The 57,671-nt window shown below is 45.2% G+C and carries 51 protein-coding genes, 2 tRNA genes and 3 rRNA genes (2 of these 56 only partly in view); 25 read left to right on the top strand and 31 right to left on the bottom strand.

From position 1 onward, the window contains the following. Positions 1-49: the 5' portion of a PQQ-dependent sugar dehydrogenase gene (locus QLH32_RS11235; RefSeq protein WP_283266288.1), read on the bottom strand. The gene continues 1,115 nt to the left of window position 1, outside the view; only the first 49 of its 1,164 coding nucleotides appear in the window; it begins with the start codon at positions 47-49; its stop codon lies beyond the left edge, outside the window. Positions 50-148: 99 nt separating this feature from the next. Next, positions 149-601 carry a YcgN family cysteine cluster protein gene (locus tag QLH32_RS11230; RefSeq protein ID WP_283266287.1) on the bottom strand — a complete coding sequence of 151 codons (453 nt, stop codon included), beginning with the start codon at positions 599-601 and terminating at the stop codon, positions 149-151. Positions 602-785: 184 nt separating this feature from the next. Between QLH32_RS11230 and QLH32_RS11225 the strand changes: the two genes are divergently transcribed. From QLH32_RS11225 to ahr, 7 genes are all read left to right on the top strand, one after another. Next, on the top strand, positions 786-944 hold the full coding sequence (locus QLH32_RS11225; RefSeq protein WP_004656956.1) for a DUF1328 domain-containing protein: 159 nt from the start codon (positions 786-788) through the stop codon (positions 942-944). 152 nt (positions 945-1,096) lie between these two features. Then, the gene (locus tag QLH32_RS11220; RefSeq protein WP_283266286.1) at positions 1,097-1,834 is read left to right on the top strand and encodes a dienelactone hydrolase family protein; all 738 of its coding nucleotides are present in this window, start codon (positions 1,097-1,099) and stop codon (positions 1,832-1,834) included. Positions 1,835-2,467: 633 nt separating this feature from the next. Then, entirely contained in the window at positions 2,468-3,505 is a 1,038-nt protein-coding gene (mutY, locus tag QLH32_RS11215; RefSeq protein WP_283266285.1) for an A/G-specific adenine glycosylase, read from the top strand. Positions 3,506-3,581: 76 nt separating this feature from the next. Then, on the top strand, positions 3,582-4,079 hold the full coding sequence (locus QLH32_RS11210; protein ID WP_432442315.1) for a M23 family metallopeptidase: 498 nt from the start codon (positions 3,582-3,584) through the stop codon (positions 4,077-4,079). Between the two features lie 9 nt (positions 4,080-4,088). Further along, positions 4,089-4,334 (top strand): hypothetical protein, encoded by a 246-nt coding sequence (locus QLH32_RS11205; RefSeq protein ID WP_283266283.1) that lies wholly within the window; start codon positions 4,089-4,091, stop codon positions 4,332-4,334. A gap of 36 nt (positions 4,335-4,370) precedes the next feature. Next, entirely contained in the window at positions 4,371-4,925 is a 555-nt protein-coding gene (locus tag QLH32_RS11200; RefSeq protein ID WP_283266282.1) for a DNA-3-methyladenine glycosylase I, read from the top strand. 27 nt (positions 4,926-4,952) lie between these two features. Beyond that, positions 4,953-5,978 (top strand): NADPH-dependent aldehyde reductase Ahr, encoded by a 1,026-nt coding sequence (ahr, locus tag QLH32_RS11195; RefSeq protein ID WP_283266281.1) that lies wholly within the window; start codon positions 4,953-4,955, stop codon positions 5,976-5,978. Here the strand turns inward: ahr and QLH32_RS11190 are convergent. Then, on the bottom strand, positions 5,975-7,390 hold the full coding sequence (locus QLH32_RS11190; protein WP_279961070.1) for an aminotransferase-like domain-containing protein: 1,416 nt from the start codon (positions 7,388-7,390) through the stop codon (positions 5,975-5,977). The genes ahr and QLH32_RS11190 overlap by 4 nt on opposite strands. A gap of 90 nt (positions 7,391-7,480) precedes the next feature. On the opposite strand from QLH32_RS11190, the gene QLH32_RS11185 reads away from it, so the two are divergent. Next, positions 7,481-7,891: a hypothetical protein gene (locus tag QLH32_RS11185; RefSeq protein ID WP_279961071.1), complete on the top strand. Its 411-nt coding sequence runs from the start codon at positions 7,481-7,483 to the stop codon at positions 7,889-7,891. On the opposite strand, the gene QLH32_RS11180 is transcribed toward QLH32_RS11185, so the two are convergent. Next, the gene (locus QLH32_RS11180) at positions 7,839-8,741 is read right to left on the bottom strand and encodes a LysR family transcriptional regulator (RefSeq protein ID WP_283266280.1); all 903 of its coding nucleotides are present in this window, start codon (positions 8,739-8,741) and stop codon (positions 7,839-7,841) included. The genes QLH32_RS11185 and QLH32_RS11180 overlap by 53 nt on opposite strands. A gap of 136 nt (positions 8,742-8,877) precedes the next feature. Here QLH32_RS11180 and dkgB point away from each other — a divergent pair, with 136 nt between their 5' ends. Beyond that, positions 8,878-9,684 (top strand): 2,5-didehydrogluconate reductase DkgB, encoded by an 807-nt coding sequence (gene dkgB, locus QLH32_RS11175; protein WP_283266279.1) that lies wholly within the window; start codon positions 8,878-8,880, stop codon positions 9,682-9,684. 1 nt (position 9,685) lies between these two features. Further along, a complete protein-coding gene (locus QLH32_RS11170) occupies positions 9,686-10,873 on the top strand; it encodes an MFS transporter (protein WP_283266278.1) in 1,188 nt (395 codons plus the stop codon). Between the two features lie 39 nt (positions 10,874-10,912). On the opposite strand, the gene QLH32_RS11165 is transcribed toward QLH32_RS11170, so the two are convergent. The 6 genes from QLH32_RS11165 to QLH32_RS11140 all read right to left on the bottom strand — a co-directional run bounded on the left by QLH32_RS11165 (position 10,913) and on the right by QLH32_RS11140 (position 18,591). Continuing rightward, the gene (locus tag QLH32_RS11165) at positions 10,913-11,560 is read right to left on the bottom strand and encodes an START domain-containing protein (RefSeq protein ID WP_279961076.1); all 648 of its coding nucleotides are present in this window, start codon (positions 11,558-11,560) and stop codon (positions 10,913-10,915) included. A gap of 93 nt (positions 11,561-11,653) precedes the next feature. Continuing rightward, a complete protein-coding gene (dapB, locus tag QLH32_RS11160; RefSeq protein WP_267981404.1) occupies positions 11,654-12,475 on the bottom strand; it encodes a 4-hydroxy-tetrahydrodipicolinate reductase in 822 nt (273 codons plus the stop codon). A gap of 115 nt (positions 12,476-12,590) precedes the next feature. Then, the gene (gene dnaJ / locus QLH32_RS11155; RefSeq protein ID WP_267981406.1) at positions 12,591-13,706 is read right to left on the bottom strand and encodes a molecular chaperone DnaJ; all 1,116 of its coding nucleotides are present in this window, start codon (positions 13,704-13,706) and stop codon (positions 12,591-12,593) included. Positions 13,707-13,849: 143 nt separating this feature from the next. After that, positions 13,850-14,227 carry a hypothetical protein gene (locus tag QLH32_RS11150; RefSeq protein ID WP_279961077.1) on the bottom strand — a complete coding sequence of 126 codons (378 nt, stop codon included), beginning with the start codon at positions 14,225-14,227 and terminating at the stop codon, positions 13,850-13,852. A 132-nt stretch (positions 14,228-14,359) separates the two neighbouring features. Then, positions 14,360-17,488 (bottom strand): efflux RND transporter permease subunit, encoded by a 3,129-nt coding sequence (locus tag QLH32_RS11145; protein ID WP_283266277.1) that lies wholly within the window; start codon positions 17,486-17,488, stop codon positions 14,360-14,362. 2 nt (positions 17,489-17,490) lie between these two features. Then, positions 17,491-18,591 (bottom strand): efflux RND transporter periplasmic adaptor subunit, encoded by a 1,101-nt coding sequence (locus tag QLH32_RS11140; RefSeq protein WP_283266276.1) that lies wholly within the window; start codon positions 18,589-18,591, stop codon positions 17,491-17,493. 153 nt (positions 18,592-18,744) lie between these two features. Here QLH32_RS11140 and QLH32_RS11135 point away from each other — a divergent pair, with 153 nt between their 5' ends. From QLH32_RS11135 to QLH32_RS11125, 3 genes are all read left to right on the top strand, one after another. Then, positions 18,745-19,368, top strand: coding sequence for a TetR/AcrR family transcriptional regulator (locus tag QLH32_RS11135; protein ID WP_283266275.1), 624 nt, complete (start codon positions 18,745-18,747; stop codon positions 19,366-19,368). 84 nt (positions 19,369-19,452) lie between these two features. Continuing rightward, positions 19,453-22,134 carry a phosphoenolpyruvate carboxylase gene (ppc, locus tag QLH32_RS11130; protein ID WP_283266274.1) on the top strand — a complete coding sequence of 894 codons (2,682 nt, stop codon included), beginning with the start codon at positions 19,453-19,455 and terminating at the stop codon, positions 22,132-22,134. Positions 22,135-22,420: 286 nt separating this feature from the next. After that, positions 22,421-23,716: a solute carrier family 23 protein gene (locus tag QLH32_RS11125; protein ID WP_283266273.1), complete on the top strand. Its 1,296-nt coding sequence runs from the start codon at positions 22,421-22,423 to the stop codon at positions 23,714-23,716. Positions 23,717-23,754: 38 nt separating this feature from the next. Here QLH32_RS11125 and QLH32_RS11120 read toward each other — a convergent pair whose 3' ends face one another. From QLH32_RS11120 to ilvD, 5 genes are all read right to left on the bottom strand, one after another. Next, positions 23,755-24,105 carry a helix-turn-helix domain-containing protein gene (locus QLH32_RS11120; RefSeq protein ID WP_283266272.1) on the bottom strand — a complete coding sequence of 117 codons (351 nt, stop codon included), beginning with the start codon at positions 24,103-24,105 and terminating at the stop codon, positions 23,755-23,757. Between the two features lies 1 nt (position 24,106). Next, positions 24,107-24,409, bottom strand: a complete 303-nt coding sequence (locus tag QLH32_RS11115) for a type II toxin-antitoxin system RelE/ParE family toxin (protein WP_283266271.1) — start codon at positions 24,407-24,409, stop codon at positions 24,107-24,109. A gap of 176 nt (positions 24,410-24,585) precedes the next feature. Next, complete coding sequence (locus QLH32_RS11110) at positions 24,586-24,945, bottom strand: GIY-YIG nuclease family protein (protein WP_283266270.1); 360 nt, start codon at positions 24,943-24,945, stop codon at positions 24,586-24,588. A 35-nt stretch (positions 24,946-24,980) separates the two neighbouring features. Continuing rightward, positions 24,981-26,279: a hypothetical protein gene (locus QLH32_RS11105; RefSeq protein ID WP_283266269.1), complete on the bottom strand. Its 1,299-nt coding sequence runs from the start codon at positions 26,277-26,279 to the stop codon at positions 24,981-24,983. Positions 26,280-26,424: 145 nt separating this feature from the next. Next, on the bottom strand, positions 26,425-28,254 hold the full coding sequence (ilvD, locus tag QLH32_RS11100) for a dihydroxy-acid dehydratase (protein WP_283266268.1): 1,830 nt from the start codon (positions 28,252-28,254) through the stop codon (positions 26,425-26,427). 214 nt (positions 28,255-28,468) lie between these two features. Here ilvD and fmt point away from each other — a divergent pair, with 214 nt between their 5' ends. From fmt to yidD, 3 genes are all read left to right on the top strand, one after another. Next, on the top strand, positions 28,469-29,431 hold the full coding sequence (gene fmt, locus QLH32_RS11095) for a methionyl-tRNA formyltransferase (RefSeq protein ID WP_283266267.1): 963 nt from the start codon (positions 28,469-28,471) through the stop codon (positions 29,429-29,431). Further along, on the top strand, positions 29,428-30,735 hold the full coding sequence (gene rsmB / locus QLH32_RS11090; protein ID WP_283266266.1) for a 16S rRNA (cytosine(967)-C(5))-methyltransferase RsmB: 1,308 nt from the start codon (positions 29,428-29,430) through the stop codon (positions 30,733-30,735). Before fmt ends, rsmB begins: the two co-directional genes overlap by 4 nt. Before the next feature lie 180 nt (positions 30,736-30,915). After that, positions 30,916-31,206 carry a membrane protein insertion efficiency factor YidD gene (gene yidD, locus QLH32_RS11085; protein WP_283266265.1) on the top strand — a complete coding sequence of 97 codons (291 nt, stop codon included), beginning with the start codon at positions 30,916-30,918 and terminating at the stop codon, positions 31,204-31,206. A 69-nt stretch (positions 31,207-31,275) separates the two neighbouring features. On the opposite strand, the gene QLH32_RS11080 is transcribed toward yidD, so the two are convergent. After that, positions 31,276-31,419: a methionine/alanine import family NSS transporter small subunit gene (locus QLH32_RS11080; protein WP_267981428.1), complete on the bottom strand. Its 144-nt coding sequence runs from the start codon at positions 31,417-31,419 to the stop codon at positions 31,276-31,278. A gap of 10 nt (positions 31,420-31,429) precedes the next feature. Then, a complete protein-coding gene (locus QLH32_RS11075) occupies positions 31,430-32,908 on the bottom strand; it encodes a sodium-dependent transporter (protein ID WP_267981431.1) in 1,479 nt (492 codons plus the stop codon). 502 nt (positions 32,909-33,410) lie between these two features. Here QLH32_RS11075 and QLH32_RS11070 point away from each other — a divergent pair. Both QLH32_RS11070 and QLH32_RS11065 read left to right on the top strand, forming a co-directional pair. Continuing rightward, a complete protein-coding gene (locus QLH32_RS11070) occupies positions 33,411-34,106 on the top strand; it encodes a TIGR04219 family outer membrane beta-barrel protein (protein ID WP_283266264.1) in 696 nt (231 codons plus the stop codon). 403 nt (positions 34,107-34,509) lie between these two features. Further along, positions 34,510-35,055, top strand: a complete 546-nt coding sequence (locus QLH32_RS11065) for a type 1 glutamine amidotransferase domain-containing protein (protein WP_283266263.1) — start codon at positions 34,510-34,512, stop codon at positions 35,053-35,055. A gap of 83 nt (positions 35,056-35,138) precedes the next feature. On the opposite strand, the gene rrf is transcribed toward QLH32_RS11065, so the two are convergent. The 10 genes from rrf to QLH32_RS11015 all read right to left on the bottom strand — a co-directional run bounded on the left by rrf (position 35,139) and on the right by QLH32_RS11015 (position 44,922). Continuing rightward, positions 35,139-35,253, bottom strand: a 5S ribosomal RNA gene (rrf, locus tag QLH32_RS11060). A gap of 177 nt (positions 35,254-35,430) precedes the next feature. Beyond that, positions 35,431-38,325: ribosomal RNA gene (locus QLH32_RS11055) — 23S ribosomal RNA — on the bottom strand. A gap of 381 nt (positions 38,326-38,706) precedes the next feature. Continuing rightward, positions 38,707-38,782: transfer RNA gene (locus QLH32_RS11050), tRNA-Ala, on the bottom strand. A 68-nt stretch (positions 38,783-38,850) separates the two neighbouring features. Continuing rightward, a tRNA-Ile gene (locus tag QLH32_RS11045) sits at positions 38,851-38,927 on the bottom strand. A gap of 59 nt (positions 38,928-38,986) precedes the next feature. Beyond that, a 16S ribosomal RNA gene (locus QLH32_RS11040) occupies positions 38,987-40,523 on the bottom strand. Together the 16S, 23S and 5S rRNA genes with 2 tRNA genes alongside form the textbook arrangement of a ribosomal RNA operon. A 429-nt stretch (positions 40,524-40,952) precedes the next feature. After that, the gene (locus QLH32_RS11035; RefSeq protein ID WP_283266262.1) at positions 40,953-41,507 is read right to left on the bottom strand and encodes a peptidylprolyl isomerase; all 555 of its coding nucleotides are present in this window, start codon (positions 41,505-41,507) and stop codon (positions 40,953-40,955) included. A gap of 137 nt (positions 41,508-41,644) precedes the next feature. Continuing rightward, positions 41,645-42,715, bottom strand: a complete 1,071-nt coding sequence (locus QLH32_RS11030; protein ID WP_283266261.1) for an alpha/beta hydrolase — start codon at positions 42,713-42,715, stop codon at positions 41,645-41,647. Positions 42,716-42,952: 237 nt separating this feature from the next. Further along, positions 42,953-43,150: a hypothetical protein gene (locus QLH32_RS11025; RefSeq protein ID WP_267982160.1), complete on the bottom strand. Its 198-nt coding sequence runs from the start codon at positions 43,148-43,150 to the stop codon at positions 42,953-42,955. A 274-nt stretch (positions 43,151-43,424) separates the two neighbouring features. Beyond that, positions 43,425-43,667: a hypothetical protein gene (locus QLH32_RS11020; RefSeq protein ID WP_283266260.1), complete on the bottom strand. Its 243-nt coding sequence runs from the start codon at positions 43,665-43,667 to the stop codon at positions 43,425-43,427. 391 nt (positions 43,668-44,058) lie between these two features. After that, positions 44,059-44,922 (bottom strand): MBL fold metallo-hydrolase, encoded by an 864-nt coding sequence (locus QLH32_RS11015; protein ID WP_283266259.1) that lies wholly within the window; start codon positions 44,920-44,922, stop codon positions 44,059-44,061. Positions 44,923-45,029: 107 nt separating this feature from the next. Here QLH32_RS11015 and QLH32_RS11010 point away from each other — a divergent pair, with 107 nt between their 5' ends. From QLH32_RS11010 to dnaK, 3 genes are all read left to right on the top strand, one after another. Next, positions 45,030-45,923: a LysR family transcriptional regulator gene (locus tag QLH32_RS11010; RefSeq protein ID WP_283266258.1), complete on the top strand. Its 894-nt coding sequence runs from the start codon at positions 45,030-45,032 to the stop codon at positions 45,921-45,923. A 159-nt stretch (positions 45,924-46,082) separates the two neighbouring features. Beyond that, a complete protein-coding gene (gene grpE / locus QLH32_RS11005) occupies positions 46,083-46,628 on the top strand; it encodes a nucleotide exchange factor GrpE (protein WP_004797888.1) in 546 nt (181 codons plus the stop codon). A gap of 149 nt (positions 46,629-46,777) precedes the next feature. Next, complete coding sequence (gene dnaK / locus QLH32_RS11000; RefSeq protein WP_279960815.1) at positions 46,778-48,721, top strand: molecular chaperone DnaK; 1,944 nt, start codon at positions 46,778-46,780, stop codon at positions 48,719-48,721. A gap of 54 nt (positions 48,722-48,775) precedes the next feature. Here the strand turns inward: dnaK and QLH32_RS10995 are convergent, their stop codons facing one another. Next, positions 48,776-49,654: an MBL fold metallo-hydrolase gene (locus tag QLH32_RS10995; protein ID WP_283266257.1), complete on the bottom strand. Its 879-nt coding sequence runs from the start codon at positions 49,652-49,654 to the stop codon at positions 48,776-48,778. Positions 49,655-49,835: 181 nt separating this feature from the next. On the opposite strand from QLH32_RS10995, the gene QLH32_RS10990 reads away from it, so the two are divergent. The 4 genes from QLH32_RS10990 (at position 49,836) to QLH32_RS10975 (ending at position 53,853) form a co-directional block, all read left to right on the top strand. Next, on the top strand, positions 49,836-50,747 hold the full coding sequence (locus tag QLH32_RS10990; protein WP_283266256.1) for a matrixin family metalloprotease: 912 nt from the start codon (positions 49,836-49,838) through the stop codon (positions 50,745-50,747). A 390-nt stretch (positions 50,748-51,137) separates the two neighbouring features. Beyond that, on the top strand, positions 51,138-52,049 hold the full coding sequence (locus QLH32_RS10985; RefSeq protein ID WP_283266255.1) for a matrixin family metalloprotease: 912 nt from the start codon (positions 51,138-51,140) through the stop codon (positions 52,047-52,049). 394 nt (positions 52,050-52,443) lie between these two features. Further along, positions 52,444-53,349, top strand: a complete 906-nt coding sequence (locus QLH32_RS10980) for a matrixin family metalloprotease (RefSeq protein WP_283266254.1) — start codon at positions 52,444-52,446, stop codon at positions 53,347-53,349. A 132-nt stretch (positions 53,350-53,481) separates the two neighbouring features. Continuing rightward, entirely contained in the window at positions 53,482-53,853 is a 372-nt protein-coding gene (locus QLH32_RS10975; protein WP_267982150.1) for a hypothetical protein, read from the top strand. A 46-nt stretch (positions 53,854-53,899) separates the two neighbouring features. On the opposite strand, the gene QLH32_RS10970 is transcribed toward QLH32_RS10975, so the two are convergent. The 3 genes from QLH32_RS10970 to purE all read right to left on the bottom strand — a co-directional run. Further along, entirely contained in the window at positions 53,900-55,198 is a 1,299-nt protein-coding gene (locus tag QLH32_RS10970) for a lytic murein transglycosylase (protein ID WP_283266253.1), read from the bottom strand. A 1,055-nt stretch (positions 55,199-56,253) separates the two neighbouring features. After that, positions 56,254-57,375 (bottom strand): 5-(carboxyamino)imidazole ribonucleotide synthase, encoded by a 1,122-nt coding sequence (locus QLH32_RS10965; protein WP_283266252.1) that lies wholly within the window; start codon positions 57,373-57,375, stop codon positions 56,254-56,256. A gap of 11 nt (positions 57,376-57,386) precedes the next feature. Next, positions 57,387-57,671 carry the 3' portion of a 5-(carboxyamino)imidazole ribonucleotide mutase gene (gene purE / locus QLH32_RS10960; RefSeq protein ID WP_267982147.1) on the bottom strand. The gene runs 228 nt beyond the window's last position, so only the last 285 of its 513 coding nucleotides appear in the window; its start codon lies off the right edge, out of view; the stop codon is at positions 57,387-57,389.

Here is a 57,671-nt window from a genome sequence, read left to right as displayed (position 1 = left end):
AAAATAAAAAACTGCTACACAGCAAAGGCGTCATGATCAATTTATTCATTTTCTATCTCCCTGTTTATACGATTTATTTTACGGAGATCAGCCAATAACAATGCTGTAGAAATGTTGCTTTATCAAATACCAACCGTTAAATTTGTGCTTAACGCACCCAGCGTACAATATAGTCCTCAATCTGTTCCTGATCGACTTCATCTTCTGAAATACAACGTCCAGCAGCCGATTTCTTCGCCTTGATCACACTCTGGCGTGAGCCTGTGTTCAGGTAATGCCAAGAGGGCAGGTTTTTTCCATCCTTTAAGCGACGGTAAGCACAGCTTGGGGGCAGCCATGAAATGGTCTGCAAGCGTTCTGGTGTGAGCTGGATACAGTCAGGCACCTGTTGCTGGCGGTTTGGATAATCTGAACAGCGTGCCGTTTTACAGTCCAGTAATTTACATGCCACCTTGGTATAGGCCACCTCGGCTGTGTCCTCATCCTCAAGCTTGACCAGACAGCACAAACCACAACCATCACACAGGGCTTCCCATTCAGACAGGTTAAGCTGGTCAAGCGGATAGTGTTTCCAGAAGTTTGGACGGAGCTCAGACGACATAGGCAATTTTTCAGTTGCATTTTGGCCTGATTATAACATTGCCCAAGGCCTTGATAAGCTAGCGCAGTGATCTATTCATTAACAATTCTTTATCTATTAAACATTCAGACCACAGAAACACCACATTTCCAGCAAAAAACACACGCTATAGTGGAAAAATAATGAAAAATTAGGAGGACACAATATGTTCCGTTGGGCCATTATTTTTGCTGTGATTGCATTGATCGCCAGTCTGTTAGGTTTCGGTGGCGTTGCAGGCTTATCCAAAGATTTTGCTGTAATTTTATTGGTGGTTGCCGTTATTTTGGCAATCGTTGGTTTCTTGTCCAGAGGCAAAGTCTAGCAAATACATAATCAAATAATAAAAAAAGAAGAATCCCCGTATTCTTCTTTTTTTATTGATAAAAATCATGTTTCTATTTATTTCCCTCCAAGCAAACTGCTATTTTTATGTTTTAATCAATGCATTCTAAAAATATAGATCAGGATTACAGAATGAGCTTTGCAGTCAATACCCGTGAAATTGAATATACCGCTCCAGATGGCCAACGCCTTATTGGATATTTTGCTGCACCTGTTACAGATCAACCTGTTGCGGGTGTAATTGTCGCACCTGAATGGTGGGGCCGTAATGCCTATACGGAACAGCGCGCCCGTGAGTTGGCGGAGCATGGCTTTGCTGCGCTGGCAATTGATATGTATGGTGACAAAAAAGTCACCACGGCTGTACCCCAGGCCTCAGAATGGATGAATCAGACCTTTGAGCAGCCAGACACCATTGTCAACCGTGCACAAGCAGGCTTGGATATTTTAGCAGCTCAACCAGAAGTCAATACTGAAAAGCTGGCTGCAATCGGTTTCTGTTATGGGGGCAAGGTGGTGCTTGATCTGGCACGCTCTGGCGCAGATCTAAAGGCGGTAACCACCTTTCATGCGACCCTGACGCCTAAAGCACCAGCAGAGAAAGGTAAAGTGAAAGCTGAGATTCTGGTACTGCATGGTGAACTGGACAGCATGGTAACACTGGATGACGTGGCAAGTTTCCGTCAGGAAATGCATGATGCCGATGTGGATCATGAAGTGATTATTTTTGAGGATGCCAAACACGGTTTTAGTAACCCATTGGCGGATGAACGTGCCAAAGCCAATAATGTTGACTTAGGCTATAATGCTGAGGCTGAACATCAAGGTCTTGAAGCCATGTATGAGTTGTTAGATAAGCATTTAAAATAATCGGTAATTCATGGATTAGATGATTTATCTCAGATTGTTTTTTTAAACTTAAATTATCATCAACATCATCTTGATATTTAAAATTTCGAAAACATTTGCTTGTGCAAATCCGAAATCTAAACTCTTGAAAACATTTGCTCGTGCAAATACGAAATCTAAACTCTCGAAAACATTGCTCGTGCAAAGGCGACATGGATGTCGCCTGTTGGACTGCATTACATGGATGTAATGTCAGTCCAACAAAGGGTTTTTGTTACTTTTGACCCGTCAAAAGTAAGGTATCGCCTACACGTAAACATCTAAACTTTGAAAGACAAATGAGGCAGTGCAAACATAATAGAGTTGTGCCGAGTTCTCATCGAATTTCAGGGTATGTCTTCGACGACCTACTTTTCAGGGATGAAAAGTAGGCAAAACTCCTCTATTGAGCTGATGGTACATCCCTGATACCACAGCTCAATGGGCGGCATCCATGCCGCCTTTGCACCAGCGACTCTTATCGAGAGTTTAAGTTTTTAACTCATATCAGCAAATATTTACGAGAGTTTAAGTTAGAGCCTTAACCTTATTTCCGCTATAATCATTGCTCTCATTTATTGATTGGGCGAATGCAATTCACCCCTACGCTGATTCATGCCTGATTTTTCATTTTCTGATGCGTTACTGACATGGTTCGACCAACATGGTCGCCATGACCTCCCTTGGCAAATTGCCGATGATCCCTACAAGGTCTGGGTCTCAGAAATCATGCTGCAACAGACACAGGTCAAAACCGTACTGCAATATTTTGACAGGTTTATTGAACGCTTTCCAACAGTACAGGATTTAGGCCAGGCCAGTTGGGAGGATGTTGCGCCTTATTGGGCAGGTCTAGGCTACTATGCCCGCGCACGCAACCTGCATAAAGCCGCAGCCATCGTCAGCCAGCAAGGCAAATTTCCAGAAACGCTGGAACAATGGATCGAACTTCCAGGCATTGGTCGCTCAACTGCGGGCGCACTGATGTCGCTGGGTTTAAGACAATATGGCGTGATTATGGATGGCAACGTGAAACGGGTATTGGCCCGTTTCCTTGCCATCGAAGATGACCTGTCCAAACCGCAAAATGAACGCAAGCTCTGGGAAATTGCCGAGCAGCTATGTCCTGAACAGCGCAACCATGACTATACCCAGGCAATCATGGATTTGGGTGCAACCATCTGCACCCCGAAAAAACCCTTATGCCTGTACTGCCCGATGCAGCAATATTGTCAGGCCTATCAACAAGGGCTTGAACAGGAACTGCCCTTTAAAAAAGCAAAGAAACCCGTTCCTGTCAGAACGGCTGATGTGGTTGTAATCCAGTCAGGTGATGAATGGTTTTGGCAGCAGCGTGCGGCGCATGGGTTATGGGGCGGGTTGTATTGTCTGCCGATCATTGAAGAGACAACCGAATTACAACAGATTGAGCAGCACTTTAAGCTGCAAGCTCAAGTATCATCGTTGCAGATTACTCATAGTTTCACTCATTTCACATGGTTGCTCAATGAAAAACTGTTCCACGTGGAACATGACCAAAAAGAACAGCTCAGCATTGAACTGAATGGAATATGGCTCAGTCCAGAAGCCGCGCTTGCCAAAGGCATTCCAACGGCCATGAAAAAATTGATTACAGCAAAACAAAAGGCTTAAAACCTGCATGCTGTAAATTCGAACGCAAGGAGTTTGTGTGCGTTACCCGATTTCCTATACGGTTCTTGCCCTATTGATGCTGGTCCTTTCAGCATGTACCACTGCGCCGAAAAAACCAGCACCCTTGCCAAATGCACAGGTGAACAAGCTCAAAATGATGCGTCTGGACAGCCGCCTGCCTGTTCCTGTCAAGGGCGTGAGTCGCAATGAATTACGTGATACTTGGGGTTCGGCAAGAAGTCAGGGTCGCAGCCATGAAGGCATTGACATCATGGCGGAGCGTGGCACCAAAGTGTATAGTGCCACTGAGGGCTTAGTTGCTGATTTACGTAATAATAATTTAGGCGGTAAGGTGATCTGGATTCTTGGCCCTTCTGGTTCATGGCATTATTATGCACATCTGGACGGTCACAAACGTGGTCTCAGTGTCGGGGATTATGTGCGCAAAGGTGACCTGATTGGCTATGTAGGCAATACAGGCAACGCCCGCCATACTGCCCCACATTTACACTATGGCATTTATCTCAATGGCAAAGGGCATGGCGCAGTCAATCCATACCCATATTTACGTTAGGAACACAGCATGTCAGAAGCATTGATTGAACGTCTGGTTGAATTTGCAGAATCGGGTAATCAGCAGAAAATCATCATCAATGGCACCAGCTATCAGGGCTGGATCATGGAAATTACCGAAGATGCCCTACTGATCAGCACAGGTTTTGCAGATAAATCAGGCAAGGACTTTTGGCTGAAATTTACTGATTTAAACACGGCGGAATTGTATTATTGGGATACCCGTCAAGATGACTGGGTCACATTCAAACTCTAAATTTTTCCCTGATAATAACAATAGGAAGCATTCAATATGACAATCCAACGCTGTGGCTGGTGTTCCTCCGATCCGCTCTATATCGCCTACCACGATGAAGAATGGGGCAAGCCCGAGCATGATGAAGCACGGCTGTTTGAGATGCTGTGCCTTGAGGGGCAGCAGGCGGGATTGTCATGGATTACCGTGTTGAAAAAACGTGAAAGCTACCGCGCACATTTCTTTCAGTATTCCATTACAGAAGTAGCTGCACTAACCGATGAGCAACTGGAAAATAAGCTCAGCGATACAGGCCTCATCCGTCATTTAGGCAAATTAAAAGCCATTCGGGATAATGCGATTGCATGGCTCAAGCTTAAGGATGAGGTGGATGATGTCTCCACTTGGCTTTGGAGTTTTGTGGATCATCAAACACCGAATAATGATGTACTGAATTACCGCGAGGCGCCTGCCCAAACGGAAATCAGCCAGAAGTTGTCCAAAACCTTAAAAAAACGTGGTTTTAAGTTTGTTGGGCCAACCACCTGCTATGCCTTTATGCAGGCCATCGGGATGGTCAATGACCACGAAAATCACTGTCAGTTTAAATAATCCATTCTTTATAAAAGGAAAATAATAATGAGTAATAACCAGATTCGTGCCTATGCCGCCATGCAGGCAGGCGGCAAACTCACACTTTGTCAATTTGATGCAGGCGACTTACAGGCGCATCAGGTTGAAGTCAAGGTCGAATACTGTGGCTTATGCCATTCTGATGTCTCCGTGATTAATAATGAATGGCGTTCAACCCAATATCCTATCGTTGCAGGACACGAAATTATTGGAACGGTGGTTGCCCTGGGATCAGAAGCCAAAGGATTACAAATTGGTCAACGTGTTGGGATTGGCTGGACAGCCGAAAGCTGCCAGACCTGTGACCCCTGCATGGGAGGCAATCAGGTACTCTGTACAGGGAATAGTATTGCCACCATTATTGGGCATGCAGGTGGTTTTGCCGAGAAAGTCCGAGCAGGCTGGCAATGGGTCATTCCCCTACCAGAGGATTTAGCCCCTGAAAGTGCTGGCCCGTTACTCTGTGGCGGCATTACCGTATTTGATCCCTTGCTCAAACATCACATTCAGGCCACCCATCATGTCGGTGTAATCGGCATTGGCGGACTGGGACATATCGCGATCAAGCTGCTCAAGGGATGGGGCTGTGAAATCACCGCATTCAGTTCCAACCCCGACAAAACTGAAGAACTCAAGGCCATGGGCGCTGATCATGTGGTGAATAGCCGTGATGCACAGCAAATCAAGGCGCAACGTGGCAAGTTTGATTTATTGCTGAGCACCGTCAATGTAACGCTAAATTGGCAGGCCTACTTAAGCACCCTTGCTCCGAATGGCACCCTGCATTTTTTAGGACTCACGCTTGAGCCTGTACTTGTTGCAGTCGGTTCACTGATTGATGGTTCAAAATCGATTACAGGTTCACCGACAGGCTCACCTTTGGCCCTGCGCCAACTGTTAAAATTTGCGGCCCGTAAAAACATTGCTCCACAGATTGAACTCTATCCGATGTCGCAACTGAACGAAGCGATTGAACGACTTCATTCAGGGCAGGCGCGTTATCGTATCGTGCTCAAGGCCGATTTCGATTAATTCAAACTGTTTCTGACCCAATCCGCCAATTGCTGAATGGCCTGGCGGATTTCATCGGTCAGGGCATGTCCTGCATTTAAACGCAGAAAATGCTGATAACGCTGATCCTCACCAAACACTTCACCTGGCACGATATTAATGCCCTGTTCCTGCGCCAGATAATACAACTCTAGCCCTGTAATCGTGTCTGGAAGCTGTATCCATAAGGCATAACCGCCCTGTGACTGACTCAGGGCAATTGGAATTCCTTTAAAGGTTTCCAAAATACAGGCCCGATATTGTTCAACCTGCTGCATCAGTTGTGGTCTTAAACGATCCAGATGTTCCCGATAACCCCGACTATAAATAAAATCAGCCAAGCCCAACTGTAGCGGTGTATTGACTCCCACATTATTTGCCAGTAATTGTGGCCTTAAATCGTCTAATTGCGGCCCCAGACAGAACCAGCCCACACGGTAAGCCGTGGATAATGACTTCGATACCGATCCGCACCAGATCACATAGCCCTGCTGATCCCAATAACGAATCGGCAAAGGCCGTTCATTCTGAAAGCTACATTCACCATAAATATCATCTTCCAGAATAAAGCACTGATATTGCTGTGCCAGTTTGGCGATCTGCTGTTTTTGCGTATTGCTCAGGCAATAGCCCAAGGGATTTTGAAAGTTGGCGGTCAATAAACACAGTTTGGCACTGCCCTGCTGCATAAAAAATTCCAGACGTTCAAGATCGATGCCACGATGATCGGCTGGAATCTCGATAATTTTACGTTTCATGCTTGCCAGCATTTGCAACTGACCATTAAAGGTCGGAGTCGGAATCAGGATGCTGTCGCCCTCTTTGCTGAGCTGCTGAATCAACAACGATAAGGCGGGCATACAGCCATTGCTAATAAAAATATCCTCACTTGCCACATAAATCCCATCTTCCCGCCAATGGTCGGACAAAGCCTGTCGAAGCTGCTGATGGCCCTGTTTATTGCAATACAAAAAATCTTCAGGCTGACAATGTTTCAATGCTCGCTGCAAGGAGCGACGCAAGCCATCCACGGGGATTAAATGTGGAGAAAGCTGAATTGCACCCAGTGGTGTGAGGTGGCTCTGGATGGAGGCAGTTTGAATCTGGTTCTGCAAGTCCAGATTGGAGACCTGTCTAGGCATCGACTCAAAAGATGGACTCTCTGGCATTGGACTTTGATATTGCCGTGAACTGACAAAATAACCTGATTTTGCCTTGGCATAGATCAGCCCCTTGGCTTCCAGCAATTCATAACATTGCTGGGCGGTACTCAGGCTGACCTTGTGCTGACGGGCAAACTCCCTCAGCGAACTTAACTTTTGCTGGGGTTGCAGTTCATGCTGATAAATCTTTTGTGCCAGTTGATCGGCCAGACGCTGATATTGAAATGTCATCTCTGTACTGCTTTTTTATAAATTCCTGTATCTGTATTGGTTTATACAACACGGTTAAGCTGTAAAAATCAACATTCAAAGGATAAAATCATGAAAAATAATAGCTTATTTATATTCAGTATGGTTTTACTAATGGGTTGTCATGCGCCAGATCAAGGCGCTGAACAACAGCAAAATATCTGTAAGACTTTGGCGCAAGGTTACTTAAAAATCCAGAATCAACAGACTTATGAGTTTTGGCGGCTGGAAAAGGTGCAGACTCAGGCACAGCAAAGCACACTCAGGCTGACCTATAAACAACCAACTGAAAATGGCGTGATCATGTCGAATTTGCTGCTACCGACAGTAGAGTTTGTATGTCGCCAGCAACAGCAACGTATCACGCTGGCAATCAAGCAGCCTACAGGATCAAATGTTCAGGTACTGGAGCTACAACTGCCTCAGCAAACTATTGGCACACCGAAAAGCCGTGACTTAATTGCTCAGACAAGAACTCAATAAATAAACGGACTCGTTTCGGCAAGTGTTCCTGCTGATAATATACTGCATGGATGCTTTGATAAGAATGTTCAATCTGGTCTTCAAATAATGCCAGCAAATGTCCCTCATTCAGGTCTTTCCAGATTTCAAACTCTGACAGTCGTGCAATCCCCTGTCCACGCAAGCACAGTTGCCGTACCGTTTCGCCACTGGATGCCTTAATTTTGGGTTGAGCCAGAAAATATTCCCCGTTCACCTTAATCGGCCATTTATTAATATAGCTGGGACGGGTAAAACCAATCACCTCATGTTCAAGAAGCTCTGATGGCTGCTGTGGAGTACCGTTACGCCTGAGATAGTCTGGACTGGCCACGATATAAATTCGGCTTTTACATACCAGCTTGGCATGCAGGCTGGAATCATGCAGCTCCCCAAAACGAAACGCCACATCGGTCTTATGTTCCAGTAGGTCAATCACCAGATCATTGCTATTTAGCTGGATTTCAATATTCGGGTAACAGCGTTGAAACTTCTGTACCAGTGGTGTGATCACATGCAATATAAAAGGCGTGGCTGAGTCAATCCGAATAATGCCCGAGGTGTCCTGATCGGATTTTTGCAGCGCCTCCTCAGCCGCACTCAGGTCACTTAGAATTTTACGGGCCTGCTGTAGAAACTGCTGTCCCTCCTGTGTCAATTTTAATTTTCGGGTGGTGCGTTCCAGCAAGGTGACTTCAAGTTTTGATTCCAGACGGCTGAGTGAACGGCTCATGCCTGATGCGGTCTGCCCTATCCGTTCCGCGGCGGCAATAAAGGAACCTGTATCGACAATCGTCATAAAGGCAATAAGTTCCTCCACAGTTGATTTCATTGCCACACCTCAATTGTTGATATTTAGTCAACTGTATTTTGCAAATTCATCTATTTTTTAGCAACAATAATCATCGCAAAATTGCACCCATCAACAGAATAGCTCCTCGGAGCATGAAAAAGATTAGGTGAACAGTATGCGTATTCCTCAATTTGGTTTAGGGACTTTCCGTCTTAAAGATCAGGCCGTGATTGATTCGGTTAAAACTGCGCTGGACGTGGGTTATCGGGCCATCGATACCGCCCAGATTTATGGCAATGAAGCGGCGATTGGACAGGCAATTGCGGAAAGTGGTGTGCCACGTCAGGACATCTTCCTCACCACTAAAATCTGGGTTGACAATTTTGCCCCAGATAAATTTATCCCAAGTTTAAAAAACAGCCTGCAAAACCTACATACCGATGCAGTTGACCTGACATTAATTCACTGGCCTGCTCCACAACTCGGTGTGTCAATTCCAGAGGTGATGCAGCTGCTGCTGGAAGCAAAACAACAGGGCTTAACCCAGCACATCGGCATTTCAAATTTTAATATTGCCTTGACGCAGCAAGCGATTGACAGCATTGGCGTGGAGCACATCACCACCAATCAGATCGAGTTGAGTCCGTATTTACAGAACCGCACTTTGGTCAACTTTCTACGTGAACAAAATATTGATGTGACTTCATACATGACGCTGGCCTACGGCAAGGTGCTGAATGACCCGATCCTGATTGAAATTGCAGCACAACATCAGGCCACCAGCGCACAAGTGGCACTGGCCTGGGCACTACAAAATGGCTATGCCGTGATTCCATCTTCCACTAAACGTGAGAACCTGATCAGCAACTTAAAAGCCCAGGACTTAAAACTCAGTGCAGAACAAATACAGATAATCGCTCAACTTGAACGCAATGGCCGTGAAGTGAGTCCTGAACCCTATGCGCCTGAATGGGATCAATAACATGAGCAGTCGCATCAATCTTCCATTGCTGGCTTTGGCGATTGGCGCCTTTGCCATTGGCACCACTGAGTTCTCGCCCATGGGCCTGTTGCCCAATATTGCCCATGATCTTGGGGTCTCCATTCCAAGTGCGGGCATGCTGATCACGGGTTATGCGCTGGGCGTGATGCTCGGTGCACCGATTATGACCTTATGGTTTGGTGGTTTTGCCCATCGTAATGCACTGATTGTACTGATGGCAATTTTTACCATTGGTAACCTGATCGCAGCCTTTGCACCGAACTATATGAGCCTGATGGGTGCCCGCCTGATAACCAGTCTCAATCATGGTGCGTTCTTTGGGATTGGTTCTGTGGTAGCCGCCAGTGTGGTGCCTGTCAATAAACAGGCCAGTGCAGTGGCAACCATGTTTATGGGCCTCACCATTGCCAATATTGGAGGTGTGCCACTCGCCACATGGGTGGGACAGAACATCGGCTGGCGCATGTCGTTCCTTGCCATTTCCGCACTCGGAGTCATCACCATGCTGGCGCTGTGGAAAGCACTGCCTGTAGGTGCTGTGGGTCAAAAACCCAATGTAAAAATGGAGCTTAAAGTCCTGACTCGCCTGCCTGTGGTATTGGCACTGCTTACAACAGTATTTGGCGCATCAGCGATGTTTACCTTATACACTTACATTGCGCCAAGTCTAGTTGAGTTTAGCCATGCCTCACCGACCTTTATCACCCTGATGCTGGTGTTGATCGGGATTGGTTTTTCGATTGGTAACCACTTTGGCGGCAAGTTTGCTGATATATCAGTGAATAAAACCCTGATTGGCTTTTTGGGATTATTGATTGGATTAATGCTGATTTTCCCGATGCTTGCACAAACACAACTCGGTGCGGCAATCGGTTTGGTGATCTGGGGCGCAGCAGCTTTCGCCATCGTTCCACCTTTACAAATGCGGGTGATGTCGGTTGCCCATGAGGCTTCGGGTCTGGCCTCTTCCGTCAATATCGGGGCGTTTAATCTGGGCAATGCCATTGGCGCAGCGGCAGGCGGTGCCGTACTTAGCCTTGGCCTCAACTACGCTGCGGTTTCCATGATTGGGGCGGTGTTGGCAGCGCTTGGTTTAATCTTGGTATTTATCCAGATCAAATTATCTGCCAAGGCAAATTCAGCATTACAGCAATGTCCTCAGAGTTAAATGCCAATAAAAAAGCCTGATTGAATCAGGCTTTTTTATTTATTTCAGTAAGTCAGGCAGATGCGGTTGTGCATACAATGGATTATTCACTTCCTTTTTCATTTTCATCAACATTTGATAAGGCTGCTGCTGCACAAACATATTCACGAAGCTCAATGGAATCGAACCTGCTGGATCGGCATAGCCCGTGGTGGTGACCTTGACCTTGTTGTTGCCCACTCGTTGAAAGGTCCAGTCGCCTGTATATTTGGTGAGGCGAACCACATCAGGCTGCTCAGGGTAGTTATTCTGAATAACGTTATTCTTAATACTGATGCTGCCATCCGCATTCTTGCTCATCTTGCCTTTAATGACCAAGTCACGATCTTTTAAAGGGAATGGAAAATCCAGCACCATGTACAGGATAAACTCGCCTTTCTTCTCATCACGCGACAACACCTGCGCCTTACCGACATAAGGCACCCATTGCGGTGTGCGCTCAACATCCAGCACCACCGCAACGGCACGCTCCAATGGCACATCAAAAGTGGTTTCAGCCCGATATTGGATAATTGGGTTGTTCTCTGTCTGATAGGTCCAGACTTTAATGTTATTGCGGTTTAGGCTGAGTTTGGCTGTGTCTGTTGCAGCCGTGGCTGTCAGGCTGGTGATGCTGAGAAGTGCGGCAACAATATGTTTTTTTTTCATGTCATGCTCAATTTATTTTAATGGTCGTGAGCGCCTGTTTCACCCCTACAAATGGGGGCTAATCAGGCGCTGGATAGTGCAAAAATTGATGTGTTATACCTGAATGTCGTTAAAGCCCAAAACATCTTTCATGTCATATTTACGGGCTTCACGACCCACCACCCAGGCGGCTGCACGTACTGCACCTGAAGCAAAGTTCATACGGTTGGTGGCTTTATGGGTGACTTCCACACGCTCCCCCTCACCAATGAACATCACCGTATGCTCACCCACGATATCACCCCCACGAATGGTTTCAAAACCAATGGTCTGACGGTCACGAGGACCTGTGTAGCCTTCACGGCCATACACCGCCACTTCCTTGAGGTTGCGTCCCAGCGTATCCGCAATCGCCTCACCCATCATAAACGCAGTGCCTGATGGCGCGTCCACCTTATGACGGTGATGTGCCTCAATGATTTCAATGTCAACGGTGTCACCAAACACTTTTGCCGCAAGTTCCAGTAATTTAATGGAAACGTTTACACCCACAGAATAGTTCGCGGCATACACGACTGGTGTTTGTGTTGCCGTTTCATCCAGAAATGCTTTCTGTTCATCATTCATGCCTGTGGTGCCAATCACCATGGCCACACCCGCTTCGCGGCACAGCTTCAAGTGCTGTTCGGTGGCGGCTGGTGCAGTAAAGTCAATCACCACATCACAATCCTTGAGCACTTCACTCAAGCTTCCCACCACCTTGATGCCCAAACTTCCCACACCCGCAAGCTCACCTGCATCCGCACCGATCAGGCTGCTTTCAGGACGCTCAACGGCCGCCGCAAGTTGATAGCCTGCCTGTTGTACCGCTTGAATCAGGATTCGCCCCATGCGTCCGCCTGCACCCAAGATTCCAATGCGTGGAGAAGTTGACATAATTTTTTCCCAGTCTTTTATTTAAACAATTCCGCTACTATAGCAAAACTCTGTGCCTACGCTAAAAATTTCCCATAAAAAAACCTGCCAAAGCAGGTTTTTCTATTGCCATCTATTAATCAAATAAACGATCAAAGAATGATTTTTTCTTTGGCGATGAAGCATGACCATCACCATCAAAAGACGCTTGCAGCTCTTTCAACAATTCACGCTGACGACTGTTTAAATTGACAGGGGTTTCCACCACGATACGGCAAAGTAGATCACCCACCATGCTGCTACGTACAGGGCGAACGCCCTTGCCACGTAGGCGGAACAGTTTACCTGTCTGTGTACCTTCTGGAATTTTCAGACTAACACGACCTTCCAGTGTCGGAATTTCAATTTCCTTACCTAAAGCCGCATCAGCAATACTGACAGGCACATCCATATACAGGTCTGCACCGTCGCGCTGGAAGACTTCGTGTTCACGCACCACAACCTCAACGTACAGATCGCCTGCCTGACCATCACGAATCGCCTCGCCCTTACCTGTTAGGCGTACGCGGTCGCCATTGTCCACACCCGCTGGAATGGTGACTTCAAGGGTTTGCTGGCGGTCTGCAACGCCTGAACCATGACAGGTGTTACATGGATTCTTGATGATTTTGCCCTGACCACGACAGGTGCTACAGGTCTGCTGAACCGAGAAGAAACCCTGCTGCATACGCACCTGACCCGCACCATGACAGGTACGGCAGGTTTCCACATCATTTGGATTTTTGGAACCCTTGCCATCACAGCTTTCACACGGCGCTGGCGCAGTAAAGGTGATGGTTTTCTTTACGCCCTTGACCGCTTCCTCAAGGGTCAGCTCCATCACATAACGGAGGTCTGAACCACGGCGCTGACGTTGTTGCTGGCGACCACCGCCACCAAATGCACCACCGAAGATATCACCAAACTGGCTAAAGATGTCTTCTGCGCTAAAACCGCCGAAACCACCCCCAGCCCCACCGAAACCACCCTCAAAGGCACTGTGTCCAGCACGGTCATACATGCTGCGCTTTTCACCGTCAGAAAGCACTTCATAGGCTTCCGAAGCTTCCTTGAATTTCTCTTCCGCCTCAGCGTTGTCTGGGTTACGGTCTGGATGATACTTCATCGCCAACTTACGATAGGCTTTCTTGATCTCATCATCACCTGCGGTTTTCGAAACGCCTAAAACCTCATAATAATCACGTTTAGCCATGGTTGGCGATGCTCCTCACGGAATTTATTCAAACTTAAAAAACAAATAGGCTCTGCTGACATTTTATTTCTAAAGTCAACAGAGCCTTAATAGGGGCTGTACAATACGTTTACAAGGGTGCCTGTGATAAAAAAGCGATAAATTTAAAAAACCGCTTTATTTCTAAAGTACTTGGCAATACCTTTCAGCCATGCATTCAATAAAAACAGCCATGCAATCGAACTAAACACCACACCTGCGACCGTCATGGCGGTCACCCAGAGTGCACTGTTCCAGGCAAAAAAGAACAGCGGAATAAACCATAGGGCAGCAAAGAAAGCCATCAAGATAAACAGCAGCACATTACGCATAATCCAGAGTGCATGCGCATGTATCCATACTTCAGCATTATCCACAATCGCAACTTTTCGTGCCAGCAGGTATGCGAACACTGCAAACACGATTGTAAATAATGCAAGAAACATGAACACGTACGAAATCGCCACATAGCGGCGATGCTGCTCAATATTGTCTTGCCCCATGCTCTATATCACCTCATTCACCGCATTTTGCCAAACCAGTCATGCAATGAAATTCAATTATTTTTTGGTCTTAAAATATAGGTGCTACTATATTGAAATTTTCAATATTTCGCACCTTTATTCACAAAATAATTACGATAGATGTGTTGCTTTCTTGACCTTAAACCACGCTGTATAGAGCGCAGGCAGGAAAAACAGGGTCAACAGGGTGGCCACAATCAAGCCTCCCATAATCGCAACCGCCATCGGACCAAAGAAAATACTGCGTGATAAGGGAATCATGGCCAGCACCGCAGCCAGGGCCGTCAACACAATCGGACGGAAGCGGCGCATGGTGGCACCAATCACCGCGTCCCACGGTTCATGCCCTGCCTGAATGTCCTGCTCAATCTGGTCAATCAGGATCAGCGAGTTACGCATGATCATGCCAGACAGGGCAATGGTTCCGAGCATGGCCACGAAACCAAAGGGTTTATTGAACAGCAACAGGAATGCAACCACCCCAATCAGGCCAAGCGGTGCAGTCAGCAAGACGATGGTCGCACGAGACATACTACGCAACTGGATCATCAACAGGGTCATGACCACCGCCAGAAATAACGGCATGCCCGCATTGACCGAGTTTTGCCCTTTGGCCGATTCCTCAACCGTACCACCCACTTCAAGTAGATAACCATTAGGTAAATCTGCACGTAAGGTTTGCATTTGATCAGCCAACTGCTGCACCACCGTTGCAGGCTGTAAATGACCACGAATATCCGCTCGAACCGTAATGGTTGGCAGGCGGTTACGATGCCAGATCAAGCCCTCTTCAAAACGTGACTCGATCTTGGCAATCTGTGCCAATGGCACGGTTGTTCCCTTGCTGGTTGGCACAGCCAAGCTGGCCAAGGAAGCCACTTCGGCCCGCTCGGTTTTATCACCACGCAAACGGATTTCAATCAACTCACGCTTTTCACGGTACTGATTCATCACCGCACCTGTCACTGAGGCATTGAGGAAATTGGCCAGATCAACGCTGGAAACACCCATTTGACGCGCACGGTCCTGATCAATCTCAATGGCAATGATCTTGCTTGGTTCACCCCAGTCCAGATGTACATTGGTTGTGTTTGGGTCTTCGCTCAGCACTTTAGCCACTTTCTGTGCCTCTACCCGAACCGTTGCCAAATCTTCGCCTGAGACCCGATACTGCAATGGATAACCCACAGGAGGGCCATTTTCCAGCAAGGACACACGGGTACGTACCTGAGGCAACAACTGCTTAATTTGCGTCTCTAAAGAACGGCGGATTTCATCACGGTCATCTAAAGACGATGCCAGCACCACAAACTGGGCAAAACTGGCTTGTGGCAGTTGTTGATCTAAAGGCAGATAGAAACGTGGTGAACCTGTGCCGACATAAGCCACATAGTTATCAATCCCCTTTTGTTTCGACAGGAACTGCTCCACCTTATGTACCGCCTGCTCAGTGGCCGTGAGCGATGCACCCTCCTCCAGTTTTAAGTCCACCAGAATTTCTGCACGGTTGGATGGGGGGAAGAATTGCTGTGGCACCAGTTTAAACATGGCGACTGACAGTACAAAAATACCCACCGTCACGGCAATCACGGTTTTACGATAGGTAATACAGATTTCCACCACATTACGGAAAGACTGGTAAAACCTGGATTGATACGGATCATGATGCTGACCATGTGCCTCAACCACAGGCGCAGGTTGCTTACGCAGTCGCGCCCATAGGCGCAGATACCATGCCGCTTTCTGCTGTTGTTTGGTGAAGTCAGGCAGTAGCTTCTCACCCAGATAAGGTACAAACAAAACCGCGGCAATCCATGACACAATCAGGGCAATGGTGACCACCTGGAAAATCGAACGGGTATATTCACCTGTACCTGATTGGGCCGTGGCAATCGGCAGGAAGCCTGCGGCGGTGATCAAGGTTCCTGTCAGCATTGGAAAGGCGGTGGTTTGCCAAGCAAAGCCTGCGGCCTTGAGTCGGCTATAGCCTTGCTCCATTTTAATCGCCATCATTTCCACGGCGATAATGGCATCATCAACCAACAAACCTAGGGCCAGAATGAGTGCGCCCAATGAAATCTTGTGTAGTCCAACATCAAACAGGTTCATGCCTGCAAAGGTCATCGCCAATACCAGTGGAATCGACAACGCCACCACCAGACCCGTACGGAAACCGAGCGAGAAGAAGCTGACCAATAATACGATGATGACCGCTTCCGCCAGGACCTTTAAGAACTCGTGAATACTACGTTGCACCGCGACAGGTTGGTCAGACACTTTTTGCAGTTTCATGCCCAAGGGTAAGGTTTTTTGCAGGTGGTTAAATTCAGTTTCAAGGTTTTTACCCAGCGCAATGATGTCACCACCTTTACGCATGGAAACGGCAATGCCAATCCCATTTTCGCCCATAAAGCGCATCCGTGGCTGCGCAGGCTCACTAAAGCCACGATAGACATCAGCAACATCACCCAATTGAATGGTTTTATCACCGACCAGCAATGGCATTTTTTTCAGGTCATCGACACTATGCAAATGTCCACTGACACGGATTTGAATACGGTCTGTACCTGTTTCAAAGAAGCCCGCACCTGCCATGTCATTTTGCTTTTGAATCGCTTCCTGAATGGCTGTGACAGGGACACCAAGCTGCACCGCCTTGGTATTGGACAGCTCAATCCAGATTTTCTGGTCTTGTAGACCCACCAGATTGACCTTGCTGACATCCTTGACCCGTTGCAGTTGCAACTGCAAACGGTCGGCATATTCCTTCAGTACAGCATAGTCAAAGTCCTTGCCCGTCAGCACATAGATATTGCCGAACGTGTCGCCGAACTCATCATTAAAGAACGGCCCCTGCACACCGCTTGGCAGTTGCGAGCGAATGTCATTGACCTTTTTACGCACGTTATACCAAACGTCAGGAATTTCACTGGAACGATAAGAATCCTTGGCAATAAAGGTGACCATCGACTCGCCAGGCCGTGAATATGCCCGAATATTTTCATATTGCCCTGTAGTCATCAGTTCTTTTTCAATACGGTCTGTCACCAGGGTTGCAACCTCCTGAGCCGTTGCTCCTGGCCAATAGGTCTGCACCACCATCACCTTAAAGGTAAATGGAGGGTCTTCGCTCTGTGACAGCTTGGAATAGGACATCACCCCAACAATGCCCAGCAACAGCATAAAGTAGAGAATGATGCCCTTATTCCTGAGCGCCCATTCTGAAAGGTTAAATTTCATAATCAGGCTCCCGCTTTTACCGTGACTTCACGATTATCACGGTCTACAGGATGAATCTTTTGCTGGTCACGCAACAGGTGTACGCCACCGACCACAACCCAATCTGAAGCTTTTAGACCTGAAAGAATAGGCACACTGTCACGGCCATAAGTTCCCAAAGCCACAGGAACTTTACGTAAGGTTTGATTGGCATTGACCACCCAGACATAGGCCTGCTGGCCATTGGCGGTAACGCTGGATAAAGGCACACTTAGGACATTGTTTTCATTTGCCACAAAGAACACCCGTGCACTTTGTCCAAGTTGAATCGTGGACTGTCCCTCAAGCAGGGAGACCTTGACAGTAAAGGTACGTGACTGGTCAGCGGCTGGTGACACCTCACGGACTTTTGCGGCAAAACGTGTATCTGGCTGTGACCATAAGGTGACCCAGGCAGGCTGCCCCACCTTGAGGGTACTGACCGCCTGTTCAGGCACACCAAACACCACCTCACGCTCGCCATCAATCGCCAGTTGATAGGCAGCCTGTCCTGCCGCCACCACTTGACCAATTTCAATATTGCGCTGGGTAATCACGCCATTTTTATTGGAGACCAGCTGGTTATAGCCTGTTTGGTTGGAGGAAACCTCATAGTTTGAACGGGCCTGTTGCAGTGTTGCCTGTGCCGACTCATACTGGTTTTTAATGGCATCATATTGCGAACGGCTCACCGCATTGACAGGCAGGAGTTGCTGATAACGCTTATATTCTTCCGATGCAATTTTTGCAGCAGCCTGTGCACTGTCCAGTTGGGCTTTGGCTGCATTCAGTTGCAACTGTGCATCTTTCACGTCCAGTTTTGCCAACACCTGCCCGACCTTAACCCGATCTCCGACATCGGCATAACGTTCGGTAACCTGTCCCCCGACACGGAATGCCAGTGCGGTCTGTTGTTTCGCCTGTACATCACCCGCATAGCTTTTCTGGTCAATATGATTGCTACTTGGCTGCGTCACCATGACATAGGGAACTTCCTCGGTCTTGGGAACCTCTTTTTGACATGCTGTTAAAGTGACACTGCTGAGTACGAGCAACCCCACAATTACATGATTTAGCAGATTCATCTCTTTTTCGCTCTTATTCAAATTGGTTTTTTAAGGCACAATATGGGTATCATCATAAATTGTTTAATTTTTAATTAATATACTCATGAGTACATTAATTAAAAATTAAATCTAGCAAACTGATTTTTAACTGAATTAAAAGAGAACGATAACGTGCAGACAACCTGTGGTCGCCCGAAAGATTTAGAAAAAAGAGCCAAGATCTTGCAGGCTGCAAAATCTATTTTTCTAAAAATGGGCTATCACGCCACCAGCATGAACCAGATTGCCAAAGAGGCGGGTGTCACCAAACTCACGGTGTACAACCATTTTCAGGACAAGGCCAACCTGTTTACCTGTGCGATTGAGGAAAGCTGTGAGGAGTCCATTCGGGCGAAGCAGTTTGAACTCACACCTGCGTCCGACTTTAGGCAGGCATTGTATTTAATGTGCCAGCGCGCCCTGGGCATTATTTACCTGCCTGAAGCGCTGAAGCTGGATCGGGTGCTGTTTGAACTTGCAGCTGAACAAAGCCCCCTCACCCAGCAGTTTTTTGATGCCTCACACACACGTATGTGTAATGTCTGGTGTGGTTTTTTTGAGCAGGCCATCACCCTCAATTTTATTCAGGCAGATGATCCCCTCAAACAGACCGAACTGATCGTGGCGCTGATGCTCGGCACACGTCACCACAAGGTTTTACTGGGTCTGGATTCGGTGCCAACCACGGTTGAAATTGAGCAGATGATTGAACAGGCCATCGAGCTTTTTTTGCTTAAATATCAACCTGGATTTTAAAGAAATTTCACATTTCCTTACGTTCTCCACTTGGAATGTCTGACAATCAGGTTATAGTCAAGACATGAGCAGAGGAGAAGCATAATGACACAACAAATCACTGCGCCATTACGAGAAGATGTTCGTTTACTGGGTAATTTACTGGGCGAGACCTTAAAGCAGCATGCAGGACAGGATTTGTTTAATCAGGTTGAGCAGATTCGTGCTCTGGCCAAGGGTGCCCGTGATGGACAGATCGAGTCCGAAAAACAGCTCGAACAACTTTTCCTCGGTCTAAAAGATGAAGAGATTTTGCCACTGACCCGTGCATTTTCATATTTCCTCAACTTTGCCAATATCGCTGAGCAATACCATGTGGTGCGTAACCGCCGTCAGGCTGAGTTTGACGAGCAGGCACCCAGTCCAAACCCGCTTACACATTTATTTGAAAAATTCAAAACCCAGCAAATTGGTGAACAGCGACTGTTCCAGCAAATCTGTGACCTCAACATCGAACTGGTGCTCACCGCGCATCCGACTGAAGTCAGCCGCCGTACCCTGATCCAGAAATATGATGACATTACCGACTGCCTATCACAGTTGGATCAACAGAAACTGACACCTAGGGAACGTCAGCAGACCATTGCCACACTCAAGCAACTGGTAAGTTCAGCCTGGCAAACCGATGAAATTCGCCAGCATCGCCCCACCCCTGTGGATGAGGCGAAATGGGGCTTTGCCACCATTGAACAGAGTCTATGGAATGCGGTGCCTCAATTTATCCGTGAACTGAATGAACTGACCCAGCAACATTGCCAGCAATCCTTGCCTCTGGATATTGCCCCGATTCGTTTTGCCTCATGGATGGGTGGAGACCGCGATGGTAACCCCAATGTCACCCATCAGGTGACACAGGAAGTATTGTGGCTGTCCCGCTGGCAGGCGGCCGATCTCTATTTACGTGATATTGAAAACCTGCGTTGGGAACTGTCGATTCAAACCTGTTCAGAAGAAATGAAGCAGGCCTTGGGCTCAGACCATCCCGAACCCTACCGCGAATATTTGCGTGATAGCCGTGAACGCCTGAAAGCCACCCGTCACTGGCTGACACAACGTTTACATGGGCTGGATGCGGATGACAGTCAAATCATCAAAACCAAGGATGAATTACTACAGCCTTTATTGCTGTGCTATCGCTCCCTGATTGAGAGCAATCTAGCTGAAATTGCGAATGGCCAGTTGCTGGATTTCATTTACCGTGTCAATTGCTTTGGCATAGAACTGCTGAAACTGGATATCCGTCAGGAATCAGGCCGCCATCGTCAGGCCATTTCAGCGATTACTGAATATCTCGGTTTGGGTAATTTCGAATCGTGGACCGAACAAGCACGACAAAACTTCCTGATTCAGGAACTACAGAGCAAGCGCCCCTTGTTGCCTAAATATCTGGATGAACCAGAGGGCAGCCTGATTCAGCATCCAGATGTGCTGGAAGTGTTTGCCACCATGCGTACTCTGGCTGAGCAGCCGACTGAAAGCCTGGGGGCCTATATTATTTCAATGGCAGAATATCCAAGTGATGTCCTCGCCGTTTTGCTACTGCAAAAAGAAGCTGGGATTCAGCATCCGCTTCGTGTGGTGCCTTTATTTGAAACATTAAAGGACTTGGATGGTGCAGCCAAAACCATGAACACCCTGTTTAATGTGCATTGGTACAAACAGCATATTCAGGGCAGGCATGAAGTGATGATTGGCTATTCAGACTCAGCCAAGGATGCGGGCTTTATGTCAGCCAACTGGGCGCAATATCGCGCTCAGGAGGAACTGACCGCGATTGCCAAAAATCATGGCGTACAACTGACCCTGTTCCACGGGCGTGGTGGTTCGATCAGCCGTGGCGGTGCACCGACCCAGCAAGCCTTATTCTCCCAGCCACCAGGTTCAATTTCTGGTGCGATTCGTGTCACCGAACAGGGGGAAATGATCCGCTTCAAGTTTGGTTTGGAGGGAATTGCGCTGCAAAATCTGGAAATCTATACCGCAGCCACTTTGGAGGCGACCCTGCTACCACCCCCTGAACCAAAAAAACAATGGCGTGAGTTGATGAACCAGATGACCGATTTATCGGTACAGGTCTATCGCCAGACCGTGCGGGAAAATCCAAATTTTGTCAGCTACCTGCGTACAGTTACCCCTGAACTAGAGCTACAAATGCTGCCGCTCGGTTCACGTCCAGCCAAACGCAAGGTCAGCGGCGGGATTGAATCACTACGGGCAATTCCGTGGGTGTTTGCATGGACCCAGATTCGCCTGATGTTGCCTGCATGGCTGGGTACAGGTACGGCGATTAACCAGGTGCATGAACAACACAAAATGACGCTTGATGAGATGCTGGCACAATGGCCCTATTTCCAGACCCTGATTGATATGCTGGAAATGGTGCTGTCCAAATCCGATGCCGATATTGCCCTGTACTATGAGTCGCACCTGACCCAAAATCAGGATCTAAAACTATTGGGTATAGAATTACGCCAGCGGCTACAAAATGCAGTCGATACACTGCTTAGTCTAAAAGGTGAATCTAAACTGCTCAGCAACAATGAAGTGCTGGACCAGTCCATGCAGGTGCGTAAACCGTATTTATTGCCGTTGCATTTATTACAGGCAGAATTGATGAAGCGTCGTCGTCTGTATCTGGCACAGCACCAAACTGAACATAGCCCTGTCGATCATGCCTTGATGGTCAGTATCGCTGGGATTGCGGCAGGGTTAAGGAATACAGGCTAATGATTTAAACTGGTGCGGCATCCATAAAGTCACTTGCAGATGCCGCATGTCTACTCAGTCATTTTTTATTGCTAAAAACCCATCTTTTTTATTTGTTGAGTGAAATAGTCAACTTTGTGTAAATCCACAATGAATATGGGTGCTTAGCTTTAAATTTATTTTACCGAATAATAAAAATAAGTATTTAAACCCACGATATTGCAGCCATTGCCCAACATGACCAGATGAAAGTTCCAGATCAGGCAGAGTATCATAGCGGCTGATTTATCTGATCAAGAGTTTATCTATGTCAAGTTGGTTTCCAAAATGGCAACCGTATCAGGGAAAGATTGATCATCGCCCTGTTGCGACAAACGAATATTTACCGCCCTTACAAAGTGCGGTGCTTGGGGTTCAACACGCATTTGCAATGTTTGGTGCAACTGTACTTGCCCCATTGCTGATGGGATTTAATCCCAACCTGGCCATTTTAATGTCAGGGATTTGTACCATTATCTTCTTCCTGATCACAGGTGGACGTGTACCAAGTTACCTGGGTTCAAGCTTTGCCTTTATTGGTGTGGTGGCGGCTGCAACAGGTCATGTTACAGGTTCGGGGGCAAATCCAAACCTTGCGATTGCACTGGGCGGTATTGTTGCCTGTGGTATTTTCTATGCCCTGATTGGCTTTGCCGTCATGCTCACAGGCACACGCTGGATTGAAAAACTGATGCCACCTGTGGTGACAGGCGCAATCGTGATGATCATTGGTCTCAACCTTGCACCTGTGACCATCAAGGGTGTGGCGGGACAACCGTTTGAAATGTGGATGGCACTGATTACAGTACTATGTATGGGTATTATCGCGGTTTTCACCAAAGGCTTGCTACAGCGTTTACTTTTACTGGTGGGCTTGTTGATTGCCTACGGACTGTATGCTGTTGCAACCAATGTACTTGGCTTTGGCAAAGCCATTGATTTTTCCCAGATTGCAGCCGCACCATGGTTTGGTATTCCAAGCTTCTCACATCCAGCGTTTGACATGAATGCAATTCTGATTATTGCCCCTGTGGCACTGATTCTGGTTGCTGAGAATTTAGGCCATATCAAGGCTGTGGGGGCCATGACAGGTGAAAACCTGACCCCACAGTTGGGCAAGGCCTTTGTTGCCGATGGTTTAGCCACCACCCTGTCAGGCAGTGTCGGTGCGCCTGGCATGACCACCTATGGGGAAAATATTGGGGTGATGGCCGTTACCCGTGTGTATTCAACCATTGTGTTTGTGATCGCTGGTGTGTTCGCCATTTTTCTGGGGCTTTCACCAAAGTTTGGCGCGGTGATTAGCACCATCCCAACAGCAGTTCTGACAGGAGCCTCCATCGTGGTGTTTGGCTTGATCACCATTGCTGGAGCGAAAATCTGGATCGAAAACAAGGTCGACTTCTCCAACAATAAAAACCTGATTGTGGCTTCAGTGACCATTATTTTGGGTGCAGGCAATTTTGAACTGTTATTTGGTAACTTCAATCTGGGTGGAATCGGAACAGCAACCTTTGCAGCGATTTTCCTGAATTTGTTGTTTAGCTTAAAAGATAAGAATTAATCCTGAAATTGGGCGCATTGAATACGCCCAATTTTAATTTAACCCAGTTCAGCAACTAAATCGGGATGTTTCCCTAAAATTTTTAACAAGGCTTCGGCTGCACCACTTGGTTTACGCTGTCCTTGTTCCCATGATTTTAATGTATTTACAGAAATCCCTATCGCTTTTGCAAACTGGCTTTGTGATAAACCCATCTTATGCCGTGTTTCAGCAATCGGCGAGACTTCAATTTTGGTGACACGTCCGAATTGCCCTGCTTTCGCTTCCTGTAATGAGCGAGTCAGGCTTTCACGAATCATTTCTGCATCAGGATCATCTGCAATCACCGCAGCAACTATTGCATCGACATCAATATGTTTTAAATCTTCCAGCGTTTTAATGTCATTCATTTTATTTAGCTCGCAACTTTTTCAGTTCTTTTGGGCTGATGTTTTCTTTTTCGCTTTTAGCGTAAATATCCCACATCAGAATCACACCATTCGCAAGTACATTCAGATAAATCACCCGAACACCGCTACGTTTACCCATGCCCTCACGTAACCAACGAATTTTTCGTAGACCTCGACCATTTGGAATCACATCACCATCCAATGGGTTTTTAGCAAGATACGCAAAAAATTCTAACCGCTCATCTACCGTCCACAATTTCCCAGCTTTGGTTGTAAACTCAGGCATTTCAACAATTGTATACATCTTATTTACCTTATGTGTACCATTGCATTCTAATACACTGTATTACACACTGCAATCACTTTAATTTAAGGAGAATCAATACAGTAATTTTGCTATCATTTTTCTAAATTTATTGTTTAGTTTAAAAGATATAAACTAGAATCAATCAATGAAACTCTCTTGTGTTGGTCATTTTTTTAATTTGGTAATAATTCATCCAAGTTTTTTGCTTTAGGTTTTTGATTACAAGTTGGTGCGTAGGCAAGAATTAATAAAAACTCAAGTATTTGACGATCCATATCATCAGAAATCTGCAAGAATCGCATAGTTTGCCATTGTCCCCACCATAATTTCTGTTTATGTGGTGACGTTTGATCATAGAGCCGAGCTTTAACGTGCCTACTGGTCAAACCAACATATAATGCTTCATTATTTTCATTAAAATAGACATAAACTGCCCCTGTTCCATTGTCATTTAACTGACCTTTCGCATCAAAGATATCTCTTGTTTTTAACTCAGTTCGACTCTCAAACCAAATTTTTGCAAGATCAGCCACCGCTCCAAGCGACCTTCTTAATATCGATGTCGGAATCATATTTCAATTCCATCACTAGCTTCTTGTTTATATTTCTCTTCCAGCACATTACTGATAATACTTTCAATCATCCATACCCGATACAGGCTATTAAACACATAGCTTTGCCCATCTATGCGTAATTCCAGTACAGGAAAGTCGGGCTGGTGCTTCTGCTGGCATAGCTCATCATTCTGTTTTAACAGGGCTTCAACATCCTGTTCAGTGACCTGCTCAATCTGCAAGCGCTTTTGCATCCGCTGAAAATGCGCCTTAAAGGATAAATCCTTGCCCCGTGTCCATATGCTTTCCAGAATCTGGTGGATCACATCCACCTGCTGTTCCTCTGCAACACTGTAAAACAGCTTCGCCATTTCATAGGTGGCCTCTTTGGTTGGGCGACAGAATGGGGTAAATGCCACCTGTGTACGTTTCGAGACACGGGTGGCCAGACTCCAGTCAAACCAGTCCCGCCCGTGGTAGCTCAGGGGATAAACTTTCAACTGAATATCATAGTAGTTGGCAAGTTCTTCCTTGATATAGGCCAGCAACAGCCAGCTCATCGGGTCTTCAAGCGCAATATACAAATCCAGCTCTGGTTGCAATGCCTGAACTTCTGCCAGTGCCTCACCATCATTAATCAGGTGCTCACGCCACTCAATATGGTTGATCAGGAAAATTGGATTGCCCGTCAGTAGCTTCTGCTGTTTAAGACGGCGGGTTAGACGCAACAGATCATCAACGGCGTGGTATTTACGTTCGCCAAATTCGAAATAGCTGGCGGCTACAGGCACATCCTTGAAGATACGTTCAGGATAATCCTGTGGAGCCTGATGCTGGCTTGCCATGGCATACAGGGTACGCAACTTTCCATATTGCTGCTGCCACAGCATATGAAACACATCTTCAAGCAAATGCAGGAAATTTTGTTCTCGTAATGGGGTATTTCTTAAAATTGTCTCAGCTTGCTGTAAAGCTTCTGCACTGGGAATCTCTGGGGTATCATCAAAGCCAAAACGGTGCTGTTTGGCGAGGATTTTTGCATCATTTAGACAGTAACTTTGCCAATCCTGTCTGGACATGCCATTCGGGGGTTCTGCATCCTGTCTTGAGATAATGACTTTTAGGGGTTTGAGTTCATCACTCAAGATCTCATTGAGTTGATCAAGCTGCTGCACTGCCAGATAGCTATAAACATCATCCAGACGAAGGTAAATCGTTAAACCCTGTTCCGTGGGTAACACCGCCTGACGAGAGGGTTTTTGATAGAACCAACTCGATCGGATGGGATCAAACCAACGACGTAACAAAGACATGCCAATCGCCTCTAAGCGTAATGAATTTATAGAAAAGTAGATTATATTCTCAAGTTTACTGGCAAATGAGAATCAAGTGTATTCAGTATTTTATATTATAAAATCAGAAAAAAGTCCCTTTTTTATCAAAAGGGACTGAATGGGCTTACAAAACTCGTACCGCACCTTTTGCGGCACTGGTTGAATGCATTGCATAAATCTTCAATGATTTAGACACTTTACGTTTACGCTCTTCAACTGGATGCCAGCCTTTGGCTTCCTGCACAGTACGACGGTGTGCCATCGTTGCATCGTCGATATCAAGGTGAATGGTACGGTTCGGAATGTCGATCTGAATGGTGTCACCATCCTCAACCAGACCAATCGCGCCACCCTCTGCCGCTTCTGGGGAAACGTGACCAATGGATAGACCTGAAGAACCGCCAGAGAAACGGCCATCGGTAATCAAGGCACAGTCCTTACCCAAACCTTTTGATTTTAAATAACTGGTTGGATACAGCATTTCCTGCATCCCTGGCCCGCCACGAGGTCCTTCATAGCGAATCACCACGATGTCACCCGCCACAATCTTATGGTCTAGAATCGCTTCTACCGCTGAATCCTGACTTTCAAACACGCGGGCAGTCCCCGTGAATTTAAGAATTGAGTCATCCACACCCGCAGTTTTGACAATACAGCCATCCAGCGCAATGTTGCCGTAAAGCACCGCCAAACCGCCATCCTGAGAGAAAGCATGTTCAGCATTACGGATCACGCCTTTTTCACGGTCGCCATCCAGCGTTGAATAATAACGGTTTTGTGAGAACGCCACCTGAGTCGGGATACCGCCTGGAGATGAACGATAGAATTCATATACCTCTGGATTTTCCGTACGAATAATGTCCCATTTGTCCAAAGCGTCTTTTAAGGTTTTTTCATGCACAGTTGGAATGGAGGTCGTGAGTAAACCTGCACGATCCAATTCACCCAAGATCGCCATGATGCCACCTGCACGGTGTACATCTTCCATATGTACATCTGATTTTGCTGGTGCAACTTTTGACAATACAGGCACTTGACGCGACAGGCGGTCAATATCATCCATAGTGAAGTCAACTTCTGCTTCATGCGCAGCAGCAAGTAAATGCAATACAGTATTGGTTGAACCACCCATTGCGATATCAAGCGTCATGGCATTTTCAAATGCCGCCTTGGTTGCAATTGAACGCGGTAAAATACTGTCATCATTCTGTTCATAGTAGCGTTTTGCCAGTTCAACCACCAAACGCCCTGCTCTTAGGAACAGCTTTTCACGGTTGGCATGGGTTGCCACGATGGAACCGTTGCCTGGTAAAGATAGGCCAAGCGCTTCGGTCAGGCAGTTCATTGAGTTGGCGGTGAACATACCTGAACATGAACCACAGGTTGGACATGCTGAACGTTCAAATGCAGCCACTTCTTCATCAGTATAGCTTTCGTCTGCTGCAACTACCATGGCGTCTACAAGGTCAATCGCCTTTTCATCACCACGGAACTTGACCTTACCCGCTTCCATTGGCCCACCAGACACGAATACCACTGGGATATTCAGGCGCATTGCCGCCATGAGCATTCCTGGGGTGATCTTGTCACAGTTGGAGATACACACCATGGCATCGGCACAGTGGGCATTGACCATGTATTCCACTGAATCGGCAATCAGGTCACGGGATGGCAGTGAATACAGCATCCCGTCATGACCCATCGCAATCCCGTCATCAACGGCAATGGTATTGAATTCTTTCGCCACGCCACCCGCAGCCTCAATCTCTCTTGCAACAAGCTGCCCTAAATCCTTAAGATGCACATGACCTGGAACGAACTGGGTAAATGAGTTGACCACCGCAATAATTGGCTTGCCAAAATCCTCATCTTTCATACCTGTCGCACGCCATAAACCACGCGCGCCAGCCATATTTCTTCCATGTGTTGATGTTTTTGAACGATAATCAGGCATTTTGTATTCCCAACAAGTTTGTGCTTGAGAGATGAATCAAGAATTCTCTCTGGCGAAATGATACTGAGCTGTTTCCATCATACTACAAGTTATCGTTTAACTGATGACCACTGTAACGATCTTTTTTATGCACACAGGCAATTCAGCCCGCCTGATTAGGGACTGCTGGCTTTTTCGCTTATAATTCGAGACAAGTTTTCTTTGGATTGTCTTTGTGAAGATCATTTTTGCTGGTACGCCTGAATTTGCGGCAATCGCATTGGCGGCATTATTAAAAACATCACACCAGATCATTGCGGTTTATACCCAGCCTGACCGTAAGGCAGGACGTGGGCAGAAATTAACCCCCTCTCCTGTCAAGCAACTGGCACTTGAACACGGTTTACCCGTCTACCAACCACTCCACTTCAAGGCATCAACGGATGAGGGGCTGGCAGCCCAGCAACAACTGGCGACATTGGGTGCCGATGTGATGGTGGTGGCAGCTTATGGCCTGATCCTACCCCAAGCGGTATTGGATACACCAAAATATGGCTGCCTAAATATTCATGGTTCGCTGCTGCCACGCTGGCGTGGCGCTGCGCCGATTCAACGCGCCATTGCCACAGGTGATGCAGAAACAGGCATTACCATCATGCAAATGGCGGCAGGTCTGGATACAGGCGATATGATGTATAAAACCTATTGCCCAATCACAGCCGAAGATACTTCTGCCACATTGCATGACAAACTGGCTGTTCAGGGTGCAGAGGCGATTTGTACCGTGCTTGAATCAGAGCAAAGCTTGCAGGATTTTATTGCCAAACGTGAAGTACAGGATGAGGCGCTGACCGTTTATGCACATAAACTGGTGAAACCCGAAGCCCGTATTAACTGGACGCAGCCTGCCGTACAAATTGACCGTAATATCCGTGCGTTCAACCCGTGGCCTGTGGCCTTTATCCAACTGGATGAAAATAATGCCCTGCGTGTCTGGGGTTCAATGTTCTCTGAACACAGCAAGGCAGATGCGCAAGTCGGTGAAATTCTGGCGATGGATAAACAGGGTATTCATGTGGCTTGTGGTGATAATAGTGCGGTATGCCTCACCAGCCTGCAATGGTCAGGTGGCAAGGCCCTCAACCCCGTACAAATCGCCCAGACCCAGAAATTGCATATTGGACAAATCCTGCCATGAGCCAAATGAATCAATCATCTACAAAAAATTTAAATCTGCGTGCGCAAGTGATCAAAACACTTTTGGCTGTTCAAAATGGGCAATCTTTGTCTTCCGTTTTGAATCAACATATCAATATGGTGTCTGAACGTGACCGTGGTTTATATCACGAACTGACTTTAGGTTGTTTACGCCAATGGTATTCTTTAAAAGCGATTACCTTACCATTGCTCACAAAACCATTAGACAATGAAGCATTAGAAAGTTGTTTATATCTTGGTTTATATCAAATTTTATGTACGCGCATTCCTGTACATGCTGCGATTTCAGAAACTGTAAATGCTGCCAAGCAACTCGGTTTCGAACCCATGAGTGGCGTGGTCAATGCAATTCTGCGTCGTGTTTCACGTGAAACAGCGGAATTTCAAACAGCTTTGAATAATACACATGGTTTACCAAGTTGGTTATTCAAACGACTCAAAAAAGATTGGCCTGAGCAGGTAGAGTCGCTATGCCAAGCCTTAAAACAAGTTGCACCACTGACCCTGCGCATCAATGAACGCCAAGTCAGTCGTAACGAATATTTAGAGATTTTGGACGAAGAACAGATTGATGCTCATCCTTGCATGCTTTCAAATGTGGGTATTGTTTTGGAACAAACGGGCAATATTACCCATTTACCAGGTTTTGAAGAAGGTGGTTTTTCCGTTCAGGATGAACATGCACAATTGTGCGCAATGCTGTTACCCAACCTAGATAACCAAGTGGTTGTCGATGCCTGTGCTGCGCCAGGCGGTAAAACCGCACACATCCTTGAGCGCTTTAATCCTCAAAAACTGATTGCGCTGGATCATGATGCAAAACGTCTGGTTCGGGTCAGTGAAAATTTACAGCGTTTACAGCTCAACCAAGACCATATTGAGATTGTTGCAGCCGATGCCACTACATGGCAAGCCAAAGAGCCTGTTGACTGTATCGTGCTGGATGCACCTTGTTCCGCCACGGGCGTGATTCGTCGTCATCCTGACATTCGCCTGCTCAGACAGTCCACCGATATTGCCCAGACCGTAGCACTGCAACAACAGATTTTGCAGCAGATGTGGCAACAGCTTAAAGTCGGTGGAACCTTGCTGTATATCACCTGCTCGATTTTAAAAGCTGAAAATGAACAGCAAATGGCGACATTCTTTGCAGCCCATCCTGATGCTAAAGAAATTAAAATTACAGCCGACTGGGGTATAGAGCAGCTTCATGGCCGTCAACTTCTACCAAGTCATGGCCAGGGTGACGGTTTCTATTATTGCCAGATTAAAAAACTGGCGTAATAAAGATGGAGCAGGCATAAAGCCTGCTTTTTTATTGAATTAATTCAAACAATTTAAATGGTTACGATTGCTGCTATTTCGCAGCATTTTCATCATAAAAAGCAAACAGGCTTTAACCTAATTATTTCAGGAAATCAGTTAATTTGGGTAGGTCAAATACAATTATAATGGGTATTTTAAATGGCGATTCTGTCTAAACTCACCGATACACTGGCAATTAAAACAATTGAAGCCTATCAGCAACACCTATCACCCATAAAGGGATTTAAATGCGCAGCGGGTCAGCTTTATGGTGGCACGACCTGTTCAGGTGCAGTCAAAAAAATTATCCAAAAACAGGGTCTGATTTCAGGCCTACCCACAATTTATCAGCAATTTTCCAGTTGCCATCAGGCTGCCAAAACCCTTGCTGCACATCCAACCCAGCCCATGAATGCTTTCTGTTGCTGTGTCCTGCCGATTCCCCTGTAGGTCTCCACCTGATTTGAATGCGCATAAAAAAACAGCCCTATATTGGAGGGCTGTTTTTTTACTCATTTACTAAAGCGTATGCTGGTCTTTTACATCTTCCAGCACGTCATCCAGTTCTTCTGGATGCTTCATCAGGTGCAGGATTGACAACGCCAGTCCACCCCATAAAAACAGCATTGAAATAATCATCATTACGATTGCTGAGGTATTCATCTATATTCTCCTAGCGATCTTTCATCTTGCTGAGTACGATTGCAACCACAGCACAGAAAATCACACTGCCCCATCCAAAGATGCCCTGCAAACTCATGCTATAACTATCGTATCCATTTTTCATCAGATTGAATACAGTCATGCCCAAGGTGGTCAGCAGGATGAGTGAAGTAATCACGGTCAGGGTGAAATCCCAGCCCTTGCCCAGTTGAATGGTGGAAATACGGTTGACATGGTCACGCAACGCCACCAGTGCTGAACGTTTAAACCACGCAATACTGATAATTGAAACAAGTGCACCACCAATAATGCCGATATTATTGATAAAGTGATCGACAATATCCACCAGCTTGATTGCGTTCACACTTGAGAACAGAATCACTGAAACCAGCGCACTCCCGCCACCGATGATGCTCACCGCTTTGACACGGCTCCACTTCAACTTGTCCTGCATGGCTGCAATCGGTACTTCCAGAATACTGACCATGGAAGAAATACCCGCAACAAAGAGGGATGAGAAGAACAGGAAACCGAACAGATCAGCGCCTGCGCCCAAGCTGGAAATGATTTTCGGGAATGCAATAAATGCCAGCCCGATACCGCCACTAACCACATCCTGTACATTGGTGCCTGCCGCATGAGCCATAAAGCCCAATGCCGCAAAAATCCCAATACCTGCCAGAATCTCTGTTGACGCATTGGCAAAGCCCACGATCAGGCCAGACCCTGTCAAATTGGTTTTTGGCTTTAAATAAGAGGCATAGGTCACCATGATCCCGAAACCAACTGACAAGGAGAAGAAAGTATGACCATAAGCAGCCAACCACACCTTATAATCCATCATGGCCGACCAGTTCGGGGTAAAGAATGCATTTAAGCCTTCTACTGCGCCTGGCAAACGCAATGCCTGAATCACCAATACCGTAAACAGGACAAATAACAACGGCATGAAAATCTTGTTGGACAATTCCACGCCCTTTTTCACACCACCATATAAAATGATTAAAGTCAGTGCCCAGATGCCTACAATCGGCCAAAAGAGATGGCTGACAAACTGTAAATCAAAACCTGTTGCTTTTGAGGTCTGCAAATAGGTATTGAAGAAGAAACTTTCTGGATCGTTGCCCCATGCCTGCCCAATCGAGAAATACACATAGCTTCCCGCCCAGGTCAGGACGCTGGCATAGTACAAACCAATGATGATACAGACACACACCTGCCACCAGCCAAGCGTCTCGCCCCCTTTAAACAGGGCACGATAGGCTTTAGGCGGTGAATTACGGGCACGATGGCCTGTGGCATAATCCAGAAATAATAGCGGCAAACCTGCGGTAATCAGGGCCAGTAAATAGGGAATCAGAAACGCTCCGCCACCATTTTCATAGGCAACATAAGGAAAACGCCAAATATTACCCAAGCCTACAGCCGAACCAACGGCTGCAATAATAAAACCAGATCGTGATGTCCAGTTTTCACGAGAATCTGTCATAAAACACCTAAATATGTACAACTGGCATTTTCCACACTGCGTTAGGTTTTTATTATCCAGCAGACATGAAAAGTGCCATAAAAATTCTGTTCTGCCTGCATGAAAATTCAACCTTGTGAGCCGCTCTTTTCCATGAACAAACAAGCAAAAACCAAACCATCTTCCGTAAAGACTGGGTTTTGTTTTTCTGCTTTTTAATAGCCGAACAATACCCGTTTTTATTTCTTTTTACTGTAAATTCTGTATGGAAAAATCATGTTTTCCATACAAGTGATTATTTTTCAAATAAATGTGATTTTGACCGTATAGTCAAATTATTGCCGTCCAGCATATAAAATATTCAAGTGAAATCCACTTCCACCTACGCCTTTTGCATTTGTCCTTTTTAAAAAATTAAATTTAGACTACTGCATATTTTTCTGGATCACTATATGATTCGCCCAATCTTGGATGAATTCACAACAATTCATTACTTTTCTAGCGACTTAATTAGGACAATTCAATGAAAGTATTAAAATTATCACTGCTTGCTCTAGGAATGGGCTTAAGTAGCTTGGCACAGGCAGATATCATTGGTGTCAAGGGTGACCTAAGTTACTGGGCTTACGATGGTCAGGCCAACATGGCTGCCCAGACAGCGGCAAGTGATCAGGACCTTGAGCGTAAAGGTGCAGCCCAACTGTCACTGGCAATTGAACACCCTGTTCCACTTATTCCAAATGCCAAAATTCGCTATGTAAATTTGAAAACCCAAACTGAAAATGAAGTTGCTGGACAACCAGTCTATGACATTGACATGGATCATGCAGACTTCATTCTATACTATGAAATTCTGGATAATATCGTAAATGCAGATGTTGGTGTAGGTGCAACCACCCTGAACGGCCATGTTACTACCCTTGCTCTCAGCAAAACAGATATTGATAAGACCGTTCCTGTGATCTATGCAACAGCAGGTGCAAAACTTCCATTTACAGGTTTAAGTGCCAAGGGCGAAGTGCTGTATAGCAACTTCAATGATGCCAAGATTACCGATGCCCAGGCAGAACTACAGTACAACTTTATCGATAACCTACTGGTTGATGTGGGCTTAAAGGCAGGTTACCGTATTCTGGACATTAAATTGGACGACTACGAAAAAAATGACCTTAAATTCAATTTCAAGGGTCCTTATATTGGTTTAGATATCCATTTCTAAATATTAGGCCAAATAAGAAGCGGAGTCAGATGACTCCGTTTTTTTATATCTAAAACTATAGATTCCTAAACCTCAATGTAAGCTGAAACCTACAACAATCGCAGAGATTGGCGAATATACCCATCTGGAGATTTTCACTATTATATAAAACATAGAGGGACAGGAAGTCTCATTCAGAACAACAAGATGCACAGGATGTGGTTGTTTATAGGAAATAAACGACAATAAACTGAATATAAAAGAAGCCCTGTCAGGATGATGGGGCTTCTTTTTTTATTATTCTTATCGTGTAACAGAATTTGACAGCGTATCCATCGAGATACAATCCGCCGATGAAAGCCCTACACTTTTCATGCTTTTGCATTGTTAACCTAGAAATCAAATAATATTGAGGAATTTCACAATGGTTAAAAAGGCATTATTTATCACCTCAAATGTAGGCGTAGAGCATGATGAGCTGATTCAGCCACTGGAATTTTTAAAAGGCAAGGGAATTGAAGTCATACATGCCGCCGAAAAGATGGAACCAGTACAAACAGTAAAAAGTGATAAAGAGCTTGGGCCAAGCTACCCCCCACAGGCTGCCCTGGAGCAGGTCTCCGTGGAAGACTACGATATTCTGGTCATTCCTGGTGGTACAGTCAATGCAGACACCCTCCGTCTCAATGAACATGCGCATAGGATCATTCAATATTTCACCGATCAAAACAAACCGATTGCCGCCATTTGCCATGCACCCTGGACCTTGATTAATGCCGAGCGAATCAAGGATAAGAATCTGACCTCCTATAAAAGCATCCGCCTCGACCTGGAAAATGCGGGTGCACATTGGGTGGATGAAGCAGTTCATCGCTGCAATACCCATGAATGGCCCCTGATCACCTCACGCTGCCCAGATGACCTCCCCCAGTTTAATGAGGCGATCCTAAAGGAGCTAAACAGCCTTTAACATTCTTCTTTTCATTATACTTTTCTCTATTTCTTCAGCATAAAAAAACCTCCCAACATTGGTTGGGAGGTTTTCAATTTAAAAGCTGGCGATGACTTACTCTCACATGGCAAACGCCACACTACCATCAGCGCGGGGAGGTTTCACTTCTGAGTTCGGGAAGGGATCAGGTGGTTCACTCCTGCTATTGTCGCCAGCAAACTGTTTTGGCTTTCGGTGGTCTTACATTCTGCCACTTAGTACCGAAGAGTTTAACGGATTAGCTGTTGAGTCTGTTTTAGTGTTCGTAGTTTAACTAGTTTCTGCACTAAATCAAGTTTTACTTTGGTTTAATCATTTAAGTTGATGCTTTATATACAACTGTTTGGGTGTTGTATAGTCAAGCCTCACGAGCAATTAGTATTGGTCAGCTTCACACGTCACCGTGCTTCCACACCCAACCTATCAACGTCCTGGTCTCGAACGGCTCTTTAGAGGACATAAAGTCCTAGGGAAATCTTATCTTGAGGTAGGCTTCCCGCTTAGATGCTTTCAGCGGTTATCCCTCCCGAACATAGCTACCCGGCGATGCGACTGGCGTCACAACCGGTACACCAGAGGTTCGTCCACTCTGGTCCTCTCGTACTAGGAGCAGATCCTCTCAAATTTCCAGCGCCCACGGTAGATAGGGACCGAACTGTCTCACGACGTTCTAAACCCAGCTCGCGTACCTCTTTAAATGGCGAACAGCCATACCCTTGGGACCTGCTTCAGCCCCAGGATGAGATGAGCCGACATCGAGGTGCCAAACACCGCCGTCGATATGAACTCTTGGGCGGTATCAGCCTGTTATCCCCAGAGTACCTTTTATCCGTTGAGCGATGGCCCTTCCATACAGAACCACCGGATCACTAAGACCTACTTTCGTACCTGCTCGACTTGTGGGTCTCGCAGTTAAGCGCGCTTTTGCCTTTATACTCTACGCGTGATTTCCGACCACGCTGAGCGCACCTTCGTACTCCTCCGTTACTCTTTAGGAGGAGACCGCCCCAGTCAAACTACCCACCAGACATGGTCCTCGCCCCGGATTACGGGGCAGAGTTAGAACCTCAACATTACCAGGGTGGTATTTCAAGGACGGCTCCATACAAACTAGCGTTCGTACTTCAAAGCCTCCCACCTATCCTACACAAGTAAGGTCAAAGTTCAATGTCAAGCTGCAGTAAAGGTTCACGGGGTCTTTCCGTCTAGCCGCGGGTACACTGCATCTTCACAGCGATTTCGATTTCACTGAGCCTCTGCTGGAGACAGCGCCGCCATCATTATGCCATTCGTGCAGGTCGGAACTTACCCGACAAGGAATTTCGCTACCTTAGGACCGTTATAGTTACGGCCGCCGTTTACTGGGGCTTCGATCAAGAGCTTCGCTTACGCTAACCCCATCAATTAACCTTCCAGCACCGGGCAGGCATCACACCCTATACGTCCACTTTCGTGTTTGCAGAGTGCTATGTTTTTAATAAACAGTTGCAGCGGCCTGGTTTCTGCGGCTGCCAACCGCTCAGGGAGCTAGTCCCATCACCGTCAGCAGCGTACCTTCTCCCGAAGTTACGGTACCATTTTGCCTAGTTCCTTCAGCAGAGTTCTCTCAAGCGCTTTGGTCTACTCGACCTGACCACCTGTGTCGGTTTCGGGTACGATTCCTGTGTAACTGAAGCTTAGAGACTTTTCCTGGAAGCATGGTATCAGCCACTTCACTGTACAAGTACAGCTTGCTATCGACTCTCAGCATGGAGCACCCCGGATTTGCCTAAGATGCATGCCTACTGTCTTCCACCTGGACAACCAACGCCAGGCTGACTTAACCTTCTCCGTCCTCTCATCGCATTACACAGAAGTATTGGAATATTAACCAATTTCCCATCGACTACGCCTCTCGGCCTCGCCTTAGGGGTCGACTCACCCAGCCCCGATTAACGTTGGACTGGAACCCTTGGTCTTTCAGCGAACGGGTTTTTCACCCGTTTTGTCGTTACTCACGTCAGCATTCGCACTTCTGATACCTCCAGCAGACTTCTCAATCCACCTTCATCGGCTTACAGAACGCTCCCCTACCACTTACGCTAATGCGTAAATCCGCAGCTTCGGCACATAGTTTTAGCCCCGTTACATCTTCCGCGCAGGCCGACTCGACTAGTGAGCTATTACGCTTTCTTTAAAGGGTGGCTGCTTCTAAGCCAACCTCCTAGCTGTCTATGCCTTCCCACATCGTTTCCCACTTAACTATGATTTTGGGGCCTTAGCTGGCGGTCTGGATTGTTTTCCTCTTGACTACGGACGTTAGCACCCGCAGTCTGTCTCCCGGATAGTACTCATTGGTATTCGGAGTTTGCATCGGTTTGGTAAGTCGGGATGACCCCCTAGCCGAAACAGTGCTCTACCCCCAATGGTATTCGTCCGAGGCGCTACCTAAATAGCTTTCGGGGAGAACCAGCTATCACCAGGCTTGATTAGCCTTTCACCCCTATCCACAAGTCATCCCCTGGCTTTTCAACGACAGTGGGTTCGGTCCTCCAGTTAGTGTTACCCAACCTTCAACCTGCTCATGGATAGATCGCCTGGTTTCGGGTCTACACCCAGCAACTATACGCCCTATTAAGACTCGGTTTCCCTACGGCTCCCCTATGCGGTTAACCTTGCTACTGAATGTAAGTCGCTGACCCATTATACAAAAGGTACGCAGTCACCCAACAAAGTGGGCTCCCACTGCTTGTATGCATGCGGTTTCAGGATCTATTTCACTCCCCTCACAGGGGTTCTTTTCGCCTTTCCCTCACGGTACTGGTTCACTATCGGTCAGTCAGGAGTATTTAGCCTTGGAGGATGGTCCCCCCATATTCAGACAAGGTTTCACGTGCCTCGCCCTACTCGTCATCATGATGTGTGCCCTTTCGTGTACGGGAATATCACCCTCTACGTTCGCACTTCCCAGAGCGTTCCACTAGAACACACACCACTTAATGGGCTGATCCCCGTTCGCTCGCCGCTACTAAGGGAATCTCAATTGATTTCTTTTCCTAAGGGTACTGAGATGTTTCACTTCCCCTCGTTCGCTTCATAAGCCTATGTATTCAGCTTATGATACCTACCTTATGGTAAGTGGGTTCCCCCATTCAGACATCTTCGGATCACAGGATATTTGCCGCCTCCCCGAAGCTTTTCGCAGGCTATCACGTCTTTCTTCGCCTCTGACTGCCAAGGCATCCACCACATGCACTTAATTACTTGACTATACAACCCCAAACAGTCGTTAATACCTACAAGTAGTATTACCAACATTTCAGTTTGACGCACTGTGCACTTAAGCACTGTACAGCTTCAATCTAAATTCATATACCAAAACGCTTGATTCAGTGTTTTTGCTAGTTCTCAGATTAAATATCTTCTTAACAATTACTTGTTAATTTAATACTTAATCGAGTTTGAACAATTTATTTCAGACTCAATTCTACTAATCTGTTAATGATTAACTACTGCCTCGTCAGCGAGTAGTAAACTGTGATAAATCACAGAAGTTAATAAACTCAAATCAAAATCTCTTTTGATTTATTTATACATTTATTAATTTCTATAATTTATTTAGCTTTAAATTAAATGTTTCCATTTAATTCGTGGTGGAGACTAGGAGAGTCGAACTCCTGACCTCCTGCGTGCAAAGCAGGCGCTCTACCAACTAAGCTAAGTCCCCAGCTTATCATCTTGAACGATATATCTTCTCATCTAGCAGCTTGTGACTATTCATCACTTCGTCAGTAGTGGTGGGTCTGACAAGACTTGAACTTGTGACCCCACGCTTATCAAGCGTGTGCTCTAACCAACTGAGCTACAGACCCTCAGATACATCTTCGAAGAACAACTTGTTGTGGATTCTTACCAGTCACCAATCTTTCGTTAAGGAGGTGATCCAGCCGCAGGTTCCCCTACGGCTACCTTGTTACGACTTCACCCCAGTCATCGGCCACACCGTGGTGAGCGTCCTCCCTAAGGTTAGACTACCCACTTCTGGTGCAACAAACTCCCATGGTGTGACGGGCGGTGTGTACAAGGCCCGGGAACGTATTCACCGCGGCATTCTGATCCGCGATTACTAGCGATTCCGACTTCATGGAGTCGAGTTGCAGACTCCAATCCGGACTACGATCGGCTTTTTGAGATTAGCATCCTATCGCTAGGTAGCAACCCTTTGTACCGACCATTGTAGCACGTGTGTAGCCCTGGCCGTAAGGGCCATGATGACTTGACGTCGTCCCCGCCTTCCTCCAGTTTGTCACTGGCAGTATCCTTAAAGTTCCCATCCGAAATGCTGGCAAGTAAGGAAAAGGGTTGCGCTCGTTGCGGGACTTAACCCAACATCTCACGACACGAGCTGACGACAGCCATGCAGCACCTGTATCTAGATTCCCGAAGGCACCAATCCATCTCTGGAAAGTTTCTAGTATGTCAAGGCCAGGTAAGGTTCTTCGCGTTGCATCGAATTAAACCACATGCTCCACCGCTTGTGCGGGCCCCCGTCAATTCATTTGAGTTTTAGTCTTGCGACCGTACTCCCCAGGCGGTCTACTTATCGCGTTAGCTGCGCCACTAAGTCCTCAAAGGACCCAACGGCTAGTAGACATCGTTTACGGCATGGACTACCAGGGTATCTAATCCTGTTTGCTCCCCATGCTTTCGTACCTCAGCGTCAGTATTAGGCCAGATGGCTGCCTTCGCCATCGGTATTCCTCCAGATCTCTACGCATTTCACCGCTACACCTGGAATTCTACCATCCTCTCCCATACTCTAGCCAAACAGTATCGTATGCAATTCCCAAGTTAAGCTCGGGGATTTCACATCCGACTTATTCAGCCGCCTACGCACGCTTTACGCCCAGTAAATCCGATTAACGCTCGCACCCTCTGTATTACCGCGGCTGCTGGCACAGAGTTAGCCGGTGCTTATTCTGCGGGTAACGTCCACTCATCAAGGGTATTATCCTCAAGAGCCTCCTCCCCGCTTAAAGTGCTTTACAACCAAAAGGCCTTCTTCACACACGCGGCATGGCTGGATCAGGGTTCCCCCCATTGTCCAATATTCCCCACTGCTGCCTCCCGTAGGAGTCTGGGCCGTGTCTCAGTCCCAGTGTGGCGGATCATCCTCTCAGACCCGCTACAGATCGTCGCCTTGGTAGGCCTTTACCCCACCAACTAGCTAATCCGACTTAGGCTCATCTATTAGCGCAAGGTCCGAAGATCCCCTGCTTTCCCCCTTAGGGCGTATGCGGTATTAGCATTCCTTTCGGAATGTTGTCCCCCACTAATAGGCAGATTCCTAAGCATTACTCACCCGTCCGCCGCTAGGATCAGTACCGAAGCACCTCACCCCGCTCGACTTGCATGTGTTAAGCCTGCCGCCAGCGTTCAATCTGAGCCATGATCAAACTCTTCAGTTAAAATCATTTTGCACCTTATTAAAGACAAGGTGCCAATTCTGGCTCATCAATTACTGACTTATATATTCGCTCAAATAAACTTCGAGAAATTTTAACCAATTAATCAATGATAATTTATCGATCGATCAACCAGTAAAAATCCACACAAGTTGTTCTTCTATTCTCTTAATGATCTTCTCACCGCTTCGTCAGCGACAAGTAAACGCAACAAATACCTAACGACTTAACCGTTAAAGCTAAGTTCTTTTGCTTCATTGCGTTGGGATGTGTGCATTATAGGAGATTTTTTTTGGTGCGCAAGTGTTTTCAAAGTACTGTTTTATTGAGTGTTGTTTTTTTACTCATCAAAACGTTTATATTTACTGCTATTTTATTGCATTTATATGAAAATAAAGCAGAAATATTTTATTTATATTTCTGCTTTGCTTTTTACTTTTTGTTCTTTATCTGAACACTGATAATTTTAATTGGTTGTTTTGGTACATTCTGGTGCATTCCATAGTTTCCAGTAGGTACTTTTACAATTTTATCGACAATATCCATTCCCTTGGTGACTTTACCAAATACCGCATAACCTGCGTCCATTGCTGAACGGTTCAGGAAGTTATTGTCAGCGACATTAATAAAGAACTGGCTTGTTGCAGAATTGGGATCACTGGTACGTGCCATTGCCAAAGTACCACGGTTATTTTTCAGACCATTACTCGCTTCATTTACAATAGGTGCTTTTGTGGTTTTCTCAATCATGTTTACATCCATGCCCCCACCCTGAATCATAAAGCTTGGGATAACGCGATGGAAAATCGTTCCTGAATAGAAATTACTCTTCACATAATTTTCAAAGTTCTTTGCTGATATAGGCGCCTGATCATCATATAGTTCTATTTCAATCGTCCCCATACTGGTTTTCATATCGACCAGCGTATTTGCAAATAAAGAACCACTTGCCAGAATTAGACTTGTTGCAATGAACAGCTTTTTCATAATTGCTTTTCTCGACCTGTAAAATAGATTTGTTGTAGCCCATCATCTTATGTTTTGCAAATCCATTTTTGCTATTTTTATTTGTTGTCTACAATAAAATACCCATGTTCCACGTGGAACATGGGTTCACACATGAATTAACTATGCTTATCCCAAAACTTCCTGAAGTTTTTCGCAATCTCGATGGTGTGACGTTTCGCCTTGCTGGAAACTGGCGTGATATTGATAAAGCCATGACTCTGGTCTGGGTAGTCCACATACTGGACCTTGACGCCATTCTGTCTGAGTTTGTGGCTATAAATCTCACCTTCATCATGCAGCAAGTCATGTCCAGCAGTAAGGACATAGGCAGGCGCCAGTTTTTTAAGATTGCCGTAAGTTGGAGAAATCAACGGATTATCCAAGGCAACATTGTGCTGGGTTGCGTAGTATTCGGTCACGTAATCGACATCCTTACTGGTAAGGACCAGGCCCTGACCATAGGCATAGAAAGATGGGTGACGACTTTTGAAGTCAACCGTAGGATAAATGAGTAATTGCGCCTGTGGTGCATAGGATTTTCCAGCAGCATGTTGTGCAACCACGGTACTGATATTACCCCCTGCGCTGTCACCCGCCACAGCAATACGGTTTTTATAAATTTTAAGTTGACGGCGGTTCTGGTAAACCCACGCCAAGGCATCCTCACAGGATTGAATCAATTGTTGTGGTGATGCCTCAGGAGCAAGTGGATAGTCAATACTGAGCACCTGTACTTTTGCATACTTGGCAATGAGGCGGCATGCTTCATCATGGGTATCCAGGCCACCCACCACAAACCCGCCTCCATGATAATAGACAATCATCGGGAGTTTTTTATTGGGCGCGGGATGGTAGTGTCTCGCAAATACGGTTCCGCTTTGCAAAGGCAGGCGAATATCTTCAACAGATTCAATAGAGGTTGGTTTATTTAGGATCGCAAGCATTTGCGCATCGAATTGTCGTCTTGATTCAATTGGATCATCACCAATAAAGCCAATATGTCCCTGCTTAATCTGAACCGCCATAATGCATTTGGTAAATGCGTCCAGGTCTGGATATTGGTAAGGGTAGCCTAAAATCCTGGCTATCGACTCTTGTACAATCTTGGGCAGCTTATCAAGTGCTCGTGCAGCAGGACCTTGTCCTTTATCTAAAAGTGTTTGAATTTTCTGAGGTAATGCTGACACGTTCTTCCCCTTTTTCGCTCTATCCATCGTTCTTGTCCTCTCTGACTATATGCCTGAATAAAGTCATAGATCAAGATCAAGCATTTAAAAAATATCTTGTAACCTAAAGGTCATATCTGAAAAAGTCATTAACTATTCTGCTTATCTATACTTGCTTTTTATGTCAATAAAAGTGATTTGCCTGTTTTTTATTGCCAAGACTCAAAAACAGCATCCTGCTTTTGAGTCCAACGTTATTTAGCGTCCAGCTGAGGCTGAACCCGAAATATTGATGCCGACTTGCCCAGGTTGAACATTGGCTTTAACGCCCGCACCTGTCTGCACACCATGTGAACCTATGCCCACTTTGGTCGAGCCTGTTGCCTCCACAGAGACACAGCCCATCATTGCACTTGTGGCAATCGCCAGCATCGAAATCAAAGCAAATTGCTTCATATATTTTCCCTCAATAACATCGAATACAAACTTTTTTGTCTGTAGGGCAACATCATTGCGGTTTTGCCGATTAATGTATAAGTCCGTTACCGTTATTTTTTATGTCAGTTTGGCAAATGATGCACCAAACAAAAAACTAGAACCCATCAAATGATTCTAGTTTTTATGCTTCAGTTTAATCTCGGCACTTCACGCAACATATATAGCAGTATATGTGTAGATTGGTGTGTTGGCATCGACATGACAATCTATCGCAGGAAGTGCAAATTTGAGATTACTGTGCTGATGCATCCGCACCTGCTGAGCCTGAAACTGAACCAGAAACATCGGCAGATGCGCTACCTGGCTGAACATCAACCGATGTTCCCGCCTGTACACCTACACCACCCTGCACACCTGCTGGGCTTGCACTTGTCTGGGCCGAACTAGAAGCATCCAGACCACCTTGGGTTGAGCATCCCACAGCCGTCAACGCAACACCAGCGACAACCATTGAGATCAATGCTAACTTTTTCATTGTGTATTTCCTTTCATTATGACAAAAAGCAAAGTCGTCTTTGCGTTGCCTATCATTCACAATTTTTTCCGCTGGCGTGATGGGGATTAGTTGCAGTTTGTTATGGATGCAGCATGATTTTGCAATTTTTATTAAATCAGTTCGATTTAGCATTCACGTATTTTTTATCATTTATAAAATCGCTAAGACTTTATCTATTCAAAAGTTTTATTGATATACATGCTATTTTCATGGGCAAAAACCTGTTTATCTTCATTTTTTATAATTTATATAAACACCGTATAACTCCCCTACATGCTTACAATGTAAGTCATACAGGCAAATTTCCTTTATATGGCGCAATAAAAAACCGTGATGAGGCATCACGGTTGTCAATTTTTTTAATGACGTTTTAAGGCCACTGCATTTCACCTTTCACCACTTTGGCACCCAGTTCCAGACTGCTGGATTCAGCCAAAGCTGGATATTGTTTCTGCATCATCCGGATGAGTGCAGCCGAGTTTTTTGTCTCTTTTACAGCTTTTTCATATTGCTTTAAATAGTCAATTGAAAAGGTAACTGCATCTAAACCCTCGGCTGCACCTACTTTCATATGGGCAGGCACCACAACTTTAGGATTTAAAGATTTAATACTTTCCAATGTCTGCACCACCTCAGCACGATCTTTGGCGGTTGGAGTATCTGCGGTCCACAGGTGAATGCCTGATGACACAGGAATTCCTCCCACTACAGCTTTGGCACTTGGAATCCATAAATAGGTCAGTTCTTTTTTGCCCTTAATTTCAATATTTTCATTTTCAAATTTTAAGGTTTTTGCCATATAGGCCTGGGGAACAATAATTTTACTTGGTGCATTGGCACCCATTTTTGGTCCCCAATACTGTACTTTTAGGGCCTGTGTATCCTGAATATGTTTCACTGTTTCAGGGGTTGCGATGATTTGCACATTGGGAAAATATTGCTTGAATACATCCAGACCAAAATAAAAGTCAGGATCGCCATAGCTGACAAAGATGGTTTTTAGGGTTTTACCACTATCCAGAATATCGGCGGCAATACGCAAGGCTTCTGATTTAGAAAATTGGGCATTGACCAACAAGACGTCCTTATCACCCTCAATCAATGTGGAGGTCACCCCAAAATGTTCAGGCTTGGCTAAAAAATTCTGAATTTTTAACTCTTGTGCAAAAGTAGTAGATGTCACAGCGAATGTTGATAATGCTATAAAAGAAAGTGCATAAGGCTTAGTATTCATTTGTTTGTCTCCTATCTGATAGAAAACACTTTAAATTGCAATTATTGCTGAATAAACACCCTGGATTAAGATAAAATGTTGCATATCTTGCAACAATCATAATAAACATGGATACCTTAAAAGCCATTCAGGTCTTTGTCTGTATTGCCCATCAAGGCAATCTGAGTAAAGCCGCAGAACATTTGGATTATTCTAAAGCGATGGTGTCCCGCTATCTCGAACACCTTGAACAGACCTTTTCAACGCGCCTTTTTCAGCGCAACACCCGTAAAGTTTCACTCACCCCTGCGGGTGAAAAAGCCTTGGTCTATTGTGAAAATATCTTACAGCAACAACAACTCTTAGAAAGCTTGGCTGCACCCGAACAACATAGTGGAACAATTCGCTTTACCTGTGGTTTATTTTTATTTCAACTGGGCGTGAATGAATGTATCACGCAATTTAAAAAGCTTTATCCTCACATACATTTTGATGTGTATTTAACGGAAAATACAGTTGATCTGATGGATGCGCAGGTTGATCTTGCGCTACGGATTACCCAGAAAGTCGCGGATGGACTGATTGCACGTCCTGTCTGCCAGATCGAATCCACGTTCTGTGCCCATCCCCATTACTTGCAGGACCACACTCCCCTTTTGTATCCAAGCCAGCTGATTCAGCATGACTGCATTGCACATCATACCCATAACCAGTACTGGACCCTGTTTGATACAGATCAGCAACCGCAAAACTATCCATTAAATGTTACGTTCAAGAGCAATGATGTGATTGCGCTTTATCAGATGTGCCTCAAGGCGCAGGGCGTTGCCATGCTGCCCACCCTGCTGGTGCGAGAGGATATTGCACAGCATCGTTTGCAACAGGTGTTTACAGGTTTTTCTGCACCCGACCTGACATTGTCTTTAGTGTATGCTTCAAGGCAGCATTTACCGAAAATAACCCAGGAATTCATCGCTTTCGTGATTGAAAACCTGAATTTTTACTTAAATCAGCATAATTAAAAGATTTAAATGAACCTGAACGCTTGAATTTTGTCGTGTTGCCCATACCTCATCCGTATCTATGAATGACCAATATGTGGCAGTTCAGGTTTAACCCGATGAGCACTTATGCCAAAAGGACTGTACATGTTTGAGAACTTTTTTAAACGGAGATCATCAATGGCTAATGAGCACAATGAGCAAGCTCAAGACATTCAAAATGAGCAACAAACTGAACAAACTCAAGCTGAAAGTGTAGAGCAGGCAAACGAGCTTAGCGTTGAAGATTTACAGGCTCAGATTAGCAAGCTTGAAGAAAGCCTAAAACTTGAAAAGGTGCGTACCGCAAATGCTGTGTATGAAGCACAAAAAAGTGTGGAGCGTATCCAGCGTGAATCGGAAAAGCACAAAGATACGGTGCTGGAAAAGTTTGCAAAAGAGTTGCTGGATTCTGTCGACAACCTTGAACGTGCGATTCAGGCGGCTGGTGAAGAACAGACACCTGTACTCGAAGGCGTGAAACTGACCCTGAAATCGCTTTTGACCACACTGGAAAAATTTGGCGTGGTTGAGGCGAATACCCAAAATGGCTTCAATGCCGACTTACACCAGGCAGTAGGTATCGATCCAAATGCCAAGGCCAATGAGATTGGTACGGTGTTGCAGAAAGGCTATACCCTGAATGGACGTTTACTTCGTCCTGCGATGGTGATGGTGGGTCAATAATTCGCGTGAGCAAGCGTTTTTTGCTCAAAAATGCAAAAAATTGAGAGTTTTTTGATTTTTTTTCATAAAAATGCTTGAAAAAAACCGATTGACTCTCATATCGAATAACAAGCAAAACATTGCAACAAAATTTTAGAGGAACACACCAAATGGCGAAAATTATTGGTATTGACTTAGGTACTACCAACTCATGTGTTGCTGTACTTGAAGGCGATAAAGTAAAAGTAATTGAAAATGCGGAAGGCGCACGTACAACCCCATCGATCATTGCGTATAAAGATGGCGAAATCCTGGTGGGTCAAAGTGCGAAGCGTCAGGCTGTAACCAACCCGAAAAACACATTATTCGCAATCAAGCGTTTAATCGGTCGTCGTTATGAAGATCAGGCGGTACAAAAAGACATTGGTCTTGTACCTTATAAAATCATCAAGGCTGACAATGGCGATGCATGGGTTGAAGTAAACGACAAGAAATTGGCACCTCAACAGATCTCTGCTGAAATCTTGAAAAAGATGAAGAAAACAGCGGAAGATTACTTGGGCGAAACTGTTACTGAAGCAGTGATCACTGTTCCTGCTTACTTTAACGATGCTCAGCGTCAGGCGACCAAAGATGCAGGTAAGATTGCGGGTCTTGATGTTAAACGTATCATCAACGAACCAACGGCTGCGGCGCTTGCGTTCGGTATGGACAAAAAAGAAGGCGACCGTAAAATCGCGGTTTATGACTTGGGTGGTGGTACATTCGACGTATCAATCATTGAAATCGCAGACCTTGATGGCGACCAGCAAATCGAAGTGTTATCGACTAACGGTGATACATTCCTTGGTGGTGAAGACTTTGATAACGCCTTGATTGAATTCTTGGTTGAAGAATTCAAGAAAGAACAAAGTGTAAACCTGAAAAATGATCCACTTGCGTTACAACGTTTGAAAGAAGCGGCTGAGAAAGCAAAAATCGAGCTTTCTTCTTCTAACGCAACTGAAATCAATCTTCCGTACATCACGGCTGATGCGACTGGTCCTAAACACTTGGTGATCAACGTAACACGTGCAAAACTTGAAGGTCTGGTTGCTGACCTGGTTGCCCGTACCATTGAGCCTTGCCGTATCGCGCTTAAAGATGCAGGTCTTTCGACTTCTGAAATCTCTGACGTGATTCTGGTTGGTGGTCAGTCTCGTATGCCGATGGTACAGCAAAAAGTACAGGAATTCTTCGGTAAAGAGCCACGTAAAGACGTGAACCCTGACGAAGCGGTTGCGATTGGTGCGGCGATTCAAGGTGCGGTATTGTCTGGTGACAAGAATGACGTACTTTTACTTGACGTAACACCGCTGACTTTAGGTATCGAAACAATGGGCGGCGTATTGACTCCGATCATTGAGAAGAACACCACGATTCCTGCCAAGAAATCACAAGTGTTCTCGACAGCGGCAGATAACCAGCCTGCAGTGGACATTTCAGTGTACCAAGGTGAACGTAAAATGGCTCAACAAAACAAATTGTTGGGTAACTTCCAGTTGGGCGACATTCCACCAGCTCCACGTGGCGTACCGCAAATTGAAGTGTCATTCGACATCAATGCTGATGGTATCCTGAAAGTGTCTGCGAAAGACAAGAGTACGGGTAAAGAGCAATCGATCCAGATCAAGGCAAACTCAGGCTTGTCTGACGCTGAAATCGAGGCAATGATCAAGGATGCGGAGGCGAATGCTGAAGAAGACCGTAAGTTTGAAGAATTGGCTAAAGCACGTAACGAAGCAGATGCTTTGGTGGCAAGCTCAAACAAAGCCGTGAAAGATCTTGGTGACAAAGTCACTGAAGATGAAAAAACTGCGGTTGCAGCTGCGGTTTCTGAGCTTGAAGCAGCAACCAAGGAAAATGATGTTGATGTGATCAAGGCGAAAACCGAAGCATTACAGGACATCTTGATGCCAATAACTCAACGTGCCTACGAACAGGCACAGGGTGCTGGCGGTGCAGAAGGATTTGATCCAAATGCATTCCAGGGTGGTGATGCGGGTCAACAACAAAAAGCCGACGATGGCGTTGTAGATGCTGAGTTCACAGAAGTGAAAGATGACAAAAAATAATTTGTCTCTTTAACAAAAGACCGCGCGAAAGCGCGGTTTTTTATACTTTCTATTTTATTTATTTTGATCAAAATACAACTCACCCAAAATCGGCATAAACAAGGGAATCACGCCACAGGCCTTAATTTCTTCAATAAATTCGGGAATATTTACACCAGGTAATAATTCTGGCGTTTTATCAATCGGTGTTACCATGGTATCCCAATGACACGGAATAATATATTTTGGCTTGAGTAGCCGCACTACATCCTTAACATAATTGGGACGATACTTACGCCCAATCGCGCATAGACACACAATATCAGCCTCTCGCCCCTGCAATTCCTGCTCGATAAAGTCGGCTGAATCAATATGCACCACACTGAGCTTGCCCGTATGAATCCACCAGTTGAATACCTGACCATGCCGCAGATGATGAAACTTGGGCGGATAAGGAGGTGGAGTGGCCATATCACCAGGTAGCGGCACACGGCCAAACAGTGCCTTACCGTGTATGGATGGCAAACCCACAACTTGCCATTTTCCACAGTCAATGGTTTCCCGCCCTTTTGTTTCAAGCATCTGCTGTTCAGACAGCCCTGCTGAACGTCCATACATTAAGCTGGCCTGTGAACCAATTAACCGCGCACCCGTTTGTTTACACACCTCTGGTGCATCCAGAATATGATCGTAATGCGCATGGCCAATCAGCACCTCATCCGCCTGTGGAATATACTGCCTCACCAATGCTGGATCACTCAATAAAGGTTGGGTAAAGGTCTGCCACAGGCTTGGACGGCTAATAAAGGGATCGAGTACCACCGTGCGATGCTGGTCAGACAGGATAAATCCCGCTGTCCCCAAATACCTGATTTTTAAATTTTCAACTGTTGCCTGAGCGGGCGATGCGGCAGCCCATCCCGCCTCGGGAGCTTTAAGTAAATATTTCAGCATCTTCATTCCTTGGTCTTTTTATATTCATCCATTTTTTATCAATTCATTAAAACAGAATCAGAAGAATGATTATATATTTTTCAGTGTTCTTCCAATTTTGTTATAGTTGACCGACTGAGCGTTTAGACAGAGATGTCTTGGACTGTTTTGCATCATATTAACCAGAAGAATATAAAATAGAATGACTCGTGTTTTTTTAATGTTGGGGTTAGCATTTTTTCTATTGTGGTCGGGTTATCAAACTCGCCAACATCCTCAACTCAAGTTTAATTCATTGTCAACCCGTCTACTTCATCCACTGGATCATCGGCTACGCTATCGTATTGCCGAAGTTGACCCACGTTTTAAACTCAGTGTTGAACAAGTCAGGGCCATTAGCCAGCAAGCCACGCAGGTCTGGAAAGATGGCACTGGAAAAGATTATTTTGTTTATGACCCGAATGCACAGCTCGCGATTCATTTAATCTATGATGAACGGCAGTATGAAAGTGAGCAACGTCGGGAACATTTAAGCCGATTCGAAACCAATCAACAGCAATGGCTAAATAAAAAGAAGCAGCTTGACCAGATCGAACAGGAAGTCCTGCAAAATAAACAGATATTGGAACAAAAACAGCTACAACTGGACCAACAGATTCAATACTACAATCAGGAACGGCAGATTGCCCAGCGCAGTCCCTCCTCCTCTGCCAATGCTGAATACTTCCAGCAGCGACAACAGCATCTACAGCAAAATGTTGAGCAACTACAGCAGGAAATTGGTCAATACAACCAAAAAATCAGTCAACTCAACCAGCAAATTGATGAACTGAATGCGCTTGACCAGCAATTGAATGCCTCGGTTAAACAATATAAACAGCGTTTTCAGCCTCATTTATTCCATAAAGGCCTGTTTAATGGCAAACAGATCCTGATTTATGAATTTGAATCAGAGGATGACCTGCGCCTTACACTGGCACATGAACTGGGCCATGCGCTGGGTCTGCAACATACTGATGATCCCCATGCACTGATGCATCCAGTCATGAAAGATCAGGATATTGCCCACTTTCGTTTAACCCAGGCAGACCGCGACCTACTGCTGACAAGATAATCACCGCATAGTTCAACTCTATTAAAGGTGGAAATAGCTTAAGATTTTGGTGGACTTTAAATGTCACAAATAGGCAATATTTCACCAAAAAGTAAAAAATTATGCTGTTTTAAAGATAACTTACAAAAGTTAACAATTGAACGTTTTTTGTTTTTTCAGCCAAAATTTTTCTTAATTTTTTCCAAAACTCAGTTTAATCGCTTGATATTTTTCCAGTTATGATTAAAAAACAATCCTATTGCCACTTTTTTAATTCTGCAAACCATCCAATTCATTTTTTTATTTATTAGAAAAGAATCACACTTTTTAGTTTTATTTATTAAATAGATAGCGTTTTGACCTTTTTAAAATATTGCTCAAAAATAAGCCATATTTTGAGGAGTCTGGCTTATGCGTTATCTCAGTGTTGCGATGGTTACCGCGTGTTTATGCATGGGTTCCACCCAGTTCAGTTATGCTCAAAATGATCTACACAACATAAGTTCTCATCGCCATGAGGTGGTAAAAAAACCACTGTATTATCGTATCGCTGAAGTTGATCCACGCTTTAATTTAACTACCCAGCAGTTATTGGAACTCACCCAGCAAGCCGCAAAGATTTGGGAACAGGAGACAGGGCAACAACACTTTATCTATGACCCTCAAGCTGAGTTTAGCATTAACCTGGTGTATGACGAGCGCCAGCAACATAGCTCCAACCGTATTCAAGGCCTGAATCAACTGAAACAGCAACAAAAGCAATGGGAAAACCAGAACCAGCAGTTGCAGCAGATCAAGGATGAGGTGCAAAGAACCACGGCTTTGATTGCCAGTAAGCAATCCCAACTTACTGTCCAGTTTCAACAATACAACATGGAAGTGCAGCGTTTTAACCAGCAACGCTCATCCTCTAAAGATATGGCTGAGCAATTCAATCAGCGTCAGCATGCACTTGAACTCCAATCTGCGGCACTACAGCGTGAAATCCAGCAACATAATCAAAAAACACAGCAACTCAATCAGGAAATTATACGTTTAAACCACAACAATCAGCAGTTGGTTGCATCGGCAAATCAATTTAACCAGGTTTTCCAGCCTCGCCTATTCCATAAGGGCCTTTTTAATGGCAGACAGATTACGGTTTATGAATTCTCCTCTCTTGAGGACCTGCGCATGACCCTCGCACATGAGTTTGGCCATGCCTTGGGCCTACCCCATACCGATGATCCAAGCTCCTTGATGTATCCCGTCATTCAGAAACAGAATATCCAGAAATTCTCGCTCACTGATTCAGATCGGGAATTGGTGAAAGCAAGCTTGTAAAGCATAATTTTTACCAAATATCAGCCGTCAATTACTGACAAAAAATGACATATTAGTATATTTTTCGTGCAAATTTAAAAAATAATTATGTGAAAAATATTATATTTTTACAATTATTTACACCTCTTGTTTATGTGAATTTTTATATAAATTAACAAGAATTCACAAAACAGCTATAAAAAATAAACATTTGTTCTATCTCATTTTTTGCTTATTTATTAGTCAACACCTGATTATTTATTCAACTTTTTTGCTCTATTTCCCTGTGGGTATTTTTATTAATTTTCCAGAAATATTTTCTAAATTGATGATTTGTACAAAAATATATCAGTTTGACTCATGTATAAGTTTGGTTAAAATACGATCGTTTTCAAGCTTTTTTTGTTTTTTTATTATGCGCCTATTCTCTCTCCTATTGGCTACATGCTTATCCATGTTGGCCCATACAGCGACTTGTGCCCAGGTTTCGCCCAATGCTGAATTCTCACCAGTGCGTTATAGTTCTGAGAATCCATTACGCTACCGTATTGCCGACCTTGATCCACGCCTAAATATCAGCCAGCAGCAAATGGTTGAGCTGAGTAAACAGGCCGCCGCCATTTGGGAAAAAGACACAGGACAGAATTATTTTGTTTATGATCCTGAAGCGAAATTTGCCATCAACCTGGTGTTTGACCAGCGCCAGATTCGCAGCATGAAGCGCTCGGAAAACCTGAACCAACTGGAGCAGGAACAGCAAAACTGGCTGAATGAGAACCAGCAGTTAAAAACATTAAAAGATAATCTAACCCAATCACAAACACAGCTTGAATTGCAAAAGAAAGGCTATGAAAGCCAGGTTCAGCAATATCAGCAGGCATTGGCGCAATTCAAGGCACAAGGTTCTCGTTCTGAGTTCGTGGCTGGACTTCAACAGCAGCAATCCCGCCTGGAACAGCAGGCAGCCCAGTTACAGGGCCATATTGCGCAACACAACCAGCAGATCCAGCAATTTAACCAGCAAACAGAAAAACTTAAAAAGCTTCATCAACAAATGGCTGAGTCTGTTGCCCAGTTTAACCAGACCTTTAAGCCTGAAGTGCTTCACAAGGGACAGTTTGAGGGAAACCAGATTTCTATTTATGAGTTTTCCTCAATTGATGACCTGCGTTTAACGCTTGCACATGAATTTGGTCATGCACTGGGGCTTAAACACACCCATAATCCAAAGTCCCTCATGTATCCACGTATCAAGGAACAGGATGCCAAGGACTTTCAGCTAACGGATACCGATCTAGAATTACTGGGTTTGTCACGATAAGCCTAGTCTAAACGCATCATTGATTTCCCGAATGATGTTTTTGAACAAGATAACAAGAATGGGTCGATTCTTTTGATTTATTCATGTTATTGTGTCGATAAAACATCATTTTAGTCTTAAGCGGAGATCAACATGAGTTATTATCATATCCTGATTGAGGTGAACGATCACATCAGTACGATTGAGCAGACTCGTGATATTGAAATCCTGGATATTCAGGATATTAGCCCTTATCTCCACTCTATTTTAATCCCTTATTTCAATGAGCAGGAAATCGAGCTTGAGGACGAAAACGTTGCTTATGACGAAATCCTGCATCTGGAAGTGAAACAGACCCTTTTACCCATTGAACACTTGATTGAAGAAGAACAAAAACAGTTGCCAAGTGACACTGATGTGACCATCACGGCCTATGAAATTTTTAATGACCGTGATTTAAGTCAGGATGTGACCGCAGTGATTTTTGATATTCTGGAAGCGGTTAAACTGGACGATGCGCCATAAGTAAAAAAGGTCTGCATTTTGCAGACCTTTTTTGATGAACACATTATTATTGCATCATTTGTTTAGCTTGTTCCTGACGGAAAGCACGAAGAATCTGCTGACCTGCCCGTCCTGTAGGGTTTAAGCCTAAACGGCTTTGTTCTTTCTGAATGGCCTGACGGCTTTTATCACCAATCAAACCATCTACGGCCCCAATGTCATAGCCCCGCTGAATCAGGAACTGCTGGATTTCACGACGTTCTGCACGTGAGGTGCCAGCATCATCTGTTGGCCAGGCAGTTAAAAACGGTGTTCCACCCCTTAAACGGTCGGATAGATGCGCAATTGCCAATCCATAACTTTCCGCTGCGTTATAGCTATAAATCGCATCGAAGTTTTTAAACACCAAAAATGCTGGGCCATTGGCACCTGCTGGTGTAATCAGCCCCGCTGGTGTGCTGCCTGACAAATTGCCCTGAATCAATGCCGTACCATCCGCACGGGTTACGCCCTGCGTAATCCAGCTATTCAGTGACCTTTTATTACGACGGCTTTCGCCTGCAACCGACATACCTTGTGGAATTTTCACCTCAAAGCCCCACGGCATACCTGTTTGCCACCCTGCCCGTTTTAGGAAATTGGCAGTTGAAGCCAGAGCATCTGTGGTGCTTGAAACCAAATCACGGCGGCCATCCCCATCAAAGTCCACCGCCAGACGCTCATAGGTGGATGGCATGAATTGGGTATGGCCAAAAGCACCTGCCCAGGAACCATAGAGTTGATCTTGGGTTAAATCACCGCGTTGTAAAATCCGCATGGTGGCAAAGAACTCGCCACGGAAATAACTTTGGCGGCGGCCCTCACAGCTCAGTGTCCCCAAAGCCTGCAATAAAGGATATTTACCTGAAATGTCTCCATAATTACTTTCCACACCCCACACGGCTACCACCGTTTCAGCAGGAACACCATAGGCCTGTTCCACACGGTTCAGTACCGCACGATGTTGGGCCAGTTTTTGCTGCCCAGCCTGCACACGCTCGTTATCCACAAGCCCAGACAGATAATCCCAGATCGGAGTCGAAAATTCAGGTTGGTAATTTAATTTATCAATGACCGAATAGTCTGGTGCCAAATTTTGCGTATAACGATCATAGGTTAAGCCAGAAACACCTGAGGCAATTGCCTGGGAGCGTAAATTTGCCAGACAGCCCTGAAAACTGGAATTTGACGTATAGCTGCCTGTTACAGGTGCTGCTGCCGTTGTGGTGTTCGCCACCTTTGCACCATTAATAATGAGTTCTGCGTGTGCTTGATTAAAGAAAGCAAATAAGGCAGTGCCTATAAATAAACAAAAATGATGTTTCATGTCTTAACCAGAGTTTTTAAATTTAAATTTCTTGTTCACCTTAACATGCAACTGCACCATGTTCCGTTTGCAATCGTAACTTTGAATTCATTTATTGTCTTTTAAATTTAAAACCTGCAATCATTTTTGAATTTAAAAATAATTCCTATATTTTGAATTCAAAATAGCCACAAACCAATTTATAAGTTTTAAATTCAAAAATACAGCCTACTTTTAAATTCATTTATAAAGCTCAGTCTTTCTCAACCAAAGCCTGAACTCTTATGTTTTATAGAAACTTAGTTAATTTTTCTTTTTATAGGAGAAAACATACCCACAAGCTGATCCATTTAAATTCAAATATAAAGCACAAGCTAATTTTAAATTCAAAAGCCAACAGATTTTTTGAATTCAAAACTTATACAAAGGCATGTTGAATATCTTGAATTCAAATTTCAACCCGTACTTTAAATTCAAAAACACAAAATAAAGTTATCCACAATCCAGACAAAGCCCTAAATATGAATGTTCAACACCAAAAAGCAAAGCTTTTATCAAGCGTAATCCGAATAGTTTGAGCGAAGTTCACCTTGCAAAGCTTTAATTACTCACCATATAGATGGCAAATTTTTTCTTGGGTAATGTTGTCACTCATTTAGATAGTGACTCCTTTTTAGAATTAAAATATAAATTTAAAACATTGAAAATTATATTATTTTTATGAATTAACAACCTACTGCATACAAAAAAATAATTTTTATGATTTATATCAACTTATCCAATTTTTCTTGATACGGAAAGATATTCCCAGACTAATCACTTAACCTCAAATAAAAACACCATCCTGATTTTAAATTTAAAAACTGACAGATATTTTGAATTTAAACTGCAAATGATCCACTTTCATCGTTTTGAATTCAAATTACGCTCTCGGTTTTAAATTCAAATTTGTAAAAGAAACTTATCCATAAACCCAATATTTTTCATCCTTTTCAGGTTTTGAATTTAAAACTTTAAATTTAAACATCAGCCAATAAAAAAGCGACCCGAAAGTCGCTCTGATTATAAAAATGAATTTAAATTTTCATTTCATCAGTCAGTGCCAATGGCACAGGTAGAATTTTGGCAAGTTGACGACACAGGTCCGTTAAATCATCACGGTTATTCGGCATCAACGTAATATGTCCCAACTTACGGCCAGCACGTTCAGACTTATTGTAAAGATGTAGATGTGCACCTTTGAGTGCCAGCACATCTTCCGATTTTGGATGCTGACCGATAATATTCACCATCACGGTCGGACGAACCACATCAGTTGACCCCAATGGTAAGCCTGCAACCGCACGGATATGGTTTTCAAATTGTGAGCAAATCGCGCCCTCAATCGACCAGTGACCCGAGTTATGCACACGACACGCCATTTCATTGGCGTAAAGGCCTTGTTCCGTCACAAACAGTTCAAGTGTCAGCACACCAACATAGTTGAGATGGTTGAGCAGACGGGTGATGTAATCCTGCGCGACAGGCTGTAAATCTGTGCTGTTTGGTGCAGGAACGATGGAGTGGGACAAAATACCATTGTGATGGTGGTTTTCAGCAAGTGCCCAAGTTTTGACATCGCCATCCTGCCCACGCACCGCAATGATTGACACTTCACGACTGAATTTCACAAAACTTTCAGCAATCAAGCTTTTAGCGGGGCCAAGCTCAGCCCAGGCGGTATCAATCTGATCTTCGGAACGCAATACAAACTGGCCTTTGCCATCGTAGCCGCCTGTTACGGTTTTCAGTACGATTGGCAAGCCCAGATCAGTCACGGCCTGTTTTAAGCTGTCTAGGCTATCTACAGCACGGTACGGCGCAACAGGGATTCCCAGCTCATCAAACAAGCCTTTTTCAGCCAAACGGTTTTGGGCGGTTGCCAAAGCAAGGCGGGGAGGGTGCAATGTCTTGCTTTGTGTAAGCACATCCACATCGGCCACAGGCGTATTTTCAAATTCAAGGCTAAATACATCCGCACTGGCGATGAAATCCTGTAAACCCTGTGTATTTTTGCTTGAAAATACGGGTCCCAAAATCGCAGCAGGGCAATCAGTTTCCGCTTCAAAGAATGTGCATTGAATATTAAGTGGCAAAGCCGCTTGCGCCATCATGCGTCCAAGTTGCCCACCACCAAAAATGCCAATGGTTTTATTCATGATCAACTCCGTTAAACTTGACCAGGAATATTATTGCTCGACACTTTTTCGGTCTGTGCAGTACGGAAATCAGCCACATTTTTAGCGATATTTGGGCGAGTTAAACCTAAAATTTGTGCCGCCATAATCGCCGCATTGGTTGCACCTGCCTGACCAATTGCCAGTGTTCCCACTGCAATACCTGCTGGCATCTGCACAATGGAAAGCAATGAATCAACACCATTTAAGATTGAGGATTTCACAGGCACACCCAGTACAGGTAAATCGGTCTTGGCTGCACACATGCCAGGTAAATG

This window comes from Acinetobacter corruptisaponis, assembly GCF_030053775.1.
In the GTDB taxonomy this organism is placed as follows: Bacteria; Pseudomonadota; Gammaproteobacteria; order Pseudomonadales; family Moraxellaceae; genus Acinetobacter; species Acinetobacter corruptisaponis.
The sequence above is the reverse complement of the archived record's forward strand: the minus strand, read 5'-3'. Positions and strand labels throughout refer to the sequence as shown.

Bases quoted from the DNA above. Each gene is read 5' to 3' on its own strand.
- QLH32_RS11200 (WP_283266282.1), top strand. From the start codon at position 4,371: ATGACAATCCAACGCTGTGGCTGGTGTTCCTCCGATCCGCTCTATATC.
- QLH32_RS11025 (WP_267982160.1), bottom strand. From the start codon at position 43,150: ATGAAGCAATTTGCTTTGATTTCGATGCTGGCGATTGCCACAAGTGCA.
- QLH32_RS10980 (WP_283266254.1), top strand. From the start codon at position 52,444: ATGCGCCTATTCTCTCTCCTATTGGCTACATGCTTATCCATGTTGGCC.
- QLH32_RS11070 (WP_283266264.1), top strand. From the start codon at position 33,411: ATGAAAGTATTAAAATTATCACTGCTTGCTCTAGGAATGGGCTTAAGT.
- QLH32_RS11125 (WP_283266273.1), top strand. From the start codon at position 22,421: ATGTCAAGTTGGTTTCCAAAATGGCAACCGTATCAGGGAAAGATTGAT.
- QLH32_RS11105 (WP_283266269.1), bottom strand. From the start codon at position 26,279: ATGTCTTTGTTACGTCGTTGGTTTGATCCCATCCGATCGAGTTGGTTC.
- QLH32_RS11220 (WP_283266286.1), top strand. From the start codon at position 1,097: ATGAGCTTTGCAGTCAATACCCGTGAAATTGAATATACCGCTCCAGAT.
- QLH32_RS11140 (WP_283266276.1), bottom strand. From the start codon at position 18,591: ATGAATCTGCTAAATCATGTAATTGTGGGGTTGCTCGTACTCAGCAGT.
- QLH32_RS11190 (WP_279961070.1), bottom strand. From the start codon at position 7,390: ATGACATTTCAATATCAGCGTCTGGCCGATCAACTGGCACAAAAGATT.
- QLH32_RS10990 (WP_283266256.1), top strand. From the start codon at position 49,836: ATGACTCGTGTTTTTTTAATGTTGGGGTTAGCATTTTTTCTATTGTGG.
- QLH32_RS11225 (WP_004656956.1), top strand. From the start codon at position 786: ATGTTCCGTTGGGCCATTATTTTTGCTGTGATTGCATTGATCGCCAGT.
- QLH32_RS11230 (WP_283266287.1), bottom strand. From the start codon at position 601: ATGTCGTCTGAGCTCCGTCCAAACTTCTGGAAACACTATCCGCTTGAC.
- rsmB (WP_283266266.1), top strand. From the start codon at position 29,428: ATGAGCCAAATGAATCAATCATCTACAAAAAATTTAAATCTGCGTGCG.
- QLH32_RS11035 (WP_283266262.1), bottom strand. From the start codon at position 41,507: ATGAAAAAGCTGTTCATTGCAACAAGTCTAATTCTGGCAAGTGGTTCT.
- QLH32_RS10975 (WP_267982150.1), top strand. From the start codon at position 53,482: ATGAGTTATTATCATATCCTGATTGAGGTGAACGATCACATCAGTACG.
- dnaJ (WP_267981406.1), bottom strand. From the start codon at position 13,706: ATGGCTAAACGTGATTATTATGAGGTTTTAGGCGTTTCGAAAACCGCA.
- QLH32_RS11075 (WP_267981431.1), bottom strand. From the start codon at position 32,908: ATGACAGATTCTCGTGAAAACTGGACATCACGATCTGGTTTTATTATT.
- QLH32_RS11120 (WP_283266272.1), bottom strand. From the start codon at position 24,105: ATGAATGACATTAAAACGCTGGAAGATTTAAAACATATTGATGTCGAT.
- QLH32_RS10965 (WP_283266252.1), bottom strand. From the start codon at position 57,375: ATGAATAAAACCATTGGCATTTTTGGTGGTGGGCAACTTGGACGCATG.
- QLH32_RS11080 (WP_267981428.1), bottom strand. From the start codon at position 31,419: ATGAATACCTCAGCAATCGTAATGATGATTATTTCAATGCTGTTTTTA.
- QLH32_RS11145 (WP_283266277.1), bottom strand. From the start codon at position 17,488: ATGAAATTTAACCTTTCAGAATGGGCGCTCAGGAATAAGGGCATCATT.
- QLH32_RS11210 (WP_432442315.1), top strand. From the start codon at position 3,582: ATGCTGGTCCTTTCAGCATGTACCACTGCGCCGAAAAAACCAGCACCC.
- yidD (WP_283266265.1), top strand. From the start codon at position 30,916: ATGGCGATTCTGTCTAAACTCACCGATACACTGGCAATTAAAACAATT.
- QLH32_RS11010 (WP_283266258.1), top strand. From the start codon at position 45,030: ATGGATACCTTAAAAGCCATTCAGGTCTTTGTCTGTATTGCCCATCAA.
- QLH32_RS11015 (WP_283266259.1), bottom strand. From the start codon at position 44,922: ATGAATACTAAGCCTTATGCACTTTCTTTTATAGCATTATCAACATTC.
- mutY (WP_283266285.1), top strand. From the start codon at position 2,468: ATGCCTGATTTTTCATTTTCTGATGCGTTACTGACATGGTTCGACCAA.
- grpE (WP_004797888.1), top strand. From the start codon at position 46,083: ATGGCTAATGAGCACAATGAGCAAGCTCAAGACATTCAAAATGAGCAA.
- QLH32_RS10985 (WP_283266255.1), top strand. From the start codon at position 51,138: ATGCGTTATCTCAGTGTTGCGATGGTTACCGCGTGTTTATGCATGGGT.
- QLH32_RS11205 (WP_283266283.1), top strand. From the start codon at position 4,089: ATGTCAGAAGCATTGATTGAACGTCTGGTTGAATTTGCAGAATCGGGT.
- dkgB (WP_283266279.1), top strand. From the start codon at position 8,878: ATGCGTATTCCTCAATTTGGTTTAGGGACTTTCCGTCTTAAAGATCAG.
- QLH32_RS11115 (WP_283266271.1), bottom strand. From the start codon at position 24,409: ATGTATACAATTGTTGAAATGCCTGAGTTTACAACCAAAGCTGGGAAA.
- QLH32_RS11180 (WP_283266280.1), bottom strand. From the start codon at position 8,741: ATGAAATCAACTGTGGAGGAACTTATTGCCTTTATGACGATTGTCGAT.
- QLH32_RS11185 (WP_279961071.1), top strand. From the start codon at position 7,481: ATGAAAAATAATAGCTTATTTATATTCAGTATGGTTTTACTAATGGGT.
- QLH32_RS11165 (WP_279961076.1), bottom strand. From the start codon at position 11,560: ATGAAAAAAAAACATATTGTTGCCGCACTTCTCAGCATCACCAGCCTG.
- QLH32_RS11150 (WP_279961077.1), bottom strand. From the start codon at position 14,227: ATGGGGCAAGACAATATTGAGCAGCATCGCCGCTATGTGGCGATTTCG.
- dnaK (WP_279960815.1), top strand. From the start codon at position 46,778: ATGGCGAAAATTATTGGTATTGACTTAGGTACTACCAACTCATGTGTT.
- QLH32_RS11170 (WP_283266278.1), top strand. From the start codon at position 9,686: ATGAGCAGTCGCATCAATCTTCCATTGCTGGCTTTGGCGATTGGCGCC.
- ppc (WP_283266274.1), top strand. From the start codon at position 19,453: ATGACACAACAAATCACTGCGCCATTACGAGAAGATGTTCGTTTACTG.
- ilvD (WP_283266268.1), bottom strand. From the start codon at position 28,254: ATGCCTGATTATCGTTCAAAAACATCAACACATGGAAGAAATATGGCT.
- QLH32_RS10970 (WP_283266253.1), bottom strand. From the start codon at position 55,198: ATGAAACATCATTTTTGTTTATTTATAGGCACTGCCTTATTTGCTTTC.
- QLH32_RS11065 (WP_283266263.1), top strand. From the start codon at position 34,510: ATGGTTAAAAAGGCATTATTTATCACCTCAAATGTAGGCGTAGAGCAT.
- QLH32_RS11020 (WP_283266260.1), bottom strand. From the start codon at position 43,667: ATGAAAAAGTTAGCATTGATCTCAATGGTTGTCGCTGGTGTTGCGTTG.
- ahr (WP_283266281.1), top strand. From the start codon at position 4,953: ATGAGTAATAACCAGATTCGTGCCTATGCCGCCATGCAGGCAGGCGGC.
- QLH32_RS10995 (WP_283266257.1), bottom strand. From the start codon at position 49,654: ATGCTGAAATATTTACTTAAAGCTCCCGAGGCGGGATGGGCTGCCGCA.
- dapB (WP_267981404.1), bottom strand. From the start codon at position 12,475: ATGTCAACTTCTCCACGCATTGGAATCTTGGGTGCAGGCGGACGCATG.